Source organism: Pseudomonas sp. PHC1 (assembly GCF_046487845.1).
Classification (GTDB): Bacteria; Pseudomonadota; Gammaproteobacteria; order Pseudomonadales; family Pseudomonadaceae; genus Aquipseudomonas; species Aquipseudomonas sputi.
Genome location: NZ_JBJXHJ010000014.1, coordinates 1 through 56,935 on the forward strand (window position 1 = coordinate 1; position 56,935 = coordinate 56,935).

General features: G+C 60.1%; 53 protein-coding genes (1 of these 53 cut by a window edge). 12 read left to right on the top strand and 41 right to left on the bottom strand.

All coding sequences use genetic code 11. The annotated features are described in order from the left end of the window. The 26 genes from ACKJSM_RS17755 to tssA form a co-directional block, all read right to left on the bottom strand. A partial coding sequence (locus tag ACKJSM_RS17755) for a hypothetical protein (protein ID WP_410238436.1) occupies nt 1-238 on the bottom strand: 238 nt, incomplete at its 3' end. Continuing rightward, nucleotides 216-722, bottom strand: coding sequence for a hypothetical protein (locus tag ACKJSM_RS17760; protein WP_410238437.1), 507 nt, complete (start codon nt 720-722; stop codon nt 216-218). The genes ACKJSM_RS17760 and ACKJSM_RS17755, both read right to left, overlap by 23 nt. Then, nucleotides 719-2,968, bottom strand: a complete 2,250-nt coding sequence (locus tag ACKJSM_RS17765) for a hypothetical protein (RefSeq protein ID WP_410238438.1) — start codon at nt 2,966-2,968, stop codon at nt 719-721. Before ACKJSM_RS17765 ends, ACKJSM_RS17760 begins: the two co-directional genes overlap by 4 nt. A 49-nt stretch (nt 2,969-3,017) precedes the next feature. Next, complete coding sequence (locus tag ACKJSM_RS17770) at nt 3,018-5,051, bottom strand: type VI secretion system tip protein VgrG (RefSeq protein ID WP_410238439.1); 2,034 nt, start codon at nt 5,049-5,051, stop codon at nt 3,018-3,020. Between the two features lie 28 nt (nt 5,052-5,079). Continuing rightward, nucleotides 5,080-6,081 (bottom strand): serine/threonine-protein kinase, encoded by a 1,002-nt coding sequence (locus ACKJSM_RS17775; protein WP_410238440.1) that lies wholly within the window; start codon nt 6,079-6,081, stop codon nt 5,080-5,082. Further along, a complete protein-coding gene (locus ACKJSM_RS17780) occupies nt 6,078-6,806 on the bottom strand; it encodes a PP2C family protein-serine/threonine phosphatase (protein WP_007954391.1) in 729 nt (242 codons plus the stop codon). Before ACKJSM_RS17780 ends, ACKJSM_RS17775 begins: the two co-directional genes overlap by 4 nt. After that, nucleotides 6,806-10,345 (bottom strand): type VI secretion system membrane subunit TssM, encoded by a 3,540-nt coding sequence (gene tssM / locus ACKJSM_RS17785; protein ID WP_410238441.1) that lies wholly within the window; start codon nt 10,343-10,345, stop codon nt 6,806-6,808. The genes ACKJSM_RS17780 and tssM overlap by 1 nt, the downstream gene beginning before the upstream one ends. A gap of 13 nt (nt 10,346-10,358) precedes the next feature. After that, a complete protein-coding gene (gene icmH, locus ACKJSM_RS17790) occupies nt 10,359-11,234 on the bottom strand; it encodes a type IVB secretion system protein IcmH/DotU (protein ID WP_410238442.1) in 876 nt (291 codons plus the stop codon). A gap of 5 nt (nt 11,235-11,239) precedes the next feature. After that, nucleotides 11,240-12,571: a type VI secretion system baseplate subunit TssK gene (gene tssK, locus ACKJSM_RS17795; protein WP_236179735.1), complete on the bottom strand. Its 1,332-nt coding sequence runs from the start codon at nt 12,569-12,571 to the stop codon at nt 11,240-11,242. Between the two features lie 2 nt (nt 12,572-12,573). Beyond that, entirely contained in the window at nt 12,574-13,074 is a 501-nt protein-coding gene (gene tssJ / locus ACKJSM_RS17800; RefSeq protein ID WP_011336587.1) for a type VI secretion system lipoprotein TssJ, read from the bottom strand. Nucleotides 13,075-13,079: 5 nt separating this feature from the next. Beyond that, nucleotides 13,080-14,273: a type VI secretion system-associated FHA domain protein TagH gene (tagH, locus tag ACKJSM_RS17805; RefSeq protein ID WP_410238443.1), complete on the bottom strand. Its 1,194-nt coding sequence runs from the start codon at nt 14,271-14,273 to the stop codon at nt 13,080-13,082. Between the two features lie 18 nt (nt 14,274-14,291). After that, nucleotides 14,292-14,432, bottom strand: coding sequence for a hypothetical protein (locus tag ACKJSM_RS17810; RefSeq protein ID WP_003229566.1), 141 nt, complete (start codon nt 14,430-14,432; stop codon nt 14,292-14,294). A 93-nt stretch (nt 14,433-14,525) separates the two neighbouring features. Beyond that, entirely contained in the window at nt 14,526-16,052 is a 1,527-nt protein-coding gene (locus ACKJSM_RS17815; protein ID WP_410238444.1) for a sigma-54 interaction domain-containing protein, read from the bottom strand. A gap of 10 nt (nt 16,053-16,062) precedes the next feature. Continuing rightward, on the bottom strand, nt 16,063-18,720 hold the full coding sequence (gene tssH / locus ACKJSM_RS17820; RefSeq protein ID WP_410238445.1) for a type VI secretion system ATPase TssH: 2,658 nt from the start codon (nt 18,718-18,720) through the stop codon (nt 16,063-16,065). Between the two features lie 11 nt (nt 18,721-18,731). After that, nucleotides 18,732-19,739, bottom strand: a complete 1,008-nt coding sequence (gene tssG, locus ACKJSM_RS17825; RefSeq protein WP_039765146.1) for a type VI secretion system baseplate subunit TssG — start codon at nt 19,737-19,739, stop codon at nt 18,732-18,734. Continuing rightward, a complete protein-coding gene (gene tssF / locus ACKJSM_RS17830; RefSeq protein WP_011336593.1) occupies nt 19,703-21,490 on the bottom strand; it encodes a type VI secretion system baseplate subunit TssF in 1,788 nt (595 codons plus the stop codon). Before tssF ends, tssG begins: the two co-directional genes overlap by 37 nt. A 27-nt stretch (nt 21,491-21,517) precedes the next feature. Beyond that, nucleotides 21,518-21,949, bottom strand: a complete 432-nt coding sequence (locus ACKJSM_RS17835) for a hypothetical protein (protein ID WP_373874305.1) — start codon at nt 21,947-21,949, stop codon at nt 21,518-21,520. A 17-nt stretch (nt 21,950-21,966) separates the two neighbouring features. Further along, nucleotides 21,967-22,410, bottom strand: coding sequence for a hypothetical protein (locus ACKJSM_RS17840; protein ID WP_410238446.1), 444 nt, complete (start codon nt 22,408-22,410; stop codon nt 21,967-21,969). 128 nt (nt 22,411-22,538) lie between these two features. After that, the gene (locus ACKJSM_RS17845) at nt 22,539-22,841 is read right to left on the bottom strand and encodes a hypothetical protein (protein WP_410238447.1); all 303 of its coding nucleotides are present in this window, start codon (nt 22,839-22,841) and stop codon (nt 22,539-22,541) included. A 111-nt stretch (nt 22,842-22,952) separates the two neighbouring features. Continuing rightward, nucleotides 22,953-23,246: a hypothetical protein gene (locus tag ACKJSM_RS17850; protein WP_236179747.1), complete on the bottom strand. Its 294-nt coding sequence runs from the start codon at nt 23,244-23,246 to the stop codon at nt 22,953-22,955. Continuing rightward, nucleotides 23,247-24,152 carry a hypothetical protein gene (locus ACKJSM_RS17855; protein ID WP_410238448.1) on the bottom strand — a complete coding sequence of 302 codons (906 nt, stop codon included), beginning with the start codon at nt 24,150-24,152 and terminating at the stop codon, nt 23,247-23,249. A 3-nt stretch (nt 24,153-24,155) separates the two neighbouring features. Further along, complete coding sequence (locus tag ACKJSM_RS17860) at nt 24,156-24,662, bottom strand: PAAR domain-containing protein (RefSeq protein WP_085696784.1); 507 nt, start codon at nt 24,660-24,662, stop codon at nt 24,156-24,158. Nucleotides 24,663-24,673: 11 nt separating this feature from the next. After that, nucleotides 24,674-25,081, bottom strand: coding sequence for a type VI secretion system baseplate subunit TssE (gene tssE, locus ACKJSM_RS17865; RefSeq protein WP_064379801.1), 408 nt, complete (start codon nt 25,079-25,081; stop codon nt 24,674-24,676). Between the two features lie 9 nt (nt 25,082-25,090). Continuing rightward, nucleotides 25,091-26,566 (bottom strand): type VI secretion system contractile sheath large subunit, encoded by a 1,476-nt coding sequence (tssC, locus tag ACKJSM_RS17870; RefSeq protein ID WP_011336600.1) that lies wholly within the window; start codon nt 26,564-26,566, stop codon nt 25,091-25,093. Between the two features lie 28 nt (nt 26,567-26,594). After that, nucleotides 26,595-27,098: a type VI secretion system contractile sheath small subunit gene (gene tssB / locus ACKJSM_RS17875; protein WP_003229587.1), complete on the bottom strand. Its 504-nt coding sequence runs from the start codon at nt 27,096-27,098 to the stop codon at nt 26,595-26,597. Between the two features lie 32 nt (nt 27,099-27,130). Beyond that, on the bottom strand, nt 27,131-28,693 hold the full coding sequence (tssA, locus tag ACKJSM_RS17880) for a type VI secretion system protein TssA (protein WP_410238449.1): 1,563 nt from the start codon (nt 28,691-28,693) through the stop codon (nt 27,131-27,133). A 715-nt stretch (nt 28,694-29,408) separates the two neighbouring features. Here tssA and tssI point away from each other — a divergent pair. The 5 genes from tssI to ACKJSM_RS17905 all read left to right on the top strand — a co-directional run bounded on the left by tssI (nt 29,409) and on the right by ACKJSM_RS17905 (nt 35,674). Next, nucleotides 29,409-32,750: a type VI secretion system tip protein TssI/VgrG gene (tssI, locus tag ACKJSM_RS17885; RefSeq protein ID WP_410238450.1), complete on the top strand. Its 3,342-nt coding sequence runs from the start codon at nt 29,409-29,411 to the stop codon at nt 32,748-32,750. A gap of 10 nt (nt 32,751-32,760) precedes the next feature. Beyond that, nucleotides 32,761-33,432 carry a DUF2931 family protein gene (locus ACKJSM_RS17890; RefSeq protein ID WP_410238451.1) on the top strand — a complete coding sequence of 224 codons (672 nt, stop codon included), beginning with the start codon at nt 32,761-32,763 and terminating at the stop codon, nt 33,430-33,432. Nucleotides 33,433-33,514: 82 nt separating this feature from the next. Continuing rightward, entirely contained in the window at nt 33,515-34,147 is a 633-nt protein-coding gene (locus tag ACKJSM_RS17895) for a CDP-alcohol phosphatidyltransferase family protein (RefSeq protein ID WP_410238452.1), read from the top strand. Continuing rightward, entirely contained in the window at nt 34,134-34,733 is a 600-nt protein-coding gene (locus ACKJSM_RS17900; protein WP_410238453.1) for a lysophospholipid acyltransferase family protein, read from the top strand. Before ACKJSM_RS17895 ends, ACKJSM_RS17900 begins: the two co-directional genes overlap by 14 nt. Further along, nucleotides 34,730-35,674, top strand: coding sequence for a phosphatidate cytidylyltransferase (locus tag ACKJSM_RS17905; RefSeq protein WP_339486344.1), 945 nt, complete (start codon nt 34,730-34,732; stop codon nt 35,672-35,674). The genes ACKJSM_RS17900 and ACKJSM_RS17905 overlap by 4 nt, the downstream gene beginning before the upstream one ends. 102 nt (nt 35,675-35,776) lie before the next feature. Here the strand turns inward: ACKJSM_RS17905 and ACKJSM_RS17910 are convergent, their stop codons facing one another. The 3 genes from ACKJSM_RS17910 to ACKJSM_RS17920 form a co-directional block, all read right to left on the bottom strand. Continuing rightward, nucleotides 35,777-36,049 carry an HU family DNA-binding protein gene (locus ACKJSM_RS17910; RefSeq protein ID WP_236179768.1) on the bottom strand — a complete coding sequence of 91 codons (273 nt, stop codon included), beginning with the start codon at nt 36,047-36,049 and terminating at the stop codon, nt 35,777-35,779. Nucleotides 36,050-36,239: 190 nt separating this feature from the next. Next, complete coding sequence (locus ACKJSM_RS17915; protein WP_236179770.1) at nt 36,240-37,388, bottom strand: NAD(P)/FAD-dependent oxidoreductase; 1,149 nt, start codon at nt 37,386-37,388, stop codon at nt 36,240-36,242. A gap of 21 nt (nt 37,389-37,409) precedes the next feature. Continuing rightward, nucleotides 37,410-37,577 carry a rubredoxin gene (locus tag ACKJSM_RS17920; protein ID WP_007954349.1) on the bottom strand — a complete coding sequence of 56 codons (168 nt, stop codon included), beginning with the start codon at nt 37,575-37,577 and terminating at the stop codon, nt 37,410-37,412. A 199-nt stretch (nt 37,578-37,776) separates the two neighbouring features. Here ACKJSM_RS17920 and ACKJSM_RS17925 point away from each other — a divergent pair, with 199 nt between their 5' ends. After that, nucleotides 37,777-38,328, top strand: coding sequence for a chorismate lyase (locus tag ACKJSM_RS17925; protein WP_236179772.1), 552 nt, complete (start codon nt 37,777-37,779; stop codon nt 38,326-38,328). After that, on the top strand, nt 38,328-39,218 hold the full coding sequence (gene ubiA, locus ACKJSM_RS17930) for a 4-hydroxybenzoate octaprenyltransferase (RefSeq protein WP_410238454.1): 891 nt from the start codon (nt 38,328-38,330) through the stop codon (nt 39,216-39,218). Before ACKJSM_RS17925 ends, ubiA begins: the two co-directional genes overlap by 1 nt. A gap of 47 nt (nt 39,219-39,265) precedes the next feature. On the opposite strand, the gene ACKJSM_RS17935 is transcribed toward ubiA, so the two are convergent. Next, on the bottom strand, nt 39,266-39,658 hold the full coding sequence (locus ACKJSM_RS17935) for a hypothetical protein (protein WP_236179786.1): 393 nt from the start codon (nt 39,656-39,658) through the stop codon (nt 39,266-39,268). Nucleotides 39,659-39,809: 151 nt separating this feature from the next. On the opposite strand from ACKJSM_RS17935, the gene phoB reads away from it, so the two are divergent. From phoB to ACKJSM_RS17950, 3 genes are all read left to right on the top strand, one after another. Then, complete coding sequence (gene phoB / locus ACKJSM_RS17940) at nt 39,810-40,499, top strand: phosphate regulon transcriptional regulator PhoB (protein WP_003229608.1); 690 nt, start codon at nt 39,810-39,812, stop codon at nt 40,497-40,499. A gap of 38 nt (nt 40,500-40,537) precedes the next feature. Beyond that, a complete protein-coding gene (phoR, locus tag ACKJSM_RS17945; protein WP_410238455.1) occupies nt 40,538-41,860 on the top strand; it encodes a phosphate regulon sensor histidine kinase PhoR in 1,323 nt (440 codons plus the stop codon). Nucleotides 41,861-41,971: 111 nt separating this feature from the next. Next, nucleotides 41,972-43,312: a hemolysin family protein gene (locus tag ACKJSM_RS17950; protein WP_236179789.1), complete on the top strand. Its 1,341-nt coding sequence runs from the start codon at nt 41,972-41,974 to the stop codon at nt 43,310-43,312. Between the two features lie 6 nt (nt 43,313-43,318). Here the strand turns inward: ACKJSM_RS17950 and ACKJSM_RS17955 are convergent, their stop codons facing one another. The 8 genes from ACKJSM_RS17955 to ACKJSM_RS17990 all read right to left on the bottom strand — a co-directional run bounded on the left by ACKJSM_RS17955 (nt 43,319) and on the right by ACKJSM_RS17990 (nt 53,965). Then, a complete protein-coding gene (locus ACKJSM_RS17955) occupies nt 43,319-44,215 on the bottom strand; it encodes a peptidoglycan DD-metalloendopeptidase family protein (RefSeq protein ID WP_410238456.1) in 897 nt (298 codons plus the stop codon). 183 nt (nt 44,216-44,398) lie between these two features. Next, entirely contained in the window at nt 44,399-45,352 is a 954-nt protein-coding gene (locus ACKJSM_RS17960) for a response regulator (RefSeq protein ID WP_410238457.1), read from the bottom strand. A gap of 177 nt (nt 45,353-45,529) precedes the next feature. Further along, nucleotides 45,530-46,291 (bottom strand): phosphate signaling complex protein PhoU, encoded by a 762-nt coding sequence (phoU, locus tag ACKJSM_RS17965; protein ID WP_007954334.1) that lies wholly within the window; start codon nt 46,289-46,291, stop codon nt 45,530-45,532. 74 nt (nt 46,292-46,365) lie between these two features. Continuing rightward, nucleotides 46,366-47,199 (bottom strand): phosphate ABC transporter ATP-binding protein PstB, encoded by an 834-nt coding sequence (gene pstB / locus ACKJSM_RS17970; RefSeq protein ID WP_007954333.1) that lies wholly within the window; start codon nt 47,197-47,199, stop codon nt 46,366-46,368. An 82-nt stretch (nt 47,200-47,281) separates the two neighbouring features. Further along, nucleotides 47,282-48,952 (bottom strand): phosphate ABC transporter permease PstA, encoded by a 1,671-nt coding sequence (gene pstA, locus ACKJSM_RS17975; protein ID WP_236179793.1) that lies wholly within the window; start codon nt 48,950-48,952, stop codon nt 47,282-47,284. Between the two features lie 16 nt (nt 48,953-48,968). Next, on the bottom strand, nt 48,969-51,002 hold the full coding sequence (locus tag ACKJSM_RS17980) for an ABC transporter permease subunit (protein WP_236180100.1): 2,034 nt from the start codon (nt 51,000-51,002) through the stop codon (nt 48,969-48,971). A gap of 424 nt (nt 51,003-51,426) precedes the next feature. Further along, entirely contained in the window at nt 51,427-52,428 is a 1,002-nt protein-coding gene (locus ACKJSM_RS17985; RefSeq protein WP_236179795.1) for a phosphate ABC transporter substrate-binding protein PstS, read from the bottom strand. 238 nt (nt 52,429-52,666) lie between these two features. After that, nucleotides 52,667-53,965, bottom strand: a complete 1,299-nt coding sequence (locus tag ACKJSM_RS17990) for an MFS transporter (protein ID WP_236179797.1) — start codon at nt 53,963-53,965, stop codon at nt 52,667-52,669. Nucleotides 53,966-54,341: 376 nt separating this feature from the next. On the opposite strand from ACKJSM_RS17990, the gene ACKJSM_RS17995 reads away from it, so the two are divergent. Both ACKJSM_RS17995 and ACKJSM_RS18000 read left to right on the top strand, forming a co-directional pair. Beyond that, nucleotides 54,342-54,746 carry an acyl-CoA thioesterase gene (locus ACKJSM_RS17995; RefSeq protein ID WP_003229628.1) on the top strand — a complete coding sequence of 135 codons (405 nt, stop codon included), beginning with the start codon at nt 54,342-54,344 and terminating at the stop codon, nt 54,744-54,746. A gap of 57 nt (nt 54,747-54,803) precedes the next feature. Beyond that, nucleotides 54,804-55,703 carry a D-hexose-6-phosphate mutarotase gene (locus ACKJSM_RS18000; RefSeq protein WP_410238458.1) on the top strand — a complete coding sequence of 300 codons (900 nt, stop codon included), beginning with the start codon at nt 54,804-54,806 and terminating at the stop codon, nt 55,701-55,703. Between the two features lie 49 nt (nt 55,704-55,752). On the opposite strand, the gene ACKJSM_RS18005 is transcribed toward ACKJSM_RS18000, so the two are convergent. The 3 genes from ACKJSM_RS18005 to ACKJSM_RS18015 form a co-directional block, all read right to left on the bottom strand. Then, nucleotides 55,753-56,289: a DUF3299 domain-containing protein gene (locus ACKJSM_RS18005; protein WP_236179801.1), complete on the bottom strand. Its 537-nt coding sequence runs from the start codon at nt 56,287-56,289 to the stop codon at nt 55,753-55,755. 103 nt (nt 56,290-56,392) lie between these two features. Beyond that, a complete protein-coding gene (locus tag ACKJSM_RS18010; protein ID WP_003229635.1) occupies nt 56,393-56,638 on the bottom strand; it encodes a GlsB/YeaQ/YmgE family stress response membrane protein in 246 nt (81 codons plus the stop codon). 113 nt (nt 56,639-56,751) lie between these two features. Beyond that, nucleotides 56,752-56,935: the end of a 5-(carboxyamino)imidazole ribonucleotide synthase gene (locus ACKJSM_RS18015; RefSeq protein WP_236179803.1), read on the bottom strand. Its footprint extends 899 nt past the window's final position; only the last 184 of its 1,083 coding nucleotides appear in the window; the start codon falls outside the window, past its right edge; the stop codon is at nt 56,752-56,754.

Consider the following 56,935-nt stretch of genomic DNA (forward strand, 5'->3'; position numbering starts at 1 on the left):
ACCACGTGAAACCTTGGATTTTGAAACACCCGCTGATAGGTTGCAGCGACTCGTTGCGTTGACCGGTTGAGCCCGCCACAGATTTATTTAAGACCCTGTCAAACACTAACAACGTAGAGCCAAATAATTCAATCTGCCCCTTTCGCGCCACAAAGGTCAACGCCGTTGAGCGCAATAAAATCCGCCCCATCACTCTCTGATTCAATTTCCAGCTGTCACTTCGTTTCAATCTCTGCATAATGCGTTTCTGAATGCTTAAGCAGATTTAGAAAACTTTTCCGAAACTCGTTTATATCGTCATCATCACCACATAAATTTATAGAAAAAACGTGCTCCTTTCCAGCCTCAAAAGACGTGGTAAAGCAAGCCGAATCAAGAAAATAAGTTGCCTCGACACCAGACCAACTCCCTCCAGAAATCCGCCCGGCCTTTGCTAACGGCTCAGATCCCGTACCAAACTTCAAACCATCTTTCTCTTGAACATACTCGTTAGAGACAGCGTCTTCAAGTGTCATCCCCTTGCATCGAACCCTAACATTTTCGGTTCTTCCGTCCTTGTACTTGTATTTTAAAAACGTCACACCTTCATCCGACTTCATAACTGAAAAACCGTTTACGCCATGCGACTTAATAATGCAGCCATTACTTTCCACCACTAGACCATCTCCCGCATAGACGAGAGAGAACGAGGACAGCAGATATAGCATAAAAAATCTGATCATTGCTTTTGCCTTTTAACAAATGATGGTATTGGCGCTAAGGGCCCCCCAACTGGAGAGCTAACATAGAGCAAGTCCGACAATATAGCTTGCACATGAGTAAAAGCATCTCTGCGATCAGGCAGCCCATTCATCTTCGTGGTTGTAGTTGGCTTACCGGTATTGATATGGCGACCGACCAAGTCCAGTGTCGGATTACTCAATCTATTTTCCGCACGGAGAGGAACTTTACAGACATGCGTCTTCCAATCATAGTCTTCGCACACTTCGACAGCCCATAAAGCGTTATCAACAACTGGATCGCTAGTCTTATTGGCGCAATTGTCTGCCCACCAAAAACCTGCGCTTTCGGCCTGATCATAGGTTTCCGTCTCGACCTTATCTCTCCAGACTATATTTTGTGAAGCATTAGCCACCGACCTGCCTCGATGTTTAAAATACTTAAGGTAATTTTCCTGGTGCGTGATTTGTATAATCCCCCGCCCATACCAGTCACCATATTTTTTATCCTTACCACGACCAGTCTCGGCAAATTTTGAAAAATAACCAGACTCTGTAAGACCATTCCCTATAAACTGGCTCATACGCTGTCTTGTTACAATTAGGTATTTTCTCATCGCCTTATTGAGAGACACTTGAATATTTTCTGCTCTTTCTAAGGCGCCGGCATACTTGATTCCTGCGCGATACAATATTTTGCTCTTATGATCTTCCGCAACAAATGACCTTGGAATACATTGTGTTAATTCATCAACACTTAACCAAGAGCACTTCCTGAAAACTTCAATAAACTCTTTCGGCGGAAAATGCCAATGCTTTGGTCCGATTTCCGCTAAACCAGACTCCTCCCAGAAAGCCATTGACTCTTGATGAGCCTTAAGCTTTTCGTAATCTCCTTTTGGCATCGGAGGTCCGAGTTCCGACTCCTGGAGCAGCCATCCGTAGCGAGTTTCAAAATCACTTTTACCCCACTCGCTTGGAAACTTGAAAATACATCTTCTAAGCTTCTGCTTTGAAATTTCCTTTTCAATAATCTCTTGATTATGCTTCTTAACACGATAACTCTTGCTTAAAACGTGCTCTTCCTCGGGTTTAGCAGGAGTGTGCTTTAAATCAGGAGATCTGGATGCCTCGACAATGCCTCTGGACGGAGGAAACAATGGATCTTCATCCAGTTTCAATAAATCACGCAAATAAGGCGACTGGCAATGGCTGTCTTCATCAGTATCATCGTCGACTAGCTTCCAGCCCTGCCACTGAGGAAAATCGGCATCACTAAAAATAGTGACAGTGCTACTATTTAAATTAACCCACCCAGCGCCGTCAGGAAATGCAATTTTGCGCCAATGGGCCGCGCCTGCCGGAACCAACTGATCAGGTCCCAGCACACGGCCAAAACGAAGTAATTCATAACCTGCACTTGGACAACCAGCAAATCGAGCTGCTGCCTTTTGATAAAGGTCATACTCAAAATCTTTATCTTCTTTTTGCTCACCTATACATTCACCCTCAAGTGTATAAGTTCTAAGCAAACACTGTCCTTGACTATAACTCATGCGTACAAACAGATCTTCTGCCGGACGACGCACACAACTCGAAGCATTATTTGTATCAGTCCATGAACTAGGATGCTCTGCATACCCTATAACTTCTGGAGGCAAGTAAAAATACATATCACCCCAGCAACTGTCTTTTCTTCCAGGCTTGGTTTGATATGACAAATCCCTCTCGGATCGGCCTATCAAATTTTTGACTTGGCTATCATCCGCGATAATTTCAAAATGAATTTTATTTCCAGCGCCGTAGATCTGACCGGCCTCACCAATCGCCTCCTTGCGAAAAACTTGCATACCCTTCTTCGGATTTTTCACTATTATTTTTGAAAGATGCATATAGATTGAGAAAAAAACCACCTTCGAATTTGCACCCTCACCAATTTCAGTTTCATGCCGAAGAACAATGCAGCCATTGTCCGTCCAGCCGCTGTAATTCAGAGGGGCATCTTCACTCGTGTCCACGGGTGCAGGCTCGCGGAAGTAGGCCAGCGTTCCATCCGCAATCGCGCGTACTGGCAGTGCACGTCCAGCCTCTTTAGGGGCCTTAAGGTGAGTACCGCCATGCCAGTTCAAATCAAAGCTGATCGGAAAAAAGCCATCGCCTGGCTCACCACAAAGCATTGCTCGATTCAAATACGCTTCGTCGCTCTCTCCAGCGGTTGGAGCAGGAAGAAATGGAGGGCTAATCAACATAGGTGTGGTCCATATTTAATAAATTCTTCAAATCCATTGTGCGCTGGAGTCACAGCGATAACAGGTACTTGGTTTTTGGTTTCGGCTCTTCTGGCGCATTTGCAATCGCCTGATCCATCAAACTCCCCGCCTTATCCTTATCCGCCGCCCCCGGCAGCACCGGCGGCTTGATCCCGATCCCGGTCCCCGACCCAGCCGAACCACCCGCATTAATCTTCACCACCGGCCCAACCACCGTCACACCACCGCCATCGAGCTTGATGAAACTGCCGCCGCCGAGAATCGTCAGCTCAGTCCCCGCCTCAATGACAATCTTGTCCCCCGCCTTGATGTGAATCTCTTTTCCGACACTGGTCAGTTGCGCAGTCCCAAGCTTCACATGCTGGCTTTCACCAATAGTCAGGTGGTCGTCCATCCGCGCTTCGATCTTGCGGTCGGAAATCGTGGTGCGATGTTCTTCAGCCTTCAGCTCGGTGTAGCTGTTCTTCACCACCGTGTCGTGACGTTCATTCCCGACCCGAATCTTCTGGTCGTGTTCGACGTTTTCATCCCAGTCGCGCTGGGCGTGGATGAAGATTTGTTCGGCGCCTTTTTTGTCTTCGATGCGCAGTTCGTTGTAGCCACCGCCGCCCGGGGAGCTGAGGGTTTTGAAGACGCTGCGGGTTTTGTTTACCGGCAAGGCGTACGGCACCGGGTTTTCCTTGTGGTACAGGCAGCCGGTGACCAACGGTTGATCGGGGTCGCCTTCGAGGAAGGTGACGAGGACTTCCATGCCGATGCGCGGGATGGAGATGGCGCCGTAGCGGTCGCCGGCCCAGGAGCTGGAGACGCGCAGCCAGCAGCTGGTTTTGTCGTCGGCCAGGCCTTCGCGGTCCCAGTGGAATTGCACCTTGATGCGGCCGTATTGGTCGCAGTGAATTTCTTCGCCTTTGGGGCCGGTGACCATGGCGGTCTGGCTGCCAAGCACGCGGGGTTTCGGGTGCTCCAGCGCGGGGCGGTAGAACACGTCCCACGGGGTGGCGAGGAAGGTGTTGCGGTAGCCCTGGTGGAAGTCGTCCTTGTTGTCGGTGGTGTCGCTGGTCACCGACTCTTCGAGGACTTGCGGCTGTTTGCCTTCGTGGAAGATTTCGGTGAGCAGCCACAGGTCGTTCCACTCGCTGCGCGGGTGGTCGGACATTTCCATGAAGTGGCCGCTGACCAGTCTGGTCTGGTCGCCGCGACCTTCGGCCTGGCGGTAGTCGGCGCGGTGGCGCTCGAGGGCGCGCTGGCTGAGGAACTTGCCGCGGGCGCGGTCGATGAAACGGCCGGGGTAGTCGTAGTCTTCGAGATCCGGTTCAGTGCTCTCGCCGTCCGGTTTGTATGCGGCCTCCATTTGCAGGCGCGGTTTTTCGAAGTCGTAGTCGCGGCGGGTGGTGCGGCTGGTGCGGGTTTCCAGACGCAGCTTGAAGCCTTTGATCACCGGTTCTTCGGCGACCATGCCGCTGCCTTGCACATACGCGGTCGGTTGGCCGAGGTTCGGGAATACGGTCTGGTCATCGCCAAACACCAGCAGATGACCTTTCTTGCTGTGCTGGAAGTGGTAGTGAATCCCCTCTTCTTCGCACAGACGCTGGACGAAATGCAGGTCGGTTTCGTCGTACTGCACGCAGTAGTCGCGATCCGGGCATGGCTGGCTGAGCTGGAAGCTGTAGGCGTTGCCCTTGATGCCGTGCTCGTCGAGGATCAGCGCGATGATTTTCGGCGCCGACATCTGCTGGTAGATGCGCTGGTTGGTGCGGTGATGCAGGTATTGCAGCTGCGGCACCAGCGAAACCTTGTAGCGGGTCAGGCGCTTGCCGGCATCGCCTTGGGCGACACGGTAGATCTGACCGTGGATGCCGGAGCCTTGCGGATCGAGGGCGAGGAACGCCTGTTTGTGCAGGAGTTTTTCCAGGTCCAGATCCGGGTTTTCGCTGACCAGTTCCAGGTCGAAACGGAACGGCTGGCTGATGCCTTCGGTGCCGGTGAACGACAGGACTTGCAGGTCGCCTACGTAATCTTCAACGGTCAGGCTGAAGTGCGTTTCGTTAGCTGGGTTGAACATAAAGTGCTCCCTGTTCGAATGTCATCCGTTACGCCCGCAGTCGCAAACGCTGCAGCCAGGACGAAGTGGCGCCCAAGGCGTCACGCAATTGGTCGGCAGTGATGGTGCGCTCTGCCGCGTCAAAGGCCAGCGCGGTGCGCAGCGCGGGCCAGCAGTGTGTCGGTAGATTCGACGGTGCTTGCAGTTCGCGCTCCAGGTGTTCGTCACGGGCCTGGGTCGAGGGCAAGCGGCGGAACGGGTGTTTGCCGCCCGCCAGTTCATAGATCACGCAGGCCACGCCGTACACGTCCGCGCTGGCCGACAGCGGTTGGCCCTCAAGCAGTTCGGGGGCGGCGTAGCCAGGGGTCCAGGCGTTGAAGCGCTCGCGACTCAGGTGAGGCAGGCCAGGCAGGATGCCCTCCTCGGCTTGCCCCAGACCGAAGTCGAACAGGCGCACGCCGTCTTCGCAGAGCATGACGTTGCTCGGTTTCATGTCACCGTGCAGCACGCCGCGACGGTGGGCGTAAGCCAGCGCGTCGAGCAGCGGCAGCGCGATGTCGCGCAGTTCTTTCCACGGCAGGCCCAGTGGCCGCTCGCAGAGCAGTTTGTCCAGGGTCAGGCCACGCATGAGTTCCATGGTAATGAAGGCCCGCTGGCAATCGGTGTCCACTTCGAACGTGTGCGGTCGCAGCACGTTGTCGTGGCGCAGGCGTCGGGTCAGGGCGAACTCGCTGTAGAGCAAGGCACTGGCGTCCGGCGACTCGGCAAATTCTTCGCTGAGGATTTTCAGCGCAATGTAAGGATCGGGATCGCCGAACTGTTCGTGCAGCAGATCCCGGGCCCGGTAAACCGCCCCCATGCCACCGGCTCCGAGCAGACGCTCGAGGTGGTAGCGGCCTGCCAGAACATCCGGCAGTGCGCCGACGCTGGCCTTGGTCGGCGCCAGCGCGGGTTCGGCGTTGTGCTGCTTTGCAAAAGCGAAATAGGTCAGGTTGTTGGCCTGCTCCTCGCTCATCAGCAAGTCATCGACTGAGGATTCGATTTCAGTCATTGGCGGATCACCACGGCCGTCAGGTTGTCGCGAGCGGCGCCACGCAGGGCACCGTCGAACAGACGTTCCAGCGCCACATGCGGCGCCGCCAGACTGAGGGCGTTGCCGAGGGCATCGCTGCTCAGGCCTTGATACAAACCATCGCTGCACAGCAGGAACACATCGCCCGGATACACCTCAAGCTCCAGCACATCGAGGGTCAGTTGTTCCGCCGCGCCGACCGCCCGGGTCAGGGCCTGGGCTGCCGGGTGCGCCGCTGCCTGTTCGACGCTCATCTGTTGCTCGTCGATCAGTTGCTGCTGCAGCGAGTGATCCTTCGACAGCTGATACAACCGCTGCCCACGCCACAGGTAGCAACGGCTGTCGCCGGCCCAGATGCAGGCCGCGCGATTGCCGTCCACCAGCAGCGCCACGACGGTGCTGCCCATGATGCTGTCGTGACGCCCGGCGGTGACGGTCAACTCCTGCCCCAGGCGCCGGTTCAGCCAGTGCAGGCACTGGCGGATGGCTTTGAGGCGTTCGTCGAAGTCTTCGTGCTGCGGCAGTTCAGCCAGGCTGGCGACGATCAACTGGCTGGCGATGTCGCCACCCTGATGACCGCCCATGCCGTCCGCGACCACCCACAGCCCATGCTGCGGGGTGTCGAGGAAGGCATCTTCGTTGCGCGACCGCACCTTGCCCGGGTCGGTTCGCGCCGCGCTGCGCCAGGGACTGGCCACCAGCATCAGAGCTGCACCGGCATACGGAAGGTGCGCAGCACGCCCATGTCGAACGGGTTCGGCGTGCGCTGGCTGGTCAGCAGGTAGTTGGCGCGCAGGCCACCCACATCGGCTTTCAGCACCAGCACGTCGCGACCGGTCAGGTACTCGGTCTGCATCAGGTCGAACAGACGGAACAGCGACCACGGGCCGGAGTTCTTCTCGATGCCGATCGGGCGCCCGGCCATCTTGTCCATGACCAGGCTGGTGCGACCGTCTTCAGCATCGGTCGGCCACTTGAAGCTCATGGGCAGGATCGGACCGTGGCGGTATTCCATGGTCTTGTCGCCGAACTTGAACTCGGAACGGCTGACCGCCGGATCGAGGGTGTACGGCTCCAGCTTGAACTGCACGGTCGGCTCGGCCGGGTTGATCGAGAAGAAGCTCTGGCGAATGTTCAGGGCCGCCGCCATCTGGTCGAGGAAGACCTTCGACACCGGCAGGCTGCGGCCGTCGACGCTGCGCATCCGGTAGTTGCCCGGATCACCACTGACGAACGGACGCATGTAGCTGTCGAAGAAGCGGTCGATGGTGCCTTGAGCCCGGAAAAACTCGCGGAAATCGCTGATCGCCACATCGCTGGTGCTCGAGGCGCTGAACGGGTAACGCTTGTTGATCGTCTTGCCATACACGCTGTACAGCTCGTTCTGATAACGGCCGTTCAGGTACTGGTAGGCATCGTTGAGCACCAGGCGCCACGAATCTTCGGCCAGCACGTTGAACCACACGCTCAGCGGGCGCGGCAGACGACCCGACGCATTGCGCAGGTTGGTCAGCGCATCACGCTGGCCGCTCATGCGGGTCTTGGCCAGTTCGAACGCGGCCTGCTCCGGCGTGCTGGAACGGGCGAGGCCCGCCAGTTGCAGTTGCAGGTCGTTGAGCGCGGTGAAGGCCGGGGTCAGGTCAGCGGCCGGGCCGTTGTTGTCGTCGAGCAGTTTATGCAGCGGCTCGAAGCGACGTTGCAGGGACTTCTTGGCGGTGTCCGGCAGGTTCTTCGCCACGTTCAGGGCCGAGGCCTTGTCCGCTGCCGCCGCGGCGAGTTTGCCCACCTTGCCCAGTTTGCCTTTCTGTCCGGCCAGCGCATCAGCCGCGTCACCCGCCTCGTCCACCGGATCGGCAGCGGCCGGGAAACGGGTGTTTTCACGCACTTCGGTCAGCAGCGCCAGCACCGGCGAGTTGGCCGAGGTCAGGCCCGCCAGTTGTTCGGCGCCTTCACCGGCATCGCTGATCGGCGGCAGCGCCACCTGGCCAACGGCTTCGCTCCAGTAGTTGGCGTAGTCGCGGAAGTACAGTTGCTCCAGCTCGACCATCAGGCGACGCAAGTCCATGTCGCTGATGCCCGCGCCTTCGCCCAGCACCCAGTTGTCACGCAGGATGTCGGTCACCAGCGAAGCGCCTTGCACCGAGAAATACTGCTGATAGCCGGTCTGGGTGTAGAAGCCCGGAATCACGTATTCAGTGCCGATGAACAGCGAGCCCTGCGGCCCGAGGTGCTGGCTGAAGCGGTAATCCGGCAGGTTGCGCGCCTGCTCGCGGAGCATGCGGTAAACCACGGTCGCCAGCGACTCGCTGCGCAGGATCTGACGCGCCTGGGCCACCAGTTGCTCGTTGAGCGGATAGATAAACGGCTGCTGCAACAGACGCTCGAGGTGCGTGTTCAGACCGTTCTGCACTGCGGTGTTGCCGGTGTAGCGCTGCGACCAGTCCGCCGCGATCCAGTCCTTGAGCCATGCCGCGTCGCGACGATCCTTCATGTTCAGCATCAGGTACGCGCGCAAGCTGTTGATCAGCTTTTCGCGGTCCTTCATGTTGGCGCGGATCTGGCCTTCAAGCATCGTTGCAACGCGTGGCAGCAGTTGCTTTTCAAGCTCGTGCTCGTAAGCCTCCTTGACCACCGGATTGACGTCCTGGCCCTGATACAGCCCCATCCGTTCGTGGTAGGCAGCGTCGCCCTTCTTCGGGAACACCTGAGTCGCGGCGTAGCTGGTGTCGAGGGTTTTCAGCACGCCCATGGCGTCATCGCGCGGCGACAGTGCCGTGCGTTGCTGCGTCCAGTTCTGCGCCAGATTGCGCAGGTTTTCCAGACGCTCGTAGTTGGCCGAGAAACCACCGGCCCAGAGCATGCCGAACAGCACCAGCGCACCCAGTGCGCCGACGTACAACGCACGCTGGCCCCAGTGGATGCGGCTGCGCTCGCGCTTGTCCAGACCGGCCAGATCGGCCTCGGGGAAAATCACCCGGCTGAGCAAGTGATGGATGAAACGCGAACGACCGCTGCGCAGCGTCGGCAGCACGCCGGCGCTCATGCCCAGACTCGCGCCGATGCCGGCGGTGGTCGAATCCATTTCCTGAGTCAGGTGCGGTGCGCTGGTCAGGTAGAAACCACGCAGTTGTGTCGCACGCTGGTAGCGGTTGCCGGTGAACGCCATGTCGACCAGCAGGCACAGGCGTTCGCCGATCAGGCCCATCTGGTGCGGGAAGTCGAGGATGCGGCCACGGCGCTGGGTGTCGCGCTCGGAGTGCATGCGCATGATCACCTGGCTGTTGAGGCGACGCAGCAGCTCTTCGAACTCGTTGCGCAGCACCGTCACGTCGGTGCCGACCTGATCCTTGCGGAAACTGGTGCCCAGCACCTGATCGCTTTCTTCGCGAGTCAGTTGGTCGAAGAACTCGTCGAAGCCCAGCAGCTTGTCGGCCTTGCTCAGCACCAGATACACCGGCACATCGACGTGCAGCTTCTGATAGACGTCTTGCAGACGCGCACGCACCTGGCGGGCCAGGGTTTCGATGTCCTGTTCACTGCCACCGGTCAGGGTTTCCACCGCAATGGTCACCAGCACGCCGTTCAACGGACGACCGCGACGACGCTTGCGCAGCAGCTCCAGCAAGGTGGTCCAGGCGCTGCCGTCGACTTCCGCATTCGGCTGGGTCAGGTAGCGGCCGGCGGTGTCGATCAGCACACCGTGATCGGCGAAGTACCAGTCGCAATGACGGGTGCCGTGGGTATCTCGGGTCAGCTTGCGGTCGATCTTGTTGATCGGGAATTCCAGCCCGGAAAAGTCCAGCAGGCTGGTCTTGCCGCTGGCCTGCGGGCCGATCAGCAAATACCACGGCAAGTCATTGCGCCAGCGCTCGCTGCGACCGCGGTACAGACTCGAAGTCTTGAGGGTTTTCAGGGCGTCCTTGAAACGCTCCTTCAACTCTTTCTGCTCTTCGTCGATCAATTCTTCGCGGCGGATACGGTCCTGGCCGTCTTCGGTTTCTTCGACGGCTTTCTTGCGGATACCGGCGCGCCAGCTGACGAAGACCATGGTCAGGCCCCAGATCAGGAACAGCACGCTGATGGTCAGCAGACGCGACGTCGCGCTTTCCCAGAACTTGTAGTCATCCACGGCCAACAACGGGCCGACGAACCACACCAGCAGCGCCACGAACAGCACCAGCAGCAAGGTCCAGACCCAGGTCTGGCGCAGGAAGGCGCCGACTTTCTTGAAAAACTTTTTCATCACACGTCCCTGTTTACGGCTGCGACTGCGGCGAGGCCGCGGCCGGATCAAGCGGCTGATAAGGTTTCAGAACGGTGTCGCGCTGCTCGCCCAAGACCCAGGCGAAGCCCGAATACATCATCACCAGGCAGACGAAGGTAAACAGCACCACCATCCACGCCGGCACGATGCGCACCAGGTTGCGGCGCTGATCGTTGAGGCCTTCCCACTGCGGCGACAATTCACGCGGCACATCGCCACGCAACTGACGGATCTGCCGGTACAGGGCGTCGCGGATGCCTTCGAGTTCCAGCATGCCGCGCGCCTGCACGCGGTATTTGCCCTCGAAACCGAGGGACAGGCACAGGTACATCAGCTCCAGCATCGGCAGGTGCTTGACCGGGTTTTTCGACAGCCGATCGAGCAGCTGGAAGAACTTCTCGCCACCAAAGGTTTCGTTGTGGAAGCTGCTGAGCAGGCTCATCTGCGACCACTCGCTTTCGTTGCCCCACGGCGTGGTCACGACGGCTTCGTCGACCACGGTGCAGAGCACGTAACGGGCGGCCATCACCTGGCTGCTTTCGGCGCCGTTGTGCAGGGCGCGCACTTCAAACAGCTTGAGCCCGGCGGTCAGGCGCTCGTTGAGCGCATAGAGGTCTTCGCGGGTTTCGCTGTGCTTGAGGCGCACCACTTCCGACAGCAGTTCGGACGACGCCGCCACCAGCGAATTGAGGCTGATGTTGAAGGCTTCCGCCGGGCGCAGGCGCGCGGCGTAGATCATCCGTTCTTCCAGTTGCTCGAAACGCGGCGGCGCGGCGAAGTCGGTCAGCGGACTCGCCGCCGGGCCATGGCCCTGACGGTCGAGCAGGACGGTTTTGTCGTCCTGGTTGTGTTCCATGTCCTTGATCATGTCGGTCAGTTCCTGATGGCCCAGAATTTCAGTTCAAGCTCGGCGAATTCGCCGGACACGTGGAACGCGAAGCCGCCGGAGCGCTCGAGTTGTGCCAGGTCTTCGGAACTGAGTTCGAGGATGAAATAGGTTTTGTTGGAGTGGAACGCGATCTGCCGCGGGGCCACCGGCAACGGTTTGACCTTGATCCCCGGCAGATGCAGGTTGACCAGTTGGCGGATGCGCTCCACCGGGCCGACCTTGAGGTGCGCAGGCAAGCGGTTGCGCAGTTCTTCGGAGTCGCAGTTGGCACTGGCTGCCAGCACGAACGACGCCGAGCCCAGCAGTTTGTGGTCGTGCAGCGGCGACACGATGATCCCGTACTGACGCGCTTGCAGGATCAGTTCGATGGCGTGCTGTTCCAACACCATCGACAGCACCTGACGGATCGACTCCATCAGTTTGCGAAAGCTCGCACCCTGGTCAGCGTGGGAGTAGCGGCTGTCCAGACGCGGGCGTTTGCTGTCGCTGGAGAAGGTCGCCAGATCGCCGAGCATGGTCAGCAGCGTGCGGTACAACTCTTCCGGGTGAACCTGCTCCAGGCCCAGGTAGTGGCGCAGCAGCAGTTCGGTGCGGTTGATCAGTTGCAGCATCATGAAGTCGCCGATCTCCGCACCGCCGACCTTGCCGTTCGAACGAATGCGCTCGGCAATGGTGTCGCCCCGGTGGCCGAGCATGCTGATCACTTCTTTCAGGCACGACAGCAGGTAGCTGGAGGCGTGGGCCTGAATGTAGGTCGGCACGAAATCCGGGTCGAGGCTGATCACGCCATCCGGCGTGGTGTCGAGCACGTCGCAGATCTTCAGCTTCACGTAGGCTTGGTCGCTCTGCTGCTCGCCGAGCAACAGCTTGAAGTCCGGGCGACCGCAGCTGACCTGGCTGGCGGAATCATCACCGGCATTGGAGTCGGCCACTTCGGCGTCATACGCGGTGTAACGCGCCAGCACGTCGGACTGCTCCGGGCGACGGGCCTCGATGTGGTTACCGGTGACCAGCGGCAGCGCCAGGTAGATCGGCGTGTTGCCGGTGTTCGGCGGCACGTCCAGCGCCAGCGGCTCGGTGTTGCCGCCGAGCTCGAACAGACTGCCGTCCGGCAGGATCCCCGAGGCTTCACTGATCACCAGTTTGCCCATGTTGAGGAACTGCAAGTCGATCTCCAGATTCAGGAAACCCCAGGTGTAGCCGCCCAGCAACTGGGTGCGGGTCTTCATCTGGTGATCGTAGTAGCGGTCGTTGTGCTGGAAGTGCTGCGGACGCAGCAGCATGCCTTCCTGCCAGATGACTTTATGGGTATTCATGATCAGTCATCCGCCTTGGCGAGCACTTCGTTGGTCTTGCGGATACCGGCCTGATCCAGGGTCAGATCGGCTTCGGTGACTTCCAGCGGCGTGATCGGAAACGTGTGGCGCCACTTGGTTTCCGGCAGGTCGCGGTACGCGGCGAGGATGCCGATGAAGCGGCTGCCCTCCTCCACGCTGAGTTTCAGCTCCACGGTTTCACCCGGGCGCAGTTCGAGTTCTTCGCTGGCCACCAGATCCGGGTTGAGGGATTCCTTGGCGCGCTCGTAGAGGCTGAAGAAATCGGCGTTCTCGAAGGTTACCGGGTGCTTGAGTTCGAACAGGCGCACCACGATCGGCGACGGACGACCGTTGAGGTCCGGGTTCAGCTGATCGCTGCCGGTCAGCTTCAGGTTGATCTTGGTCACTTTCGAATACGGCGACAGCGACGAACAACCGGCGAGCAGCACCAACAGGGTGAGCGCGGTCAGCGTCTTGAAAAAAGCGGTCGAGCGGCGAGACATGCGCATCATCCTTGGTGGTCGGTGTGGAGGGTGGAGATCAGGCGGATCTGTTCTTCGTAGGCCTGGGCGAAGTCGCGGGCCAGCAGGCGCTCGCTCCAGTCGTCGTCCTGACGCAGCGCATGGTGATAACGGTTGAACGCTCTCCAGCGCCCGCCAGCGGTGGCGAGCAACGGCTTGTTGTCGCGCTCGAAACGCAGGGTCAGTTGCTCCGGCGAGAAGTGATCCAGAGTGCCGCGCACTGCCGCGCGGCTGGCGGTCAGCAGTGCCACCTGATGCGCCTGCAAATCGCGGAACGCCCGGGAGATCGCCTGCTCGGCCGGCAAATGGCCCGGCTTGTGCGGCTGCAACAGGATGTCCAGCGCCTCGCTCGGATCGACGGCGAATTTCAGCGGGTTCTTGTTGGTGCCTTGCACGGTGGTCTGGGCCAGACGCAATTCGTTCTTCAGCTCGGAGCGGGTACGCAGGCTCTGTTGCAGACCGCCGACGCTCTGGCGCAGCAGACGTGCAGCGTTCAGCGCCAGAGCTTCACGCTCGTCGTGGCTGAGGTTCTTCACGTTCACGCCAAGGGCCGCGCCGAATTTATCCCAGAAGGTTTCACTCTGACGCTCCACCGCTTTCGGTGCCGGTGCAGGCTCAGGTGTGGGTTCGACGATCAGCTCCGGCACCATCAGGCTTTCCATGTCGATGCGCGCGTAGTCGGCACGCTGACGGGAGTCTTCAGGGTCGGTCACCGGTGCGAGCATTTCCTCGAACTCCGAGTACACGCGCTCTTGCTGCTCCAGCGACTTCAGCGGGTCGAGGTCGAGGAACGCGTCGTCCGGGATGATGCTGCCGGCGGCGCGTGGCAGGCCGACTTCACCGTCGAACGTCGCCGGGTCGCGCACCAGTCGCGCGCGAATTTCGAAGTCGCCCAGCACGTAGGTGCTGCCGTGCTCGATGCGCACCGGTTCGCCCTTGTGCAGGCGTGCGCCGCTGTCACCGTCCTGCACACCGTTGCTGCTGGTGTCGGTCAGGAAGAACGAACCCTCGCGATAGCTGACGATGGCGTGGTGGTTGGACAAGTGCCGCTTGCGGTCAGGGATGATCCAGTCGCAGTCCTCGCCCCGCCCGATCACGCCACCGGCCTGTTTGAAGGTCCGCTGGCACAACTCGGTGGGCACGAACTGCTTGGTGTTCAGCATTTCGAAAACCAATTCCATGTTTGATGCTCCTTGCGGTCACTTGCCGCGATTGACCGCCTGCGGATCACCCAGCGGGCGGTAATCGTTATCGTTGAATTTGTAATTGCCGCTGCAACCGCCGAGGCCGCATAGAACGACAAGGGTCAGCAGGACAGCGTGCCAGTGACGAACAGACATCAGAGGGTCTCCAGGTGTAGACAAAGCACAAAGCGCCGACCCTTGCGGGCGGCGCTGAAATAGGTGTTCGAGGTGAATCCGACGGACTTTCGCCTACCCATCGAAATCACCCAGATTGATGTTCAAGCGGCCGAGCCGGTACAACAGCGTGCGGCGCGGCAGGCCCAGTTCCCGGGCGGCGAGCGTCTGGTTGCCGTCGTTCTTGCGCAGGCAATCGAGCAACAGATTGCGTTCGACCGCTTCCAGTCGTTCGCGCAGATTGAGGCCGCAGTGGTCTTCCGGCACCGGCGCCGATTCCAGGCGCAGCGAGAAATGTTCGGCCAGCAACTCGCCGCCCTCGCACAACAGCACCGCCCGCTCGACCAGGCCTTTGAGTTCACGCACATTGCCGGGAAAGGTGTAGCCGGACAGGTGCTCCAGCGCCGCATCCGACCAGCGCACCGGATCACGTTGCAGGAACGTGCAGGCCTTGTCGGCGAAGTGTTTGGCCAAGTCGAGGATGTCGCCTTCGCGCTGACGCAGGGCCGGCAATTCGATCGGGAATTGCGCGAGGCGGTAGTACAGGTCCTCGCGGAATTTGCCTTCGCTGACCAGCACCGACAGATCGCGGTGCGTCGCGGCGATGATGCGCACGTCGATCTTGTGAGTGTCGTTGGAACCCAGCGGACGGATCTCGCCTTCCTGCAACACGCGCAGCAACTTGGCTTGCAGCGACAGCGGCATGTCGCCGATTTCATCGAGCAACAGGGTGCCGCCGTTGGCCGCGTCGAACAGCCCGGCGCGGTCGCGGTCGGCGCCGGTGAAGGCGCCTTTGCGGTAGCCGAACAGCTCGCTTTCCAGCAGGTTTTCCGGGAACGCCGCACAGTTCTGCACGATGAACGCCTGGGACCGGCGCGGGCCGCAATCGTGGATCGCCCGCGCGACCACTTCCTTGCCGGTGCCGGTCTCGCCACGCAACAGCACGGTGTACGGGCTGTGCAGGACTTTGCTGATCAACGAGTAGGTCTGGCGCATCGCCGCGCTCTTGCCGATCAATCCGTAGCCGCTGGCACTCGGCAGGCTGCGCACCACCGGCGCGGCAGCGTTCACTGGCTGGCGCAGACGCTGTAGCAAGTGCAATTGGCCGAGCACGAACGAACCGAGCTGGCCGAGGGAATCGGCAAAGCCTTGCAGGTCGATGCGGCGACGACTGGCGCACAACAACAGGCCTTCGACAGCCTTTTGCTGATTGACCAGCGGCACGCACAACAGCGACTGCCACGGCGCGGAAGACGCCGGCAGAAAACTGGTTTCATGCAGGCTGCCGCCCAGGTCGTCGAAGCACACCACGCGGTTCTGGCACAGGGCGAACTGCAACAGTTGCTCGCCGTTGTAGTCCGCCGGCAGGCTCGCCGCGCTGCGCGGTTGCAGCACACCGTCGAGGCATTCGGCGTTCATTCCCAGCGACGTGTGCGTGGCGTCCAGCAAGTACAGCTGGGTCAGTTCGCAACCACTCAGCCCGGCCAGACCGCGCACGAAGTCACCCAGCAGCGCAGCACCGTCCGCCGCCCGCGACAGGCTGGCGAACTGCGCCAGCAAGGCTTCGGCATAGAGCAGTGGCTGCGGCACTTGGGTGAACATCACACTCACCTCAGGCGAACTCGCAGGTCACGCTGGCTTCACCGTCGAGCGTCGCATGCACGCGCTTGAGGCTTTCACCGGTGGCCATGGCGTCGAGCAGGCGGTCGGCCACCAGCGGCAGCACGTGCTGGTCGAGCAAGTGGTCGATCAGGCGTGCACCGCTTTCGCTTTGGGTGCAACGCTCGGACAGGTGATCGACGAGGTTCTGGCACCAGCTGAAATCCAGCTGACGACGGTTCAGGCGCTCGCCCAGACGACCGAGCTTGATCTCGATCAGCTCGCGCAGCACCGGGCCGCCGACCGGGTAGTACGGCACCACTTTCATCCGCGCCAGCAGCGCCGGTTTGAAGTGTTTGCTGAGCACCGGGCGAATGGTTTCTTCCAGCACTTCGGCGGTCGGACGCGCACCGTCTTCGCAGAGGTCGCTGATCTTGTCGCTGCCCAGGTTTGAGGTCATCAGGATCAACGTATTGCGGAAGTCGATCTCGCGCCCTTCGCCGTCGTTGGCCACGCCTTTGTCGAAGATTTGGTAGAACAGGTTGAGCACGTCCGGGTCGGCCTTCTCGACTTCATCGAGCAGTACCACCGAATACGGCTTCTGGCGCACGGCTTCGGTGAGCATGCCGCCCTCGCCGTAACCGACATAGCCTGGCGGTGCACCGATCAGGCGCGAAACGGTGTGCTTCTCCTGAAATTCGGACATGTTGATGGTGGTGATGAAACGGTCGCCGCCGTACAGCAGATCGGCGAGTGCCAGTGCGGTTTCGGTCTTGCCGACGCCGCTCGGGCCGACCAGCAGGAACACGCCGACCGGTGCGTCCGGCTTGTTCAGGCCGGCAGCGGTGGCGCGCATCGAGCGATCCAGTGCGTGCACGGCTTGTTCCTGGCCACGGATGCGGGTGCGCAGATCGGTGGCGAAACTCGCCACCTTGGCGTTGTGTTCGCGGGCCAGTTGCGCCAGCGGCACGCCAGTCCAGGCGCTGATCACTTCGGCCACCAGACGCGGGCAGACTTCGAAGCTGACCAGACGCTCCTTGACCTGCGCAGCGGTCAGGGCGCTGTGGGTGTCGTTGAGTTGCGCTTCCAGTGCTTCGACGCTCTGGCCCTCTTCAACTTCAGCAGCAACGGTTTCGATCACCGTGCCTTCGGCGTCTTCTTCAACAGTCACTGTCGGCTCGACCGCAGCGGCTTCACGGGCCTTGGCCAGTTGCTGACGCAGTTCCAGCAGGCGCTCGGCCAGTTGTTTTTGTTCGGTCCACTGGGTTTCAAGTGCGACCCTTTCCGCTTCGGCTTCGTCCAGACGCGCTTCCAGTGCCTCCAGCGCTTCGTGGTCGATCAGCAGACCGGCTTCGGCATCACGGCGCAGGGCCTGACGCTGGCGGCCACCTTCAGCCAGTTCGCCACGCAGGCGCTCCAGGCTTTCCGGGGCCGCGGCGAGGCTGATGCGAACACGGGCGCACGCGGTGTCGAGCACGTCGACGGCCTTGTCCGGCAGTTGCCGACCGGCCAGGTAACGGGCGGACAGTTCCGCTGCCGACACCACCGCGTCATCGCGCAGATAGATGCCGTGGCTCTTTTCATAGACTTGCGCCAGGCCACGCAGGATGGTCACGGCTTCGCTCACGGTCGGTTCGTGCAGTTGAACCGGTTGGAAACGGCGGGCCAGTGCCGGGTCTTTCTCGAAGTATTTCTTGTACTCGGCCCAGGTGGTCGCGGCGATGGTGCGCAGCTCGCCACGGGCCAGCGCCGGCTTCAACAGGTTGGCCGCGTCGGAACCGCCGGCATTGCCGCCCGCGCCGATCAGGGTGTGGGCCTCGTCGATGAACAGGATGATCGGCTTCGGCGAGGCTTTGACTTCGTCGATCACGCTTTTCAGACGACGTTCGAATTCACCTTTGACGCTGGCGCCGGCCTGCAACAGGCCCATGTCCAGCGACAACAACTCGACGCCCTTGAGCACCTGCGGCACTTCACCGGCCGCGATGCGCGAGGCCAGGCCTTCGACGATGGCGGTTTTCCCGACACCGGCTTCACCGACCACGATCGGGTTGTTCTTGCGGCGACGGGCGAGGATGTCGACCATCTGCCGGATCGCGCCATCGCGGCACAGCACCGGGTCGAGTTTGCCGTCACGGGCCTGTTGGGTCAGGTTGTGGGTGAAGCGCTCCAGCAGCGATTCGCCCTGGGCGGCCGGTTTGCCGTTGGCGGCTGCCTGAGGTTGTTGCGACAGGGCAAATTCCTTCAGGCGATCGATGTTCAGTTTGGCCAGCAACGGCTGGTAGCGGCTACCGGCGTAGCGCATCGGGTTGCGCAGCAGCGCGAGGATCAGCGCCGCGTCTTCGACCGAGGTCTGGCCCAGTTCAAGGTTGGCCACCAGCAGCGCGTCTTGCAGCCACTGCACCAGTTCCGGGGCGAACACCGGGTTGCGCGAAGCGCTGTGCTCGACCCGCGATTGCAGCGCGGCGCTCAGTTCGCCAGCGTCAACGTCGGCATCCTGCAGTGCACGGGAAAGCAGCCCGTTCGGACGCTCCAGCAGGCCGAGCAGCAAGTCTTCGACCAGAATCTTGCTGCCGCCACGGGCCACGCAGCGCTCGGCCGAACGTTCCAGATCGCGACGGGTTTCGGCGTCCAGCGCCTGGATAAGTTGTTGCAGGTCTACGTTGATCATGGCTCACGTCCTTAATGAATTTTGCTGCCCAGAGTCACCACGCCGTCTGCTTTTTCGCAGCCCAGCCAACTGGTCCACCCCAGGCGACAGTCGTTCTTCTCGCCAATGCGCAGTTCGCGGATTTCTTCCGGGCGCAGCACCAGGCGAATGTCGTAATCGAGCGGGTCACGCAAGGTGAACCGCACCAGCGCGCAGAGCGGCTGGTAACCGAAACCGATGGGCAGGAATTCGTGGAATCGCTCCCAGTCGAGTTCGGTGATGTGGATGCGGAATTTGCCGCTGCGATCGCGCACGCGTTCGCCCAGCACCAGGTCTTCACCCAGCACGCTGTTGGCGAAGCCGAGGCGGTTGCGCTGCTCTTCGAGGATTTCCACGCGGCGCTCGATGCACTGCTCGATGACCAGGTCTTCGTGCTTGAAGTAGTAACGCAGCACCGCTTCGATCAGCGCCGCCGAGTGCGCCCGCAGACTGAGCAGGCCGAGGTACGGCAGCAGGCGTTTCCAGTTCAGTTCCTTGGCCTTGCGGATCTCGTCGCCGCCGAGGCCGATCAGGGCGAACAGCTGCGAGGAGAACGGGTCGACCGCGCCACTCTGGAAGCTCGCGCGGTAGCGGTACTTGCGCCAGATCGGCAGCATCAGCCGTTGCAGGCGATGGTGGAACAGGTCGAGGAAGTTGCGCGTCGGGTTGCCGTCTTCGCTGTCGCCCAGGGCTTGCTCGCCATAGAACGCCGGCAGCGGCGAACCGGAACCGACCAGGCCGATCAGGTTGAACCGCAGGCGCGCGCGCATCTGCCCGTGCTCTTCAAAAAACTCCACACGATCGACGTCGCTGCGCGGAAATCCGAGGCTCGGGTTGGCCTGGAATTCCAGCTGGTCGTACAAATCGTCTTCGCTCAGGTACGGGTGCGCATCGCGCAGCCGGTCGATCACCAGCAGCACGGCCTGAAACAGCGAGTACTCGCGTATTACCTTCGTCAGCCCGCTTAAAGCAGGGGCTGCAGGCCCATACGTGGTGTCCATTGGTACACCTCTCCCTGTGTGCTTTTTACCCGCAGCTCATGGAATGAATTGAGACTGGCGTAAAGCGCGAAAAACTCGTTGAGAACCGAGGCGAAGACGAACAGGTCGCCTTCGCCGATATACCCTTCCGGGTCGATGGTCAGTTCGGTGCGCAGACCGCGCACCGGCAAACCACGGTGCAAGCGGTCCACGTGGTGATGCTTGATGTGCTTGAGACCGCCGAGCAGGCGTTTGCTGACCTTCTCCGCGTGCTGGTCGTAGTAGCGCGGCAGGTCGTAGGTTTCGAGAATCACCTTCAGTGCATTGACGTCGGCCAGCGACAGATAGTTAAGCGACATGTTGCTGATCAGCTTCCACAGGAAGTCACGGTTCAGCGGCGGCGCAAAACTGGAAGTGGCCGGGGTGATGTTGCGGAAACTCAGGAACTCCGGGGTCTCTTCGCAGGCCATGCAGATCTGCCCGAGCTTGAGTTTGCGCGGCAGGTTCTGGTTGGTGCAGACCAGCTCGATCGACAGGGTTTCATGGGCTTCGGTGTGACGGATGCCGAAGCTCAGGTAGGTGTCGAGGCCGTCGTGCAGCAGCGACGAACGCTGGCGGATGCTGTAATGCGGACGGCTGTTGGGCACGTCGAAACTTGGGTCGTGCTCGAAGGATTCGAACGGCACGTATTCCTGATAACCGAGGCCGCCGGGTTTCCAGCCAGTCACGGTCTCCACCGAGAACACGCCGCAGTTTTCCAGATCGTATTCGGCCGGCAGCAGCAGGTATTCGTCCTGTTTGCCGTCGAGGCGGATCGGCAGCGCGTCGTGCTTGAACAGGTTGACGATCGGCGTGCAGAACAGCTTCACGTTATCCAGGGTCGGACGCATGCGCATGATGCCGCTCTTGCGGATGTCGAAGCGCAATTCCAGGCCGCGCATCTGCTTGAGCGTGTCTTCCGGCAGCGCCTTGAGAATGTCGAGGCCGTGGACATCAACGAACAGGAACTTGTCCTGGAAGGCGAAGTATTCCTGCAGATAGCGATAGCCGCGGAAGGTGTTCAGCGGATACGGGATCAGCGCTTCTTCTTCGGCAAAGCCCACCGGTTTGACCCGGTCGCCCGGAATCTTGAACGCCATCGGCTTGCCGCTCACGCCATCGATCGGCTTGCCGGCGCCGTCGAGCGGGATCAGTTCGATGCCGTCGAGGTTGCGCAGCAGGCTCAGGTAGAGCATCTGGCTGATGTAGCGCTCGCCGGCAAAGTGCAGGCGCAGTTTGCTCAGCTCCAGCTCGCCGAGGTGGCCGTCGGCACTCATCTCCAGGCGCAGGCTGAGCAACGAACCGTCGCCTTTCACCGAGTAGTTCAGCGCGGCCAGATCCAGCGCCATGACTTCGGTCGGGTAGCAGGTGCGGAAGCGGCAACGCACGTCTTCGATCGGCACGCTCTCGATCGGCGTGTCACGCTCGACCTTTAGCGCCGGACCCGAACGCTTGAGCGGGTCGAACTGCAGAATGCTGAACGCCGGCAGCGGGCGCATGTAGTTCGGCCAGAGCAACTGCATCAGGGAATGGCTGAGCTCCGGCAACTCGTCATCGAGCTTCTGGCGCAGCCGCCCGGTCAGAAACGCAAAGCCTTCCAGCAACCGCTCCACATCCGGATCCCGCCCGGCCTGCCCCAGAAACGGCGCCAACGCCGGACTACGCTCGGCGAAACGGCGGCCCAGTTGGCGCAGTGCGGTGAGTTCGCTTTGGTAGTAGTGGTTAAAGGACACGGGTTACCTGCCTGGTAGTGGAACTCATCAAAAAAATATCCTGTAGAGCGCAACCGTCACGCCGGCGCAGAAGTAACCGGCGATCAGGAGGTATGGCACAAGCAGGATCCAGCCGTAGGCCATGAAAGCACTGTCGAACGGCCCGACGACCAGGCTGCACAAGCCATAAAGCATCCAGGGCACCGCGTAGAAAGGGATGATCTTCAACGGCGCCAGCCAGACCATTCGCAGCGCCTGCTGCTCATTGCGGCTCTTCGCGGCCCGCGATACCCACAGCGCAAACAACAACAGTCCGGGCATGCCGAACCACAACAGATACACCCAGTGGGTCTCGGACGAATCGAATGTCGAATATTCGCCAATCCACAGGCCATAGGATGAAAACGCGAGCATGGCCAAGAATGGCGTCCACAAGGCACCCATGAAAAAACTCAGCTGCGCGCGGCTGAGGATGGGCATCTGGTTCGATACCCCGATCACGGGCAAGCCCTCATCTGCGAAACCACGTCCTGCGAAGCAATCGCAGGCAATGCCTGCCGCATCAACGCGCGCTTTTCCAGGCGCAGCTCAATGACCTGCGTGGCCAGAATCGCCAGCAACGTCACCCCCCCCTGAGCCACGGTGTAGAACAGCGCCCGCAACGGGTTGTCGGGCACCATCATGAATAGAATCCAAGAGACCATCAGCGCGAGCAGGCCGAGTTTTGCCCATAGCTTCGGGAACACAGCAACCAGTGCGTTCACCGCGAAAAAAATATAAATGAACATGTAATGTGCGATGCCGATGCCTACGCCACGGGTGGTGAAGCCGCCGTTGAATGCTTTGTAGGCAACGACCACTGCGTCGTTCAGGAAAACGTACGCAACACATCCAGCGGCATGGAAAGCCAGGTTCATGGCAACGCGGGCGTAGATGTTCATGCCGGCTTCACATTCCCGTACCAAGTACCTGCACCATGAATTGCGACGACAGACGCCAGAACGATGTAGGTCAGCAAACGATGCCAGCTCGAATCGCTGTCAGCCACTCCCGCCAGATATCCCTGCATTTAAACTCCACCTCTGCCAAAAGCCTTAGGAAGAGCGAAAAGCAAAGCGGTACTAAAAACCCAAAAAAACAAATAAACGTAGTTTTTAGGCATACCACTAGAGGCCCAACCTTTTACAACACTCAAGCCGATAGCAAACTGCAAAATAAAAAAAGAAAAAATTACCAATGGAACGGACAACGCATAACTATACGGCTCCGCAAAATCCAATTTGAAAACTGCGAACACCTCGAACACCAAAAATGGAAAAACGAGGGCTATCGCCATGAAGATCATCAACTTTATTTTCACTACGTAATTCATCAGCGCAGGACCTCGAAGCGAAGAGGGAGCGCAAACCATAATTGACGCAGAGCTTCTGGCGCGCGAAAAATGTCGCAATAACAGGATCCGCACAGCCTCATATTTTTCGAGTCAGTAAATAACATTGAACACCCAATAGTTAAATTCATAGAGGGCGATCGCACCTGCAAAAGCCGTAACCAAAGGCATGACCCCATTTCGCAGATTTCTTGTTCTAACGATCACAACCAACGACCTTGTAAAAAAAAACAAGGCAGCGACCATCAATGGAACATAAACAACAATACAAAAAACAAAAAAATACCCATACAACTCAACGCCACCCACCGACCATTTACTCTGGGGCTCGGTGAGCGACATCAGCAGCAACAGAGCTGATATCAAAAAATAGAAAACGCGAAACATTTAACGAAGACCCTTTGAGTAAAGGAGCTTCGCAAGCTCACGCCGTCTGGCCTTCCCGTCAGCCGTGTCTCCGGAGTAGTAAAAGTGCCCCTCCGCCGTAGGCATCTGCTTACCCAGCTCCAATGCAGAGTCCACCAACTCCTTGTCAGTCATGCCGGCGTAAATAGGATCGCCCTTGTCCTGCAGGTTTATGATTATTGCCTTACCTATATTTTCGTGACTGCTCACTGCATCCTTCAGGCTTTTATTAATCGGAGCACCGATGAGGACAACGTGATCAACTTTTACGCCCGAGCGCGCGTAATACATTGCCGTTCGCGCTGCGATTACGGACCCCCAAGAGTATCCGACTATATTGAACTGCCCGACCTTGGGTAATGGTTTTGTAATTTCCATTGATTCGAGAGAAAATTCCGTCGCCTTTATTTTCGAAACATCGCGACTAATTTTTACGGCTAGAATATCGCTGGTGGGCGTACACTCCACAACGCTATTACTTTTGATCGTAATTAAGCCGTAGAGATATTTCTTCTCTATGTACTCACCACCATAAGTGCACTTCTGCAGCTCGCCATATTCAAATATGACCGGATCACTTTCATCTTGATTATATAAAACGACAGAGGCCGCATCGCTTAGCATGTCCACCATGTCTGGGACATGTTTATCCAGCCCTGCCGTGAGAGATGAATAGTTACCAAATACAGCATTGGGAATGCCGGCTTCCTTGAGTGCTGCAACCATATCCGCGTTGTAAGCACCGATCATTCCAGCCCCACCCAGGAATACCGTCAGACCTTGTTCAACAACGATAGGCTTAGGCGTGAGGTCCTTGGTTGGGGTACTGCTCATCGTTGCAACTTTCGAAAAAGCACCACTTGAAGTATTGATGACGTCAGCGCCCATCTATCAATCTCCCTTTGCGACATAGATTTCAACTGTCTCTGCACTTTCGTGGCGAGATAGCCGATGAGTGAATCCTTTTGCGTTGGTAACACCCTCTTCCTGCGATCCATCTTGCCGAACGATGAGATATCGGCGATCAGCCATCGGGGCGCCAGACTCGTCGGTAAGGGCGAACTGCTCATCAAAACCCGGAAGAATCAACGGCAATGGCGGCACAAACGGCGCCGGCGAATGCGAATTGCCGATAATCACCGTCCCTGATCCAGCAGTGACCTTGTTGCCATGAGAACCTACCGAACCAACAGTGGCAGCCGGCTTGCCGTTGATCAGAACCGTAGTCGCAAGATCGCCGACCAACGCACCACCACACGCCGAGGCATCGCCCTGGCGGGCCGCCGGCAGGCCGTCGAAGAACACGTCGCCGGAACCGGCGGCGATCGGGTTGGTGCCGTGGCCGGGGAGCGGGCAAGCGGTGGGGTCGGATACGCGTGCTGCAGGTTTGCCAGACATCGGGGTTCTCCTTAGTTGACCTTCACTTGACCGCTGCCATCCAGGCGCGCGGCGAAACTGACCTGGCGCTTGAAACCCTCGACTTCCAGCAGGCCTTCGATGCTGAAGGCCAGGCGAAGCTGGTCGTGGTCACGCGGCAGGGAAATGACACGCACGTTGCTCAGGCGCGGCTCGTAGGCTTCGATGAAGCTTTCGATGGCCAGGCGGGCCTGACTCAGGGAGTCGTGCAGGCTCAGGCGCATGTCATTGAGATCGGGCAACCCGTAGTCGGACAGCGTTTGCACGCTGCCGGCCCGGGTGCTGAGCATTTTGGCCAGATGGGCAGCCACCGACGCCATGGCCGAAGCCTCGAGGCTCTTGCCCTTGCGCTGTTCCGCGTCGCCATTGAGGCGTTCGAAAAGGCTGCCGTATCCGTCCATGAGTCGCTCTTACTCTTTGTCCAGCTTGCCAACCAGCGACAGGGTGAAATCGGCACCCATGTACTTGAAGTGCGGACGCACGTTCAGGCTGACGCGGTACCAGCCCGGCTCGCCTTCAACGTCGCTGACGATCACTTGCGCAGCGCGCAGCGGACGACGGCCACGTACTTCGGCGCTCGGGTTTTCCTGGTCGGCCACGTACTGGCGGATCCACTTGTTCAGTTCCAGCTCGAGGTCGGTACGCTCTTTCCACGAACCGAGTTGCTCGCGCTGCAGCACTTTCAGGTAGTGAGCCAGGCGGTTGACGATCATCATGTACGGCAGTTGGGTGCCGAGCTTGTAGTTCAGCTCTGCCGCCTTGCCTTCTGCGCTGATGCCGAAGAACTTCGGCTTCTGCACCGAGCTTGCGGAGAAGAACGCCGCGTTGTCGGAGCCTTTGCGCATGGTCAGGGAGATGAAGCCTTCCTCGGCCAGTTCGTATTCACGACGGTCGGAAACCAGAACCTCGGTAGGAATCTTGGTTTCGATTTCGCCCATGCTTTCGAAGTGGTGCAGAGGCAGGTCTTCAACCGCGCCGCCGCTCTGTGGGCCGATGATGTTCGGGCACCAGCGGAACTTGGCGAAGCTGTCGGTCAGCTTGGTGCCGAACGCGTAAGCGGTGTTGCCCCACAGGTAGTGCTCGTGGCTGTTGGCAACGTTTTCCTTGTACACGAACGATTTGACCGGGTTTTCTTCCGGGTCGTACGGGTTACGCAGCAGGAAACGCGGCACGGTCAGGCCAACGTAGCGGGAATCTTCCGAGGTACGGAAGCTCTGCCATTTGGCGAATTGCGGGCCTTCGAAGTGATCTTTCAGATCCTTCAGGTCCGGCAGACCGGTGAAGCTTTCCAGACCGAAGAATTTCGGGCCGGCGGCGGCGATGAACGGCGCGTGGGACATGCAGGCTACGCTGGACACGTACTGCATCAGCTTCACGTCCGGCGAGCTTGGGGACATGTAGTAGTTGGCAATGATCGCGCCAACCGGCTGACCACCGAACTGGCCGTATTCAGCGGTGTAGATGTGTTTGTACAGGCCCGACTGCATGACTTCCGGCGAGTCTTCGAAATCGTCCAGCAGGTCTTCTTTGGAGACGTTGAGGATTTCGATCTTGATGTTTTCGCGGAAGTTGGTGCGGTCGACCAGCAGTTGCAGGCCACGCCACGACGATTCCAGCGCCTGGAAGTCCGGGTGGTGCAGGATTTCGTCCATCTGACGGCTGAGCTTGGCATCGATCTCGGCGATCATGCGGTCAACCATGGCTTTCTTGACCGGCTCACCGTTGTTCTGCGGCTTGAGCAGCTCTTCGATGAACGCCGACACACCGCGCTTGGCGATGTCGTAGGCTTCGTCGTCCGGCGTCAGGCGGGTTTCGGCGATGATGCTGTCGAGGATGCTGTACTCGCCGTTTTCTGCGGCGTTCTGTTGTGCTGCGCTAGTGCTCATTGTGTTGGCTTCCTTGGCTGCTGGAGTCTCAAGCGTCCGGAGCTGCGGCGTTCAGGCCCAGCTCACCGAGTACGCGACCGCGGGATTCGTCGTCGGCGAGCACGCCTTCGATGGCTTTACGGAACGCAGGTGCGTTACCCAGCGGGCCTTTGAGGGCCACCAGCGCGTCGCGCAGTTCCATCAGTTTTTTCAGCTCAGGCACTTGCTCGACCAGGCTGGCCGGGTTGAAGTCCTTCATGGAGTTGACGCGCAGTTGCACGGCCAGCTCGTCGGCCTCGCCATCTTCCTGCAGACGGTTCGGCACGCTCAGCGTCAGACCCAGCTCTTGCTTGGCCAGCACTTCGTCGAAGGTCATCTTGTCGATGCTGATCGGCTTGCGATCCTCGATCTTGCGATCGTCCTTGCGGTGGGTGTAGTCACCGATTGCCAGCAGCTTCAGCGGCAGTTCAATCTCTTCCTGAGCACCGCCGGTGGCGGGTTTGAAGGTGACGTTGATGCGTTCCTTGGGGGCTACCGAGCCTTCTTTGGCCATGGCTTTTCTCCTTGCGGTTGTGGCCCTGGGGCCTATTCGAGTACCACTTCGAGGTCGAGGTGGCACAGCCTGCGATAAATCTCTTCCTTGCGTTCACGTACGGCATGGTTCTGCGGTAACAACTCGCAGCAACTGTGCAGCAGGTGCAGCACTTCCAATGCAAGATCGGGCTCCCAGGCGTGCAGGCCTGAGTCCTGTAATGTCTGATCGAGGGTTTCGAGCTGGTTCTTGGCCAGTTCGTATTTCTTGGCCAGGAAGCACAGCCGCGCGAGGGCGAACTGCCAGAAGAAGCGTTCGCGCCCGCCGTGCGCCGATTGCAGCCCCTGCTTGAGGATCTGCACTGCGGGTTTGAGGCCTTCCTTGCGCAGGATCGGCTGGACTTCTTCGAGGGCCTTTTCCCAGGCCGGCTGGGTTTCGACGTTCTCGGTCTCGACCTTGCGCGGCGCGCTGGCGCTTTGCAGGTGCGGCATGACGTTGCCGGCGATCCACGCCCGAGTGGACGGATCGGCGAACGGCGAGCCGTCATGGAAGCGCAGCTCGATGATGCCGGGCAGGCGTTGAATCAAAAGCGCGAAGTGGATTTCCACTTCGCGCATGGCCAGCTCGGCGTTGAGGTTCTGGAGACATTCCCAGACCATTCGCTGGCCATCGAACCAGAACGGTGCCTTCGCCAGGCTCGCCTCCAGCTCCACCAGCAGGTCGGCGTATTTGCCCTGATCGAAACGGTCCTGATACTGCTTGAGCTTGTCCACCGGTAACCCGCGCAGCACGGTGATCTGCTCGGCGTTACGCTCGGGCACCGCGTCGATGGTCATCCACAGCAAGGTGCGGTTGAGGCGCAGGGCGCGCAGGTCGGTGGCTTTCTGCTTGAGCCACCAGGCGCACAGCGGACGGGCGCTTTCCTGCTGGGCGCGCAGAGCCTTGTGGGCTTCTTTCTCGTTGTCGATCGGTGCGCCCGGCGCCAGCAACTGGCTGGCGGCCTGCTTGACCTGGGCCACCGCCGCGCCCACCACGCCGGGTGCCGGCTGGTTGTCGGCGGCGCGCTGGATCATGGTTTTCAGACGGCGGGAGAGCGGCAGCAGCAGCGGCGCATCATCGCCCAGATGCTCGGTGCACACCGCGTCGAGACCGGACAGATGCTCGGACAACTGCCGGAACATCGGCAGCTGTTCCTTGATCGCGATGTTCTCGGTGATCACCTGCTCGAGACGCGGCACCAGCCAGCCGATGGCGGCGGCCCGGGTACGGGGTTTGAGCGGGTGAATCTCGGCCCAGTTGTTTTCCGACAAATGGTGCAGCAAACCGAGGCCGGCCAGCAGGCCGGGGAAGGATTCACGCTGGTAGAGCGACCAGGTCAGCCAGGCGCCGACACGCAAATCCTTGGATTGGGTACGCAGGAGGTTTTCGCTGTTTTCGCGAATTTTCAGCCAGTCGATCTGCCCGCTTTCGTGCATCGACGAGGCTTTGGCCAGCTCGCTTTCCAGGGCCTCGAATTCGCTCGAGAAACGAACGTCTTCACCCGCAAAATTCTCTTTGGAAACAGAGACTTTAGCGAGTTCGAGGTAATGGGCAGAAAGTTTGCTTGAGTAGGACATCCATGGCCTTTATTTGGATTACGGTCGTGCGCCTATTGGAGTTGCAGCGGCGCGGGACAGTATCGAAGAGCAGTCGAAAGACTCATCCAATTGAGTGCGTGCTCTTTCAAGTGGGCGCATCGTAATCACTATGATGGCCACTAGCAAGCATCTGATTAAACAACAAGACGAACTGTTCATTGGGCTCTGTAGGAGATCGCCCTATATGTGACAGGGGATTCCCTGATGTCCCTTAATATTTCACTTTTTCGCCTATCCCTTCCGAAAGCATTGGGCCAGAGCGGCCGGAGCGCGTCATCGAGAACATCTGCACGCTCGTTCCACAAGTAAGCGGAGAAAGCATGACAAACCCGGAAAAAATTTAAAGTAGGACGCTTCCGAAAATACACCTCCATTTATTAACAATTGACTGGCGACAACAGACAACATTAAAAGTGCCATCAATTTGATGGCATCTATATGTTTAAAAGTCCTGAATCCTTGGCTGCACAAGACTATTACGCAGGATTCCAATCACCCACCGTCACTTTCTCACAGCCATTTCCCACAATTTCCACGTTGTTTTACAACGCGGAAAGCTCCGACTTAAACAAGCGATCCTTCTTACATAAATCTGTTTAACGCCTTGTTAGCGTGCCGGCCAATGTTCGCGTGCGCTGACCAGGGAGGGTTTCGACATCACGCCGTCTTCCCCTCTCTGCTTAAGGACAAGCGTATGTCTGGAGCTGTCAGTTCTGCGCGCTTTACGCTGCAGATTCCCGCTGTTCGCAACGACTTCAAGGTGCTGGCCTTCGAAGGCACCGAGACCATCAGCACCCTTTATGCCATCCACGTCGAACTGGTCAGTGAAGACCCCGACTTCGATATGGAAGGCCTGCTCAGTCAGCCTGCCTTCCTGCAGTTCGGCCTGAACGGTGAAGGCATTCATGGACGCATCGACGATGTGTTGGCGGGTGAATCCGACAAACGCCTGACCCGTTATCGCCTGACTCTGGTGCCGAGCCTGCACTATTTGCAGTTCAGTCACGGTCAACGGATTTACCAAAGTCAGACCGTTCCGCAGATCATCACGCAAACACTCAAGCGACACGGCATCCTCGCCGATGCATTCACCTTTCATGTCCAGCCCCTGCCGGCACGGGAGTACTGCACCCAATACGGCGAAAGTGATTTCGAGTTCATTCAGCGCTTGTGTGCCGAGGAGGGCATCGCCTGGCATCACCAGCACTCCGCGCAAGGCCATTTGCTGGTGTTCACCGATGACGCGGTTTTCCTCCCGACTTTGCGCGCCACACCCTATCGCCGGGATAGCGGGATGGTCCCGGAATATCCAGTAGTCAGCAGGTTTTCCTTGCGCGCCGCCACCCGGACAAGCCGGGTCACGCGACGCGACTATGACCTGAGGCGACCGACGCTTTTAATCGAATGCCGCTTCAGCGCCGAATTCACCCCGACGCTTGAGGACTACCAATACCCGTTGCCGCTGGACAACGAAAAGCGTGGCAAGCAACTGGCCCGTCAGGCCTTGGAGCGCCATCGCGCAGACTATGAAATGGCAGAGGGTCAAAGCAACCAACCTACCTTGCGCTGCGGCCATCTGCTTGAACTGACCGAACACCCTCGCCAGAAATACAACGCTCTGTGGCTGCTGCTCGGTGTCACCCACACCGGACGGCAGCCGCAAGTGCTCGAAGAGTCGGTTAGCAGCGAAACTCAATCGGCGGACGGCTTTACCCAAGGCTATCGCAACACCTTCCGCGCGATTCCGGCCGAGGTGGTTTTCCGCCCGCCACTGCCCGCACGCCGGCCACCGCTGGTCAGCCAGACCGCTCGAGTGACTGGCCCCAAAGGCGAAGAGATCTACTGCGATGAATTCGGCCGCGTAAAAGTCGAATTCCACTGGGACCGCGCCGAATTAAACAGTGAGCGCAGCAGTTGCTGGGTGCGGGTGTCGTCGAGCTGGGCCGGGAACGGTTTCGGTGCCATCGCCCTCCCACGCATCGGAATGGAAGTGGTGGTGACCTTCGTGGAAGGTGATCCCGACCAGCCGCTGATTACCGGCTGCGTGATCAACAAGGTCACCCCCGCGCCCTACAAGCTACCCGAGCACAAGACCCGAACCGTGCTGCGCAGCCGCAGCTCGCCTGACACGGGTGGCTACAACGAACTGACGATTGAAGACCGCGCCGGACTGGAACTGGTCTACCTGCGTGCCCAGCGCGACATGGAGCGGCAGGTTCTCCATGACAGCCGGCTGGCGGTCGGGCGCGATCGATGGGAAAGCATCCAGGGCAGTAGCCAGACGACGGCCGGAAAAATCATCACCGTCGAGGCGGGCCAGCAGGTGCAGATCAAGGCCGGCGCCAGCGTGGTGCTGGATGCCGGCGCCAGCATCACGCTGAAGGCGGGCGGTCACCATATCGTGATCGACAGGGGCGGGATCTTCAGCAGTACCGAGATGGTGGCGGGTGGAAAGACGTCCGCCAGCGAAGCCGCTGATCATCCAGAAGCCGCGATGGCGGGTGCCTTGGCGGCCGGACTGACTTCCTCCTCCAATAAAGACTCGGAAGACGCCGAACTTGAAGAAGAGGAGGAAGAAGTTGAACTGGAAGATGAAATGCCTGCCGGCATCACCTTGCGGATCGGCGTGTTTTTCGATGGGACGGGGAACAATCTGTTCAATAGCGAACAAGTGAAAGGCTGCTATGCGCGGGATGTGAATCTTGAGGAGGAAGCCGAGGACATTCGACAGTTCTGCCAGATGCATGGGTATGACGGACAGGGCAATGTGCCGGATAACAGTTATGGGAATGATGCGAGCAATGTGGCGAAGTTGTATGGGTTGTATCGCGATGACCAAAACCGGCAACTGACAGAGGGAGAAAAGATTGGGTACATCCCGGTCTACCTTGATGGCATCGGTACAAGTGGTAATGAGGACGACTCGGTTTTCTCGCAAATGACCGGCACAGGTGCACAAGGTGTATTGGCGAAAGTCAAACAGAGCCGAGCGCGCATCTTTGAAGGAATTGATATTTTCAAGTCGGAAAACCCAATCCGGAAGGTTAAGACAGTTCAGTTCGACATCTTCGGCTTCAGTCGCGGCGCGGCTGCCGCGAGGCATTTTGCCAATGAAGTGATGAAGGGCGAGCAAAGTTCACTGGCACAGTTAATACCGGCAAACTCGTCATTGTTCCTTGAGGGTTTCGCTTGGCGGACGAGCATTGACGTCAGCATCAACTTCATCGGCATCTTCGACACCGCTGCCGCCATAGGCAGCATGGCTGACGGCGATTTCAGCGTCCATGACGCCAACAACCCCGGCGTCAATCTGTATCTGGCGCCGGACATTGCAAAGAAAGTTGTGCACCTGGTTGCCCGGGACGAACGCCGCCACAACTTTTCGCTTAACAGCGCCGGAAACGCCGACATTGTGTTGCCGGGCGTCCACTCCGACTTGGGCGGCGGATACTTACCGAATTTTGTCGAACGGGTACTGCTTAGCAAGCCGCGCTGCAGTCGCGACGTGGACTTCAATACCCCTTCGTCTTCGACCAACGCTTATCGATTGGCCGAGCAAGAACTCGGCAGGCTTCAGGACCCACTGCATTTCTATGGACTGACGCTTCAAGTCAAAACCTGGGCGGTGGAAACGGCCAGCAACGTCAAGGGTGATCGGCGCAAATCAAAAAATGTCTATGCAGCGGTCTACAGCGAACGCGTCGTGCGCAATGACCTGTCCCTGATTTACCTGCGAATCATGCGGGAGTTGGCGACCAGGCACGGGGTCGAGTTCCAGACAATTGATGAAGAAGATCAGAAATACGTGCTACCAGAAGAACTCAAGGGTATCGCTAAGAAACTGATGACTTATGCGTTGGGCGAAACCCGCAGTATCGATCTGAACCTGAACGAGCAAGCGCTACTCGCGCAACGCTACATTCATCTGTCATCCAACTGGAATGCAGCGAAGGGATTCAACGAAACCGGGCTTAGCATCCTGTTTATCAATCGCCCCGCCGACAAATCTGCTCGTGTGGTGCATCCCAATGCGTGAGAACTCGTACATGCTCAAGATTGCCTTTGCTCTGACACTGGCTGTTTTGCTGGGCGGCTGCGCGATCGCCGACAGAAAATCACTGCCTTATGACGGCTGGATGCTCAGATTTTTTGCTCCCGATTACATGGAGGTCTGGATCGAAACTGCCGACGTTGTGGACGTCAACAAGCGCGTGTTTCGAGGCGCAGCCTTTGGAATTCCGGCCATTTCCTACCCTCGGCCACTCAGTAAAGGTGTACCCGCCAAGTTTCGGGGGAAACCGATAGGGTGGCCGGAAAGTGCGGGAGGGAAAGGCCGATATGTCACCGGCGCCGCACTGCCACGTCTGGTCTACGTGCGCTGGCAGTCCATGGCCGAGCCGCAGACCTACGAAGCCTACATAGAGATTCCGGAGTCGGCGCGCCAAGTTATGCTCAAGAGTGAAAAAGCTTACTGTGGGGCAGACGGCAAATGGATCACGGATTACCGAAATATGATGGTCATTGGTCTCGCGCCAGGCGGCATCGCCAAGGTCTGGTTGCGCGGTCAGTGCCTTTTGTCAACCGAAATCATGCGAGTCCAGGCCACGATCAATCCCAAAGGCCCCTACGATGGTCGGTCCAACGGAAGACATCGACAGCTCCATGAAGAGTCCAAGGCCTACATCGAAAAATACGGCATTCCCTACGACTCCTGGTGACCACTCGATTGTCGAGCACCGTCTACCGCCAGCGACCACAATTCAACTTACTGCAATTCCTCACTGATACGGACATTGGCAAATGGATGAAAACAGACGGCCCATCAAGACCCGCTCGGCGGGCTGGGCGAAACGCTTCACGGATGAACTGGTCAAGCGGGACATCTCCCCCAACCAGATCTCCGTCATCAGCATGCTCTTCGCGCTGTTCGGCGCGGCGACGCTGAACATCGACAACGGCGTGGCCGGTTCAATCTTGTGCATCGTCGGCATTCAACTGCGGCTGCTGTGCAATCTGTTCGACGGGATGGTGGCGATCGAAGGCGGCAAGCAATCGGCCGTCGGCAGCCTGTACAACGAGTTTCCGGATCGGGTCGCGGACAGCCTGCTGATCGTCGGCTTGGGTTTTGCCATCGGCCAGTCCGATCTTGGCTGGTTCGCAGCACTGGCCGCTGCGCTGACAGCGTATGTCCGTGTGTTCGGCGGCGCTCTAGGGCTCACGCAGAGCTTCATGGGGCCGATGGCCAAGCAGCACCGGATGGCGGTGATGACCGTGGCGCTGCTGTTAAATGTGTTCGAAACCCTTTACTACGCGACCCACTACGCTTTGCTGATCGCGCTGGTGATCATCGCCCTTGGCTCTGTCGCCACATGCGTCACGCGCACCCTGGCCATCGCCAGACAACTGAAGGGGAATACCCATGTGGATCAGTAATGCGCTGATTTCGGTGCTGCGTTTCTTGATCGGCGTAACCGCTCGCTGGGAAAGCCCACCGGACCTCTCGCGCCAGCGCATCTACTACGCCAACCACACCAGCCATATGGACACCCTGGCGATCATCGCTGCGCTGCCACCCGAAGCGCGTTTGAACGTGAAACCGGTGGCCGCCGCCGACTACTGGGGCAAGAACCGCTTTCTGTCGTACATCTCGCAGAAAGGCCTGAACGCGGTGCTGATCGAGCGCAATCCGGCACCGGGCACCAATGTGCTGGAGCCGATCTTCGATGTGGTGCGGGCCGGTCATTCGATCATCATTTTCCCCGAAGGCACCCGCTCCACCCAGGCGCTGCCGGGGCAATTCAAATCCGGAATCTTCCGCCTGGCCGAGACTTTTCCAGACGTCGATCTGGTGCCGATCTACCTGGAAAACCTGCATCGCTCGATGCCCAAGGGCAAACATGTGCCGCTGCCGATCATCTGCACGATCCGCATCGGCGATCCGCTGCAAAGGATGGAAGGCGAGGAAAAACAGGTGTTTCTGGAACGGGCGCGTGACGCCATCGTGAGGTTGTCGAAATGAGTCTGGAAACCAAGTTCCTGTGGTTCTTCGCGGCCATCGCCGGGCTGCTGGCGGTGGCCTCGCTGATTGGCGGCGTACTGGCCAGACGCGCCAAGAGCGAAAGCGCGATCGCGACCATCGAAAACCTCAACCAGCGCGTGAACGCGTGGTGGGGGATGGTGATTATTTTCTTCGTCTCCTGGCTGCTTGGCCCCAATGCGACGGTGGTGCTGTTCGGCTTCATTTCGCTGTTTGCGCTGCGCGAGTTCATCACCCTGACGCCGACCGCGCGCGGTGACCATAACGCGCTGTTTTCGGCGTTTTTCATTCTGATCCCGCTGCAATACCTGCTGATCGGCACCCATTGGTATTCGATGTTCACGCTGCTGGTGCCGGTGTATGCATTCCTGCTGCTGCCGGCGATTGCCGTGCTGAGCCAGGACACCGAAGGCTTTCTGGAGCGCACGGCGAAGATTCAGTGGGGCGTGATGATCTGCATCTACTGCATCAGCCACGCGCCGGCGCTGCTGTTGCTGGACCTGCAGGGTTTCCAGGGTCAGAACGCCCTGCTGCTGTTCTACCTGGTGTTCGTGGTGCAGATGAGCGACGTATTGCAGTACGTGTTCGGCAAGCTCTTCGGCAAACGCAAGGTCGCGCCGCTGGTGAGCCCGTCGAAAACCGTGGAAGGTCTGGTCGGCGGCGGACTGTCCGCCACGCTGATCGGCGGCTGCATGTTCTGGATGACACCGTTCAGCTTCTGGCAGTCGCTGTTGATGTCGCTGGTCATCGTGGTGATGGGTTTCCTCGGCGGCCTGGTCATGTCGGCGATCAAACGCAGCCTGAGCGCCAAGGACTGGGGCACGATGATCAAGGGCCACGGCGGGATGCTCGACCGGATGGACTCGATCTGTTTCGCCGCGCCGATCTTCTTTCACCTCACCCGGTACTTCTTCTCGGCCTGATCCGGACGAAATCATCGGGCACAAAAAATGGGCATCCGACCGCAATCGGTATGCCCATTTTTCATGCAGCGCGTCCGGCTGACCGGGCGTTTGCCGCCATTATTAATTGACGCTGTCTTTCAACGCTTTGCCTGGCTTGAACGCAACAGTATTGCTGGCCTTGATCTTCACCGGTTCACCGGTTTGCGGGTTTTTGCCGGTGCGGGCACCGCGGTGGCGTTGCAGGAAGGTGCCGAAGCCTACCAGCGTGACGCTGTCCTTGCGGTGCAGGGCGCCGGTGATTTCTTCGAGAACGGCATTGAGAACGCGGTTGGCCTGCTCTTTGGTCAGATCCGCTTTTTCAGCGATTGCAGCGGCGAGTTCTGGTTTACGCATTAGTGAAGCCCCTTTGACGGTTTTTTGTTGTTATGTCCGTGCTGTTCTCGTTGGAACAGCGCCCAAGGCGCCGCAGGCTCTACTCTGCGGCAGACGGGAGTGAGGATGGCACGCGGTTAAGGGCGGCGCCAGTCTCCCCGCGACCTTTGTGGGGGCAAAAGCGGGGTGATTCCGACAGAACGACCGGTATTTACGCCAGCAAGGCCGGAAGCTGTTTGTTCAGCGCAAGTTTTTCCATCACCGCCGCGCCGGTCAGGGCATAACCGAGCAATTGCCCTTCGGCGTCGTGGCACAGCACCTTGACGTCGGCGCCCTGCCCTTCGACCGTCCAGACACCCTCGCGGCCCCGTGGCGGCGGGGAAACCACCAGCGGGCAGACCGGGGTTTTCACGGTGATCGGCATCGGCCCGTAGTTCACCACGGTCGGATTGCCGGCCAGGGTCTGTGCCAGCGCTCGCGCACAGCTCATGAGGGGCATGACGTACAGAAGATTCAGCCCATCGACCTCGGCGCAGTCGCCCAAGGCGTAAATGTTGGCGTGCGAGGTTTGCAGACGGCGGTCGACCACCACGCCGCGATTGGTCTGGATACCGGCGGCGGCCGCCAGATCGATCCGTGGCCGCAGGCCAATGGCCGAGACCACCACATCGCACGGGACAACCTGACCGTCGGACAGGTGCGCTTCCAGTCCATCCGCGACTTTTTGCAGGCGGGTCAGCACCGGACCGAGGTGAAAACGTGCGCCAAGGCTTTCCAGCCCGGCCTGCACCGCTGCCGCAGCGGCCGGGTGCAGCAGGGTCGGCATCACCTGTTCGCACGGCGCAACCAGTTGCACCTCGTAGCCGCCCAGAATCAGGTCATTGGCGAACTCGCAGCCGATCAGCCCGGCACCGAGCAACAACACCCGGCGCTTGCCCGCCGCTGCAGCGCGAAAGCGAGCGTAGTCTTCGAGATCGTTGATCGGGAACACTAGATCCCCGCCGTCGCCTTCGATCGGCACGCGCACGGTTTCGGCGCCCCAGGCCAGGATCAGGTCGCGATAGCTCACCGCTTCCTCACCAATCCAAAGACGCTTGTGGCCCGGATCGATGCCACTGATGCGGGTATGGGTGCGGATCTCGGCCTTCAGTTGCTCGGCCATGGCGCCAGGTTCTGCCATGCTCAGACCGTCGGCGTCCTTGTTCTTGCCGAAGCCGGTTGAAAGCATCGGCTTGGAGTAGGAGCGACCGTCATCGGCGGTAATCAGCAGCAACGGAGTTTCGCCATCGAGTTTGCGAAACTCGCGGGCCAGGTTGTAACCCGCAAGCCCGGTGCCAACGATTACGACAGGTGCGCTCATGCCCTACTCCTCAGTGTTTTCTCAGTTGATTTCGATCATTTCGAAGTCCATCTTGCCGACGCCGCAGTCCGGGCACAGCCAGTCTTCCGGTACGTCCTGCCACAGGGTGCCCGGCGCAATGCCGTCATCCGGCCAGCCGTCAGCTTCGTTGTAGATCAGGCCGCAGACCACACATTGCCACTTTTTCATTCAGGTACTTCCTCAGGGTTCAGGCTTAATCCGGCGCGGACGGTCGATGGTGCAGCGTTGCCGTCCGGCTCAGGGCGTTTTGTACTGATCGAGCCGGGCAGATGCAAGCCTGTTCGGCGCAGCGGCGACCCGGATCAATCAAACTCGTGATTCGGCATGTTAAGCTCGCCGCCTCATTTGCTGCCAATAATGACTCATTGTGCAACACACAAACGCCCCGCTGTGGCGCCCGCAAAGCGACCTGACACCTCTCCCCGACACATCCACGCTCGACTGGCTGTTCGACGAAGGCTCCCTGACCCGCCGGCTGACGCGCCTGTCCGATGATGGTTTCAGCGTGACCCCGCTGTTCGAAGGCTGGCAGACCCTGCGCGACGACGAATGCGCCGCCCTGGACCTGGCCGAAGGCAGCGAGGGCTGGGTGCGCGAGGTGTATCTGCGCGGGCATGGCGAGGCCTGGGTGTTCGCCCGCAGCGTGGCCTCGCGCAGCGCCTTGCAGGGCGATGGCTTGCACATGGATGAACTGGGCAGCCGCTCGCTGGGCGAACTGCTGTTTTGCGATCACGCGTTTCAGCGCCGCGCCATCGAAGTCTGCCATTACCCGGAGCGTTGGTTGCCCGAAGACTCTCGGGCTGTCGGACTTTGGGGCCGCCGCTCGCGTTTCGACCGTGGCGCCTTGAGTGTGCTGGTGGCGGAGATTTTCCTGCCTACGCTGTGGGAAGCCGTCCGCGCCCGTCCGGAGAACTGCTGATGTACCAAAGCCTGCTCAAATCCCTGAATCGCTTGAACCCGCGCGCCTGGGACTTCATTCAGCTGACCCGGATGGACAAGCCGATCGGCATTTACCTGCTGCTGTGGCCGACGCTCTGGGCCCTGTGGATTGCCGGCAAGGGCTCGCCTTCACTGGCCAATATCGTGATTTTCGTCCTCGGCGTGGTGCTGACCCGTGCCGGCGGTTGCGTAATCAACGACTGGGCCGACCGCAAGGTCGACGGCCACGTCAAACGCACGGCGCAAAGACCCATTGCTGCCGGCAGGATCAGTTCGAAAGAGGCGCTGGTGTTCTTTGCGCTGCTGATGGGCGTGAGTTTCCTGCTGGTGCTGTGCACCAACGCCGCGACGATCTGGCTGTCGCTGGGCGGCCTGGCGCTGGCGTTCACGTACCCGTTCATGAAGCGCTACACCTATTACCCGCAGGTGGTGCTGGGCGCGGCGTTCTCCTGGGGCATGCCGATGGCGTTCACTGCCGAGACCGGTGAGCTGCCGGCAACGGCCTGGCTGCTGTGGATCGCCAATCTGCTGTGGACGGTGGGTTACGACACTTATTACGCGATGACCGACCGCGACGACGACCTGAAGATCGGCGTTAAATCCACGGCGATTCTGTTCGGCGATGCCGACCGGATGATCATCCTGACCTTGCAGGCACTGTCGCTGGGCTGCCTGGTGCTGGCCGGGTCGAAGTTCGAGCTGGGGATCTGGTTCCACCTCGGCCTGCTGGTAGCCGCCGGGTGCTACGCCTGGGAGTTCTGGTACACCCGTGACCGGGACCGGATGCGTTGCTTCAAGGCGTTCCTGCACAACCACTGGGCCGGGCTGGCGATTTTCGTCGGGATCGTGCTGGATTACGCGTTGCGCTGAAAACACGCCTGCTCCCGGCGACGGGAGCAGGCTGACTGCGGGTGCGCTTACTTTTTCGGCCCGGAATTAGTGATGACGTGCCACATATCTTTCATCTTGTCGCCAGTCATGTCTCCAGGCTTCGTATCTTTCACGAAGGTGTACAGCGGCTTGCCGTCGTAGGCGTACTGCATCATGCCGTCATCACGTTTGATGACTGTCCATTTGCCTTCAGCCTTGGCATCTGCCGGCGCCATCAGCGGCGGCCAGTTCTTGGCGCACTCGTCGTTGCACATCGACTTGCCGCCACTGTCCTTGTCGAACGTATAAAGCGTCATGCCCTTGTGATCGACCATCATTCCGTCTTTCATCATGGCCGGCTCGGCCGCCATCGCCAGTCCAGGCAGAGTCAGGGCAGCGGCCATCAGCAGTGCTTTGAAGGAAGCAGTCATTTGAGTCATGGAAACCTTCTCTTGTGGTTGTCAGGATTCGGACTTAGAGCTTAGTTCAGGATCTGCACAATCGCCGCTGGACTAAAATACTGTCACACGACTGCAATAATTCCGTTATCTAATGCGGCGCAAGACAGTTAAATGACAAGAGGATTAAGGCATGGTTGGCAGGAGCATTCTGATCGTCGACGACGAAGCGCCCATTCGCGAAATGATCGCCGTTGCGTTGGAAATGGCCGGCTATGACTGCCTCGAGGCAGAAAACTCGCAGCAGGCCCACGCCATCATCGTCGACCGCAAGCCGGACCTGATCCTGCTCGACTGGATGCTGCCCGGCACCTCCGGCATAGAGCTGGCCCGCCGCCTCAAGCGTGACGAGCTGACCGGGGACATCCCGATCATCATGCTCACCGCCAAGGGCGAAGAGGACAACAAGATCCAGGGCCTGGAAGTCGGCGCCGACGACTACATCACCAAACCGTTTTCCCCACGCGAGCTGGTGGCACGCCTCAAGGCCGTACTGCGTCGCGCCGGCCCGACCGATGGCGAAGCGCCGATCGAAGTCGGCGGCCTGCTGCTCGACCCGATCAGCCACCGCGTGACCATCGACGGCCGTCCGGCCGAGATGGGCCCGACCGAATACCGACTGCTGCAATTCTTCATGACCCATCAGGAACGCGCCTACACCCGTGGCCAGTTGCTGGACCAGGTCTGGGGCGGCAACGTCTATGTTGAAGAGCGCACCGTCGACGTGCACATCCGGCGCCTGCGCAAGGCCCTCGGCGACGCCTACGAAAATCTGGTACAAACCGTGCGCGGCACCGGCTACCGGTTCTCCACCAAAGCCTGAGCCGAGCGCCAGCCCCGTAGACAAGGACCGCATTTTCCGTGAACCAAAACTGGCATGGCACCCTGATTCGCCACATGCTGTTGCTGGTCACCGGCTGCCTGGTGATCGGCCTGATCACCGGTTATTACGGCTGGAGTCTGGCGGCGGGCCTGGGCCTGTACCTGGCCTGGACGCTCAAGCAACTGCTGCGCCTGCACGAATGGCTGCGCCTGCACCAACCCGATGAAGCACCGCCCGATGGCTACGGCCTGTGGGGCGAGGTGTTCGACAGCATCTACCACCTGCAACGCCGCGACCAGCGGGTACGCGGACGCCTGCAAGCGGTGATCGACCGCGTTCAGGAGTCCACCGCCGCGCTGAAAGACGCGGTGATCATGCTCGACAGCGACGGCAACCTGGAATGGTGGAACCGCGCCGCCGAAACCCTGCTCGGCCTCAAGACCCCGCAGGACAGCGGTCAACCGGTGACCAACCTGGTCCGCCATCCGCGCTTCAAGGAATACTTCGAGCAGGAAAGCTACGCCGAACCGCTGGAAATCCCCTCGCCAACCAACGACCGCGTACGCATTCAGCTGTACCTCACGCGCTACGGCAACAACGAACACTTGATGCTGGTGCGCGACGTCACGCGCATCCATCAGCTGGAACAGATGCGCAAAGACTTCATCGCCAACGTCTCCCATGAACTGCGCACCCCGCTGACGGTGATCTGCGGCTACCTGGAAACCCTGCTCGACAACGTCGAGGAAGTGAACCCGCGCTGGAGCCGCGCCCTGCAACAGATGCAGCAACAGGGCGGACGCATGCAGACCCTGCTCAACGACTTGCTGTTGCTGGCCAAACTGGAAGCCACCGATTACCCGTCGGACAACCAGCCGGTGCACATCGACACCTTGTTGCAGTCGATCAAGAGCGACGCGCAGCAGCTGTCCGGCTCGAAGAATCAGCGCATCACCCTGGAAGCCGACACCCGCATCCTGCTCAAGGGCAGCGAGGCGGAACTGCGCAGTGCGTTTTCCAACCTGGTGTTCAACGCCGTCAAATACACCCCGGCCGAGGGCAATATCCGCATCCGCTGGTGGGGCGACGAGCAGGGTGCGCACCTGAGCGTGCAGGACTCCGGGATCGGCATCGACAGCAAGCACCTGCCGCGCCTGACCGAACGCTTCTACCGCGTCGACTCCAGCCGTAACTCCAACACCGGCGGCACGGGCCTTGGCCTGGCCATCGTCAAACACGTACTGCTGCGCCATCGCGCCCGGATGGAGATCAGCAGCGTGCCCGGCCACGGCAGCACGTTCACCTGCCATTTCGCCCCGGCTCAGGTCGCTGAGGCAAGGGTCATCAGCGCCGCTGAGTAATGCCGGACTAGGCAATTGCCAGGTCAGCCGCTACATTGGCTGACTTGCGCCTGCCTTTCAGGTGCGGATTTTTCTTTCTTTCGAACCACACGGAACCCGCAAAACTCCATCATGGACCCTTCCCCTGGCTTGTCCCTCGCAACAATATTCGCCGATTTCGGCATGATTCTTTTCGCTCTGATCCTGGTTCTGCTCAACGGCTTCTTCGTTGCAGCGGAGTTCGCCATGGTCAAACTGCGCTCGACCCGGGTCGAAGCCATCGCTGAACAGCACGGCTGGCGCGGGCACATCCTGCGCACGGTGCACAGTCAGCTCGATGCTTATCTCTCGGCGTGCCAGCTCGGTATCACCCTCGCCTCCCTCGGCCTGGGCTGGGTCGGCGAGCCGGCGTTCGCGCACATTCTCGAACCGCTGCTGAGCGCGGTCGGCGTGCAGTCGGCGGAAGTCGTCAAAGGCATCTCGTTCTTCACCGCGTTCTTCATCATTTCGTACCTGCACATCGTGGTCGGCGAGCTCGCCCCCAAATCCTGGGCGATCCGCAAACCCGAGCTGCTGTCGCTGTGGACGGCGGTGCCGCTGTACCTGTTCTACTGGGCCATGTACCCGGCGATCTACTTGCTCAACGCCAGCGCCAACACCATCCTGCGCATCGCAGGGCAAGGTGAGCCCGGCCCGCACCACGAGCACCATTACAGCCGTGAAGAACTGAAACTGATCCTGCACTCCAGCCGTGGCCAGGACCCGAGCGACCAGGGCATGCGCGTGCTGGCCTCGGCAGTGGAAATGGGCGAACTGGAAGTGGTCGACTGGGCCAACTCCCGCGAAGACCTGATCACCCTCGAGTTCAACGCCCCGCTGAAAGAAATCCTGGCGATGTTCCGCCGCCACAAGTTCAGCCGTTATCCGGTGTACGACAGCGAGCGCAAGGAATTCGTCGGCCTGCTGCACATCAAGGATCTGCTGCTGGAACTGGCGGCGCTGGATCACATCCCCGAGTCGTTCAACCTCGCCGAGCTGACCCGCCCGCTGGAGCGCGTGTCGCGGCACATGCCGCTGTCGCAGCTGCTGGAGCAGTTCCGCAAGGGCGGCTCGCACTTCGCCGTAGTCGAAGAGGCCGACGGCAACATCATCGGTTACCTGACCATGGAAGATGTGCTGGAAGTGCTGGTCGGCGACATCCAGGACGAGCACCGCAAGGCCGAGCGCGGCATCCTCGCCTACCAGCCGGGCAAACTGCTGGTGCGGGGCGATACGCCGCTGTTCAAGGTCGAGCGCCTGCTGGGCATCGATCTGGACCACATCGAAGCCGAAACCCTCGCCGGGCTGATCTACGAAACCCTGAAACGGGTACCGGAAGAGGAAGAAGTGCTGGAAGTCGAAGGCCTGCGGATCATCATCAAGAAGATGAAAGGTCCGAAGATCGTTCTGGCCAAAGTGCTGATGCTCGACTGACGGGGTCTACTGCTTGCCCAACGCAAAGTTGGGCAACGCCCCCAGCGGCTGGTTGAACTGATACGGAATCGACACCAGCCCCATCCCGGTATTGCGCTGCACCACGAAGTGCAGGTGCGGACCGCTGCTGTTGCCGGTGTTGCCGGACAGCGCCAGCGGACTGCCCACCGCCACCCGTTGCCCCTCGCGCACGCTCACCGATCCTTGTTTGAGATGCAGGTACACGCCCATCGTGCCGTCGTCGTGCAGGATCCGCACGAAGTTGCCGGACGGATCGGTGCCGCGTCCGTTCTGGGAGTTTTCGGTCTTCACCACCACACCGGCGCGCGCCGCGATGATCGGGGTACCGACCGGCATGGCGATGTCCATCGCGTATTTGTTCTTCGGCCCGAAGTGGCTGTAATCGCCATTGGCACCCTGGCTCAGACGAAACGGCCCGCCACGCCACGGAAACGGGTAGCGATAGCCCTGAGCCGCGCCAGCCGGATCACCAAGGGAATACTGGAACATCGGCGTGTACACCAGCGGTTTGCCGCCGGACACCGCCGTCAGCAACGCCAGCCGCGTATTGCTGCGCGCCGGCAGCACCCGGCGGATCGTTTGCGCCGGTGCGCCACGTACGTTGCTCATTCCGGTAAACGCCAGTGCCACCTCGACCGGCGCATACAGGTCGTTGCGCACGAACACCACGTCCGTGCCCTTCTGCTTCTTGATGTCGAGATAGACCTGGCGCTCGAGGCGCTCGACCATCCGGTCCTGAAACACGAACACCTGGGAGCCTTTGCTCGGACGGTCGCTGTACGAAACCACTCCGTTGGCATCGGTGGACTTGTAGATCGTCATGGCCACCGTCGAGGTGGAGGCCATGAACAGACCACAGAAAAACAGCAGGCGCAGGGGCATGGGCAAAAATTCTGTCGAGTAAGGCCTGGGAATGAGCCTAGCAGCTGAAGCAGACCAGGCTAGTCGACAGATGTTTCAAAATGGCGTGAATGATCGTTCCCACGCTTTGCGTGGGGGACGCGGAGCGTCCCTTGAGGCATTCCCACGCGGAGCGTGGGAACGATCAATGTCAGGCGACGAAGATCACGCGCCCGGAACGAAGTGCTTCTGCGCCGTGCCGCGGGCGATCAGACGGGAGATGTAGTCGAGTTTCTGCGCGTCCTGGTCGACGAAGCGGAAGGTCAGTTGCAGCCAGTCGCTGTCGGGTTTCGGCTCGTGGGCGACGACGGCGTGCAGGTAGCCGTTGAGGCGGGCGATTTCGGCGTTGTCGCCCTGCTCCAGATCGAGCACGGCGCTGTCGAGGATCTGCGGCAGGGTGTCGGTGCGTTTCACCACCAGCAGCGCTTCCTTGATACTCAGGGCCTTGATCACGCATTGCTGGGTGCCGCTCGGCAGGCGCAGTTGGCCCTGACCGCGACCGCCGGCCGGGGCGCTGGACGCTGCCGGAGCTTTCACCGGCGGGCTGTTGAGCAGGCCACGCTGTGGCGCGGCGGCAGGTGCCGGGGCCACAGCAGCAGGCTTGGCAAACGGATTCACGGGAGCCGCCGGTGCGGAACCGACGACCGCAGCCTTGCCGCCGGTCAACGCGCTCAGGGAGTCGTTGCCGAACGCCGAGTTCATCTTGGTCGGGGCGCTGTTCATCAGGGTGTCGAGCTTGCCGACTTTGTTCAGGGCCTGCTTGACCTTGGTCAGCAACTGCTCGTTGGTGAACGGCTTGCTGACGTAACCGGTGACGCCGGCCTGGATCGCCTGCACCACGTTTTCCTTGTCGCCACGGCTGGTGACCATGATGAACGGCATGGTCTTGAGATTGTCCTGCTCGCGGCACCAGGTCAGCAGTTCGAGGCCGGACATTTCCGGCATTTCCCAGTCGCACAGCACCAGGTCGAAGGCTTCCTTGGCCAGCATGGCCTGGGCCTTCTTGCCGTTGATGGCATCCTCGGTGCGGATCCCCGGGAAGTAATTACGCAGGCACTTTTTCACCAGGTCACGAATGAACGATGCATCGTCCACGACCAACACACTGATCTTGCTCATCCAACACCCCTATTAAAATCCCGGCAAGCATAACGCTGGCTGATGGCACATTGCCAAAACTCTTCAGTCACGCCGGGACTTTTCGTTCGCGGGTGCTGCTTTTTAATTCGGTTCTGCCTATGAAAAGCAGAAACAAAAACGCCCGGCCAAAGGGCCGGGCGCTTTTCTCAGGCAATCTTACTTATCGTCAGCATCGCCCGGAACATTAGCGGTTTCGCCACTTGTCCCTTCAACTTCTTCCTTCATGCGCTTGAGGCCCATGTGGCGCACGTCAGTGCCGCGCACCAGGTAAATCACCAGCTCCGAGATGTTTCGCGCGTGGTCGCCGATCCGCTCCAGCGAACGCAGCACCCAGATAATGCTCAAGACCCGCGAGATAGAGCGTGGGTCTTCCATCATGTAGGTCGCCAGCTCGCGCAGGGCGGTCTTGTATTCGCGGTCGATGATCTTGTCGTACTGCGCCACCGACAGCGCCAGATCGGCGTCGAAGCGGGCAAAGGCGTCCAGCGCATCACGCACCATGTTGCGCACCTGATCGCCGATGTGACGAACCTCAACGTAACCGCGCGGCGCTTCGCCTTCTTCGCACAGCTGGATCGCACGCCGGGCGATCTTGGTCGCTTCATCGCCGATGCGCTCCAGGTCGATCACCGACTTGGAGATGCTGATGATCAACCGCAGGTCGGACGCCGCCGGCTGACGACGGGCCAGAATGCGCAGGCATTCTTCGTCGATGTTGCGTTCCATCTGGTTGATCTGGTCGTCGATCTCGCGCACTTGCTGGGCCAGGCCCGAGTCGGCCTCGATCAGCGCGGTGACCGCGTCGTTGACCTGCTTCTCGACCAGCCCGCCCATGGCCAGCAGGTGGCTGCGCACTTCTTCCAGTTCGGCGTTGAACTGCGCGGAAATGTGATGGGTAAGGCCTTCTTTACTAATCATGTTGGCGTCCTTGGAGCGTCCGGTAAGGTGCGGCGGGCCGCAGCGTCAATTCAGTGAGCGACAACCAGTGTCTGCTAGCCGTAACGACCGGTGATGTAGTCTTCGGTCTGCTTCTTGGCCGGATTGGTGAACAGGGTATCGGTGTCGCCGAATTCCACCAGTTTGCCCATGTACATGAACGCCGTGTAGTCGGACACCCGCGCCGCCTGCTGCATGTTGTGGGTCACGATGACGATGGTGAACTTGGATTTGAGCTCGTAGATCAGCTCTTCGACTTTCAGGGTCGAAATCGGGTCAAGGGCCGAGCACGGTTCGTCGAGCAGCAGCACTTCCGGTTCCACGGCGATGGTACGGGCGATCACCAGACGCTGTTGCTGACCACCGGACAGGCCGAGGGCCGAGTCATGCAGACGGTCCTTCACTTCGTCCCACAAGGCCGCGCCTTTCAACGCCCACTCGACGGCTTCGTCGAGGATGCGCTTCTTGTTGATGCCCTGGATGCGCAGGCCGTAGACCACGTTTTCATAGATGGTCTTGGGGAACGGGTTCGGCTTCTGGAACACCATGCCGACCCGGCGACGCAGCTCGGCCACGTCTTCGCCCTTGCGGTAGATGTTGTTGCCGTACAGGTTGATCGCGCCTTCGACGCGGCAGCCGTCCACCAGGTCGTTCATACGGTTGAAGGTACGCAGCAGCGTGGACTTGCCGCAGCCGGACGGGCCGATGAAGGCGGTCACGCGCTGTTTCGGGATGTTCATGCTGACGTCGAACAGCGCCTGTTTCTCGCCGTAGTACAGGCTCAGGCCCGGCACTTCGATGGCTACGGTTTCCTGCTCGAGGTTCAGGCTCTGCTTGTCGCGGCCCAGGGCAGACATGTTGATGCCGTGGGTATGTGTTTCGTGCTGCATGGGAGATCCCCTGTGCTAACAAATTCGGTTCGGTTGGCTGCCGGGATACAGGCCGGCAGCCCTTCAATTCTTGTGACGGCGATCAGCTGTCCAGCGCCTTGTACTTCTCGCGCAGGTGGTTACGGATGTACACCGCCGACAGGTTCAAGGTGGCGATCACCAGCACCAGCAGCAGCGCCGTGGCGTACACCAGCGGCCGCGCGGCTTCGACGTTCGGGCTCTGGAAGCCGACGTCATAGATGTGGAAGCCCAGGTGCATGATCTTCTGATCCAGGTGCAGGTACGGGTAATTGCCATCCACCGGCAGCGACGGCGCCAGTTTCACCACACCCACCAGCATCAGCGGCGCCACTTCACCGGCGGCGCGCGCCACGGCGAGGATCATGCCGGTCATCATCGCCGGGCTGGCCATCGGCAGAACGATCTTCCACAGGGTTTCAGCCTTGGTCGCGCCGAGGGCCAGCGAGCCTTCACGCACGGTGCGCGGGATACGCGCCAGACCTTCTTCGGTGGCCACGATCACCACCGGCACCGCCAGCAGCGCCAGGGTCAACGAAGCCCAGAGCAGACCCGGCGTACCGAAGGTCGGCGCCGGCAGCGCTTCCGGGAAGAACAGACGGTCGAGCGAGCCACCCAGCACGTAGACGAAGAAGCCCAGACCAAACACGCCGTAAACAATCGCCGGAACACCGGCCAGGTTGTTCACCGCGATCCGGATCACCCGGGTCAGGGTGTTCTGCCTGGCGTATTCACGCAGGTACACCGCCGCCAGCACGCCGAACGGGGTCACGATCATCGCCATGATCAGGGTCATCATCACGGTGCCGAAAATTGCCGGGAAGATCCCGCCTTCGGTGTTCGCTTCACGCGGGTCGTCGGACAGGAACTCCCAGACCTTGCTGAAGTAGAAACCGATCTTGGTGAACGTACCCATCGCGTTCGGCTGGTAGGCGTGAACCACTTTGCCCAGGCCGATTTCGATTTCCTTGCCGTTGGCATCACGGGCGGTCAGCGCATCACGGTTGAACTGCGCATGCAGATCGGCCAGACGGGCTTCGATGTCCTGATAGCGGGCGTTCAGCTCGGCGCGCTCGGACTCCATGTCCGCTTGCGCGGTGGCGTCGAGCTTGCCTTCCAGCTCCAGCTTGCGACCGTGCAGACGGATGCGCTCGAGGCCGGCGTTGATCGCGCCGATGTCGCTTTTTTCCAGCGACTTGAGCTGCGCGGCGAGGCCGTTCACGCGGTTGATCCGCGCTTGCAGCTCAGGCCAGGCCGCTTCGCCTTCGGCGATCACCTTGCCGTCCTGTTTGACGTTGACCAGGTAGCCGTAGAAGTTGCCCCACTCGCGACGCTCCAGCGCCATCAACTCCGGCGGATTTTTCTGGTCGGTCAGCCACTCGCCGACGATCCAGGTGAAGTCGTTGCCGTTCAGGTCTCGGTTGCCGACCTTGATCAGCTCGCGGGTCATGAATTCCGGACCTTCGTCCGGTACCGGCAGGCCGGCGCTCTTGAGACGGGCGCGCGGCACTTCTTCTTTCTGCACCACTTCGCCAACGACCAGATGCTGGCCCTGGCCCGGTACGTCATAACTGGCGTGGATCAGGTCCGCCGGCCAGAAGTGACCCAGACCGCGCACGGCGATCACCGCCAGCAGGCCAATGGTCATGATGACCGCGATGGACACCGCGCCGCCGCTGATCCAGACGCCGGGGGCGCCGCTCTTGAACCATCCTTTCAGGGAGTTCTGTTTCACAGACTTCTACCTTTGCTTAAAGCGACGAGTATTTCTTGCGCAGACGCTGACGAATCAGTTCCGCGAGGGTGTTCATGACGAAGGTGAACAACAGCAGCACCAGCGCCGAGAGGAACAGCACGCGGTAGTGGCTGCCGCCGACTTCCGACTCCGGCATTTCCACCGCGACGTTGGCGGCCAGGGTGCGCAGGCCTTCGAACAGGTTCATTTCCATGACCGGGGTGTTGCCGGTGGCCATCAGCACGATCATGGTTTCGCCGACCGCACGGCCCATGCCGATCATCAGCGCCGAGAAGATGCCCGGGCTGGCGGTCAGGATCACCACGCGAGTCATGGTCTGCCACGGCGTGGCACCGAGGGCCAGCGAGCCCAGGGTCAGGCCGCGCGGCACGCTGAACACGGCGTCTTCGGCGATCGAGTAGATGTTCGGGATCACCGCAAAACCCATGGCCAGACCGACCACCAGAGCGTTGCGCTGGTCGTAGGTGATGCCCAGGTCGTGGGAGATCCACATGCGCATGTCACCGCCGAAGAACCAGTTTTCCATGAACGGGCTCATGTACAGCGACAGCCAGCCCACGAACAGGATCACCGGAATCAGCAGCGCACTTTCCCAGCCGTCCGGGACTTTCAGGCGGATCGATTCAGGCAGGCGGCTGAAGGTGAAACCGGCGACCAGGATGCCGATCGGCAGCAGCATCAGCAGGCTGAAGATGCCGGGCAGATGCCCTTCCACATACGGCGCCAGGAACAGACCGGCGAAGAAGCCGAGGATCACCGTCGGCATCGCTTCCATCAGTTCGATCACCGGTTTGACCTTGCGGCGCATGCCCGGGGCCATGAAGTACGCGGTGTAGATCGCCGCGGCGACGGCCAGCGGTGCAGCCAGCAGCATCGCATAGAACGCGGCTTTCAGGGTGCCGAAGGTCAGTGGCGAGAGGCTCAGTTTCGGTTCGAAATCGGTGTTGGCAGCAGTCGATTGCCAGACGTACTTAGGCTCGTCGTAGTTCTCGTACCAGACCTTGCTCCACAGTGCGCTCCAGGAGACTTCCGGGTGCGGGTTGTCGAGCAGCAACGGTTGCAGCTTGCCGCCGGCTTCGACGATCACTCGGTTGGCGCGTGGCGACAGACCGAACAGGCCCGGGCCCTCGACCACCTGATCGACCAGCAAGGTGCGATGCGCGGTGCTGTGGAACACGCCGAGCTTGCCGCTGGCATCCAGGGCCAGGAAGCCCTTGCGACGTTCTTCGGCGGTAATTTCAACGATCGGCGTGGTGCCCATCTGGAAGGTACGGATCTGCTTCAGGCGCAGCTCGCCATCGGTGTCGCGGGCCATGAACCACTGGGCCAGGCCACCTTTGGAGTCACCGACGATCAGCGAGATGCCACCCACCAGTTGCGTGGCGGCGGTGACTTCGGCTTCGCCGTTTTCCAGCAGTTTGTAGCGACCGTTGAGGCTCTTGTCGCGCAGGCTGAACACGTCGGCCTGGGCACGACCGTTGACCACGTACAGCCATTGCTGGCGCGGGTCGACGAAGATGTTTTTCACAGGCTCGGTCATCTGCGGCAGGTCGATACGCTTCTGCTCGTTGGTGACTTCGCCGGTCATCATGTTTTCTTCGCTGGTCAGCGAAAGCACATTGAGTTGCGAACCGGTGGAGCCGACCAGCATCAGGGTCGAATCGGTAGCGTTGAGGCTCACATGCTCCAGCGCGCCGCCGCTTTCGTTCAGCGCGATCGGTGCATCGCCATACGGATACTCGATGGCCGGGGTGATGGTTTTCTTGCCATCCGGGTAGCTGACTTTATAAGTGTGACGGAACACCAGCGCCTGACCGTTGGACAGGCCCACGGCCACCAGCGGATGGCCCGGCTGGTCTTCACCGATGGAGGTCACGCTGGCGCCTGCCGGCAGGGGCAGATCGACGCGCTTCAATTCAGCGCCACTGTCGATGTCGAAGAACAGCGCCTGGCCCTTGTCGGAAACGCGCATGGCCACCTGATTCTGCTCTTCGAGCGAAATCATCAGCGGCTTGCCGGCGTCCTGCATCCAGGCCGGGGTGATTGCATCTTTCGCGGTCAGGTCAGCACCTTTGAACAGCGGCGCGACCACGTAGGCGAGGAAGAAGAAGATCAGGGTGATGGCTGCCAGCACCGCCAGCCCGCCGACGAGGACGTACCAGCGGGTGAAGCGATCCTTGAGCGCGCGAATGCGGCGCTTGCGTTGCAACTCAGGCGTATTGAAGTCAATGCGCTTGGGAGGGTTCGTAGTCATTTTGGAATTGGCCAGATCATTCATGCGCACACCCTAGCGATCCTGTATGACAGAAAGATGACAATGCAGTGACGCACCAAATCCGCCGCCAGCAGGGCACTGGCAGTGGATAGAAGAATTCGGGGAGTGTGGGGTCCGGGCCGCTTGCGGGCCGGGCCCCACACGGGAGTCAGGCGGGGTTCACCCCTGACTCAGTTTGTTACTTTTTTGCGACTTCAGCGCCGCCTTCCTTCAGACCCAGGTCAGCCAGTGCTTTTGCAGCAACCTTGGCTGGCAATGGGATGTAGCCATCTTTCACCACAACTTCCTGGCCCTGTTTCGACAGAACCAGTTTCACGAACTCGGCTTCCAGCGGGGCCAGAGGCTTGTTCGGGGCTTTGTTGACGTACACGTACAGGAAACGCGACAGCGGGTACTTGCCGTTCAGGGCGTTTTCTTCGGTGTCTTCGATGAAGTCCGAGCTGCCTTTCTTGGCCAGGGCCACGGTTTTCACGCTGGCGGTCTTGTAGCCGATGCCCGAGTAACCGATGCCGTTCAGCGAGGAACTGATCGACTGCACGACCGAAGCCGAGCCTGGTTGCTCGTTGACGTTAGGCTTGTAGTCGCCTTTGCACAGGGCTTCTTCCTTGAAGTAGCCGTAGGTGCCGGATACCGAGTTGCGACCGAACAGTTGAACCGGCTTGTTCGCCAGGTCGCCGGTCACGCCCAGATCGCCCCAGGTTTTCACGTCGGCTTTGGCGCCGCACAGACGGGTGGACGAGAAGATCGCGTCAACCTGTTCCATGGTCAGGTGCTGGATCGGGTTGTCCTTGTGCACGAAAACAGCCAGGGCGTCCACGGCAACCGGGATAGCGGTTGGCTTGTAGCCGTATTTCTGTTCGAAGGCCGCCAGTTCGGTGTCCTTCATCTTGCGGCTCATCGGGCCCAGGTTGGAGGTGCCTTCAGTCAGCGCAGGTGGCGCGGTGGCGGAGCCAGCGGCCTGAATCTGGATGTTTACGTTCGGGTATTCTTTTTTGTAGTTCTCAGCCCAGAGGGTCATGAGGTTGGCCAGGGTATCGGAACCGACGCTGGACAGGTTGCCCGACACACCAGTGGTCTTGGTGTAGCTCGGGATAGCAGGGTCAACAGCGGCAACCGCGTTGGCAGTTGCAACGCCAGCAGCGACAAAAGTCATTGCCGCCATCAAACGCTTCAGTTTCATGCCTTACTCCTAGCAGATAGGGTGTGTTAAGTCGGGGCCAAGTATCAGCAGGCCGTGTGAACACTCTATGGCTGAAATATGACAATTGGATGAAAGGCCAGCATGTCGTGACAGATCGTTCCCACGCTCTGCGTGGAAACGCCGCCATGGACGCTCCGTGTCCGCTTCAAGACGTGACGCGGAGCGTCACAGGATGCATTCCCACGCGGGAGCGTGGGAATGATCAGTGTGAGGTGGCTTAGCGACCTTTGCTCCACAACCACGCACCGACCAGGATCCCCATCCCGCACAGCACCGCCACATAGTAGGCAGGCCCCATCGCGCTTTCTTTCAGCAGCAGGCTGACCACCATTGGGGTCAGGCCGCCAAAGATCGCGTAAGCGACGTTATAAGAGAAGGACAGACCGCTGAAACGCACCACCGGCGGGAACGCCTTCACCATCACATACGGCACCGCGCCGATGGTGCCAACCAGGAAACCGGTCAGCGCGTACAGCGGGAACAGCCAGTTCGGGTGATCGGCGAGGCTGTGATAGAAGATCCAGGAACTGGCCAGCAGCGCCGCGCAGCCGAAGACAAACACGCGACCGGCGCCGAAGCGATCGGCCAATGCACCAGAAATGATGCAACCGAAGCTCAGGAACACGATCGCCAGGCTGTTGGATTGCAGCGCGGTGGTCGGCGAGAAGTGATAGACCGTCTGCAGCACGGTCGGGGTCATCAGGATCACCACGACGATGCCGGCGGACAGCAGCCAGGTCAGCAGCATCGACACCGCGATCGCCCCGCGATGGTCACGCAGCACCGCACGCAGCGGCACTTCTTCGGCCAGGGCCTTGCGCAGTTGCAGCTCGGCGAACACCGGGGTCTCGTGTAGCCAGCGACGCAGGTAGACCGAAAACAGACCGAACACACCGCCGAGCAGGAACGGGATCCGCCAGGCGTAATCCGCCACTTCCACAGGCGTATAAATGCTGTTGATCGCCGTGGCGACCAGCGAGCCGAGCAGGATACCCGCCGTCAGGCCGCTGGTCAGGGTGCCGCAGGCGTAGCCGATGTGCTTTCCGGGTACGTGTTCGGAAACGAAGACCCACGCCCCCGGCACCTCACCGCCAATCGCTGCGCCCTGGATCACCCGCATCAACAGCAGCAGGATCGGCGCCCACAGGCCGATCTGCGCGTAGGTCGGCAGCAGGCCCATGATCAGGGTCGGCACGGCCATCATGAAAATGCTCAGGGTGAACATCTTCTTGCGCCCCAGCAGGTCGCCGAAGTGCGCCATGACAATCCCCCCCAGCGGCCGCGCGAGGTAGCCGGCGGCGAAGATGCCGAAGGTCTGCATCAGGCGCAGCCACTCGGGCATGTCGGCCGGGAAGAACAACTTGCCGACCACGGTGGCGAAGAACACGAAAATGATGAAATCGTAAAACTCCAGCGCGCCCCCCAGGGCCGATAGCGACAGAGTCTTGTAGTCATTGCGGGTCAACGGTCGTGCGGGTTGGTCGGGCTGCGCGAGGCTCGAGGGCGCTGTGGTCATGGCAAGGTCTTCTCTTATAGTCGGATCTGCCGCCACAACAACGCTGGCTGTGGCTCGGGCAGGTTCGGCACCATAGCAAATTGTTCGAAAAAGCACATAGAGGCGCGTATTTGCCGGTCGAAATGAGAACCGGACGGTCGTCGCGGAGTCTACCGACCGATATACTCGCAACCTTGCTCCGGTTTGTAAGGGGTTGCTGTGCGAAAACGTCGTTGGCCCGACCCTTGCTCGGGATTAGCCGGTTTCGCAGAGTTTCTCCTTAGGCGCCTGATGGAAAACGTGACGAACGTAGTATGTTCGGTGCTGAATCGTTTTTCCCGAAGACGGCTACCACCAGCAGCATCCACGAAGAGTCACGGGTCAGAGGCCCCCCGGCATGATAGAGCTCGAACAAGAAGATCCGATCCCGCAAGGCGACCTGGCTTTGCAAATCACCGCGCTTCCCCGCGAAACCAACGGCTTTGGCGATATTTTCGGCGGCTGGCTGGTGGCGCAGATGGACCTGGCCGGCACTGCCATGGCCAGCCGTGTTGCCGGTGGCCGCGTCGCGACCGTTGCCATCGACCGCATGGCGTTCCTGGTGCCGGTGGCTGTCGGTGCGCAATTGTCCTTTTATACCCAGACCCTGGAGATCGGCCGCAGCTCGATCCAGATGATGGTCGAGGTGTGGAGCGACGATCCGCTGTCCAGCGAGTGGCGTAAAGTGACCGAAGCAGTGTTCGTGTTCGTCGCCATCGATGGCAGCGGTCGCACCCGTTCGGTTCCGCCACGCGCACGTTAAACCTCGCGGCCGTTTCACGGTCGATAGTCGTCCAAGTTGCTGATCGAGAGTTGCCCCATGAACACGCCCAACGTTGAAGCCGTGAAACTGGATGAACTGAACTGCTGGCGCATCCGTCACGGTCAGGCCGAAGTGCTGGTGGCCCAGCAAGGCGCGCACATCCTCAGTTATCAGGTGGACGGCCAGCCGCCGCTGATCTGGCTCAACGACAAGGCCGTGTTCAAGACCGGCCAGAGCATCCGCGCCGGCGTGCCGGTGTGCTGGCCGTGGTTCGGCAAGTTCGAACGCAACCCGCAGAGCGTGCAGTCCATGTACACAGGTGCGCAACCGGCCCCCGCGCACGGTCTGGTGCGGGCAATGGATTGGGAGCTGGGCGGCATCGAATCAGAGGCTGACGGCGTCAAGGTCGAATTCAGGCTGCCCAACCCCGAAGGCGGACTGCCGGGCTGGCCGCACCAGGTCGACCTGACGCTGACCCTGCATTTGTCCGAGCAATTGCAGTTCAGCCTGACCAGCCACAACCGTGGTAACGACACCGTCAGCCTCAGTCAGGCGTTGCACACCTATTTTTCCGTCAGCGATGTGCGCAACGTGCGCGTCGCCGGCGTCGATGGCTTGAACTACATCGAGACCCTGGACGACTGGAAGACCTGCACCCAGCAAGGCGACCTGCACTTTGCCGGCGAAACCGACCGCATCTACCTCGACGCCCCGCCGCAGCTGAGCATCGTCGACCCGGCCTGGGAGCGGCGCATTGTGCTGACGGCTACCGGCTCGCGCACGGCGGTGATCTGGAACCCGTGGATCGAGCGCGCGGCAGCGTTGGCCGACATGGACAACGACGGCTGGCAACGCATGCTGTGCATTGAAACGGCGAACGTGATGAACGATGTCGTGACACTGGCACCGGGCGCTAGTCACACGATGGGTGTCCGCGTCGGCAGCCAGCCACTCTGAAAACATAAATCGCAGCCCCGGGGCTGCGATTTTCGTTTGCGGCTGTGTATTACAGATCCGACTCCTGCACCACCCGCACCTTGTCCGCTTCCAGCGCATACGCCGCATCGGCCAGGTCATTGCTGACCTTTTCGATCTTCAGCGTGCCGGTCACCCACAGCGGCGTGTAGATGTCATCCAGCTTCAAGCCTTTCGGATAGCGCACCAGCACCAGTTGATTCGGTGGCGGTGGCGGCACGTGGATGCAGGCGCCCGGATACGGCACGAGGAAGAACAGTGTGCTGCGCCCCTTGGCGTCGGATTCCAGCGGCACCGGATAACCGCCGATGCGGATGTGTTTGTCATTCATCGACGCCACGGTCTTGGTCGAATACATCACCGCCGGCAAACCCTTGGCCTGCTTCATCCCGCCTTTCTGGGTGAAGGTGCCGGTGGCTTCCGGGGAGTTGTGGTCGATTTCAGGCATGGCCTCGAGGGCCTTCTGGTCCGACTTGGGCATCAGTTCCAGCCAGTCGGTTTCCGGCAGTTCGCCGGCGTGGGCCAGACCGCTGCCCAGCAAAAGGAGAGTCAACAGAAAACGGCGCATGAAGGTGCTCGGTAAAGGATGCTCGAATAAGGAGGGAACGCTGAATCGCCGAGCATTCTAGCCCTCCCCACCGGATTGGCGGAGAGGGCTTTGTCGCTTTGGATCAGTTCTTTTTGATCAGGCCGTAGATCACCAGCAATACGATGGCACCAACCAGCGCGCCGATGAAGCCTGCGCCCTGACCCGCCTGATAGATGCCCAGGGCCTGGCCGCCGTAGGTGGCTGCCAGCGAACCGCCGATACCGAGCAGGATGGTCATGATCCAGCCCATGCTGTCATCGCCCGGTTTCAGGAACCGCGCCAGCAGGCCGACGATGAGGCCGATAAAGATGGTTCCGATAATTCCCATGGCATTTCCCTCTGAATGGTAGATATGCGATGAAGCCTAGCCAGACTTTCGCATCCTGCCATCAGAGAACGGCGGCCCCGCAATGGTTCCGCCGCTGCCAGATGAAACTGTCGTTACTCGGCGATCAGTGCTTCAACCTTGAGGATCTGTTGCTCGAGCGTCGCCTTGTCCTTGCAGCGCAGGTTGGCATGACCGACCTTGCGCCCGGCCTTGAAGGCCTTGCCGTAGTGATGCAGGTGGCAATCGTCGATGGCGATGACTTTTTCAACCGGCGGAACGACGCCGATGAAGTTGAGC

Excerpts from the sequence above, each read along its gene's own strand:
- ACKJSM_RS17760 (WP_410238437.1), bottom strand. The coding sequence starts at position 722 with ATGATCAGATTTTTTATGCTATATCTGCTGTCCTCGTTCTCTCTCGTC.
- ACKJSM_RS17765 (WP_410238438.1), bottom strand. The coding sequence starts at position 2,968 with ATGTTGATTAGCCCTCCATTTCTTCCTGCTCCAACCGCTGGAGAGAGC.
- ACKJSM_RS17770 (WP_410238439.1), bottom strand. The coding sequence starts at position 5,051 with ATGTTCAACCCAGCTAACGAAACGCACTTCAGCCTGACCGTTGAAGAT.
- ACKJSM_RS17775 (WP_410238440.1), bottom strand. The coding sequence starts at position 6,081 with ATGACTGAAATCGAATCCTCAGTCGATGACTTGCTGATGAGCGAGGAG.
- ACKJSM_RS17780 (WP_007954391.1), bottom strand. The coding sequence starts at position 6,806 with ATGCTGGTGGCCAGTCCCTGGCGCAGCGCGGCGCGAACCGACCCGGGC.
- tssM (WP_410238441.1), bottom strand. The coding sequence starts at position 10,345 with ATGAAAAAGTTTTTCAAGAAAGTCGGCGCCTTCCTGCGCCAGACCTGG.
- icmH (WP_410238442.1), bottom strand. The coding sequence starts at position 11,234 with ATGATCAAGGACATGGAACACAACCAGGACGACAAAACCGTCCTGCTC.
- tssK (WP_236179735.1), bottom strand. The coding sequence starts at position 12,571 with ATGAATACCCATAAAGTCATCTGGCAGGAAGGCATGCTGCTGCGTCCG.
- tssJ (WP_011336587.1), bottom strand. The coding sequence starts at position 13,074 with ATGTCTCGCCGCTCGACCGCTTTTTTCAAGACGCTGACCGCGCTCACC.
- tagH (WP_410238443.1), bottom strand. The coding sequence starts at position 14,273 with ATGGAATTGGTTTTCGAAATGCTGAACACCAAGCAGTTCGTGCCCACC.
- ACKJSM_RS17810 (WP_003229566.1), bottom strand. The coding sequence starts at position 14,432 with ATGTCTGTTCGTCACTGGCACGCTGTCCTGCTGACCCTTGTCGTTCTA.
- ACKJSM_RS17815 (WP_410238444.1), bottom strand. The coding sequence starts at position 16,052 with ATGTTCACCCAAGTGCCGCAGCCACTGCTCTATGCCGAAGCCTTGCTG.
- tssH (WP_410238445.1), bottom strand. The coding sequence starts at position 18,720 with ATGATCAACGTAGACCTGCAACAACTTATCCAGGCGCTGGACGCCGAA.
- tssG (WP_039765146.1), bottom strand. The coding sequence starts at position 19,739 with ATGGACACCACGTATGGGCCTGCAGCCCCTGCTTTAAGCGGGCTGACG.
- ACKJSM_RS17835 (WP_373874305.1), bottom strand. The coding sequence starts at position 21,949 with ATGCCCATCCTCAGCCGCGCGCAGCTGAGTTTTTTCATGGGTGCCTTG.
- ACKJSM_RS17840 (WP_410238446.1), bottom strand. The coding sequence starts at position 22,410 with ATGAACATCTACGCCCGCGTTGCCATGAACCTGGCTTTCCATGCCGCT.
- ACKJSM_RS17845 (WP_410238447.1), bottom strand. The coding sequence starts at position 22,841 with ATGAATTACGTAGTGAAAATAAAGTTGATGATCTTCATGGCGATAGCC.
- ACKJSM_RS17850 (WP_236179747.1), bottom strand. The coding sequence starts at position 23,246 with ATGTTTCGCGTTTTCTATTTTTTGATATCAGCTCTGTTGCTGCTGATG.
- ACKJSM_RS17855 (WP_410238448.1), bottom strand. The coding sequence starts at position 24,152 with ATGGGCGCTGACGTCATCAATACTTCAAGTGGTGCTTTTTCGAAAGTT.
- ACKJSM_RS17860 (WP_085696784.1), bottom strand. The coding sequence starts at position 24,662 with ATGTCTGGCAAACCTGCAGCACGCGTATCCGACCCCACCGCTTGCCCG.
- tssE (WP_064379801.1), bottom strand. The coding sequence starts at position 25,081 with ATGGACGGATACGGCAGCCTTTTCGAACGCCTCAATGGCGACGCGGAA.
- tssC (WP_011336600.1), bottom strand. The coding sequence starts at position 26,566 with ATGAGCACTAGCGCAGCACAACAGAACGCCGCAGAAAACGGCGAGTAC.
- tssB (WP_003229587.1), bottom strand. The coding sequence starts at position 27,098 with ATGGCCAAAGAAGGCTCGGTAGCCCCCAAGGAACGCATCAACGTCACC.
- tssA (WP_410238449.1), bottom strand. The coding sequence starts at position 28,693 with ATGTCCTACTCAAGCAAACTTTCTGCCCATTACCTCGAACTCGCTAAA.
- tssI (WP_410238450.1), top strand. The coding sequence starts at position 29,409 with ATGTCTGGAGCTGTCAGTTCTGCGCGCTTTACGCTGCAGATTCCCGCT.
- ACKJSM_RS17890 (WP_410238451.1), top strand. The coding sequence starts at position 32,761 with ATGCTCAAGATTGCCTTTGCTCTGACACTGGCTGTTTTGCTGGGCGGC.
- ACKJSM_RS17895 (WP_410238452.1), top strand. The coding sequence starts at position 33,515 with ATGGATGAAAACAGACGGCCCATCAAGACCCGCTCGGCGGGCTGGGCG.
- ACKJSM_RS17900 (WP_410238453.1), top strand. The coding sequence starts at position 34,134 with ATGTGGATCAGTAATGCGCTGATTTCGGTGCTGCGTTTCTTGATCGGC.
- ACKJSM_RS17905 (WP_339486344.1), top strand. The coding sequence starts at position 34,730 with ATGAGTCTGGAAACCAAGTTCCTGTGGTTCTTCGCGGCCATCGCCGGG.
- ACKJSM_RS17910 (WP_236179768.1), bottom strand. The coding sequence starts at position 36,049 with ATGCGTAAACCAGAACTCGCCGCTGCAATCGCTGAAAAAGCGGATCTG.
- ACKJSM_RS17915 (WP_236179770.1), bottom strand. The coding sequence starts at position 37,388 with ATGAGCGCACCTGTCGTAATCGTTGGCACCGGGCTTGCGGGTTACAAC.
- ACKJSM_RS17920 (WP_007954349.1), bottom strand. The coding sequence starts at position 37,577 with ATGAAAAAGTGGCAATGTGTGGTCTGCGGCCTGATCTACAACGAAGCT.
- ubiA (WP_410238454.1), top strand. The coding sequence starts at position 38,328 with ATGTACCAAAGCCTGCTCAAATCCCTGAATCGCTTGAACCCGCGCGCC.
- ACKJSM_RS17935 (WP_236179786.1), bottom strand. The coding sequence starts at position 39,658 with ATGACTCAAATGACTGCTTCCTTCAAAGCACTGCTGATGGCCGCTGCC.
- phoB (WP_003229608.1), top strand. The coding sequence starts at position 39,810 with ATGGTTGGCAGGAGCATTCTGATCGTCGACGACGAAGCGCCCATTCGC.
- ACKJSM_RS17950 (WP_236179789.1), top strand. The coding sequence starts at position 41,972 with ATGGACCCTTCCCCTGGCTTGTCCCTCGCAACAATATTCGCCGATTTC.
- ACKJSM_RS17955 (WP_410238456.1), bottom strand. The coding sequence starts at position 44,215 with ATGCCCCTGCGCCTGCTGTTTTTCTGTGGTCTGTTCATGGCCTCCACC.
- ACKJSM_RS17960 (WP_410238457.1), bottom strand. The coding sequence starts at position 45,352 with ATGAGCAAGATCAGTGTGTTGGTCGTGGACGATGCATCGTTCATTCGT.
- phoU (WP_007954334.1), bottom strand. The coding sequence starts at position 46,291 with ATGATTAGTAAAGAAGGCCTTACCCATCACATTTCCGCGCAGTTCAAC.
- pstB (WP_007954333.1), bottom strand. The coding sequence starts at position 47,199 with ATGCAGCACGAAACACATACCCACGGCATCAACATGTCTGCCCTGGGC.
- ACKJSM_RS17980 (WP_236180100.1), bottom strand. The coding sequence starts at position 51,002 with ATGCAGGACGCCGGCAAGCCGCTGATGATTTCGCTCGAAGAGCAGAAT.
- ACKJSM_RS17985 (WP_236179795.1), bottom strand. The coding sequence starts at position 52,428 with ATGAAACTGAAGCGTTTGATGGCGGCAATGACTTTTGTCGCTGCTGGC.
- ACKJSM_RS17990 (WP_236179797.1), bottom strand. The coding sequence starts at position 53,965 with ATGACCACAGCGCCCTCGAGCCTCGCGCAGCCCGACCAACCCGCACGA.
- ACKJSM_RS17995 (WP_003229628.1), top strand. The coding sequence starts at position 54,342 with ATGATAGAGCTCGAACAAGAAGATCCGATCCCGCAAGGCGACCTGGCT.
- ACKJSM_RS18000 (WP_410238458.1), top strand. The coding sequence starts at position 54,804 with ATGAACACGCCCAACGTTGAAGCCGTGAAACTGGATGAACTGAACTGC.
- ACKJSM_RS18005 (WP_236179801.1), bottom strand. The coding sequence starts at position 56,289 with ATGCGCCGTTTTCTGTTGACTCTCCTTTTGCTGGGCAGCGGTCTGGCC.
- ACKJSM_RS18010 (WP_003229635.1), bottom strand. The coding sequence starts at position 56,638 with ATGGGAATTATCGGAACCATCTTTATCGGCCTCATCGTCGGCCTGCTG.